At 61.2% G+C, this 55745-nt stretch carries 55 protein-coding genes, 1 tRNA gene and 2 pseudogenes (1 of these 58 running past the window's edge); 27 read left to right on the top strand and 31 right to left on the bottom strand.

What is annotated here, in order from left to right; genetic code table 11:
* Window positions 1-100: 100 nt before the first annotated feature.
* Window positions 101-162, bottom strand: a tRNA-Ser gene (locus MJ601_RS17120).
* Between the two features lie 131 nt (window positions 163-293).
* Window positions 294-779 (bottom strand): recombinase family protein, encoded by a 486-nt coding sequence (locus MJ601_RS17125; RefSeq protein WP_348635597.1) that lies wholly within the window; start codon window positions 777-779, stop codon window positions 294-296.
* 344 nt (window positions 780-1123) lie between these two features.
* On the opposite strand from MJ601_RS17125, the gene MJ601_RS17130 reads away from it, so the two are divergent.
* Window positions 1124-2131 carry a MarR family transcriptional regulator gene (locus tag MJ601_RS17130; protein ID WP_242128630.1) on the top strand — a complete coding sequence of 336 codons (1008 nt, stop codon included), beginning with the start codon at window positions 1124-1126 and terminating at the stop codon, window positions 2129-2131.
* Here MJ601_RS17130 and MJ601_RS17135 read toward each other — a convergent pair.
* Both MJ601_RS17135 and MJ601_RS17140 read right to left on the bottom strand, forming a co-directional pair.
* Window positions 2128-3138 (bottom strand): ParB/RepB/Spo0J family partition protein, encoded by a 1011-nt coding sequence (locus tag MJ601_RS17135; protein WP_242128632.1) that lies wholly within the window; start codon window positions 3136-3138, stop codon window positions 2128-2130. The genes MJ601_RS17130 and MJ601_RS17135 overlap by 4 nt on opposite strands.
* A gap of 72 nt (window positions 3139-3210) precedes the next feature.
* Window positions 3211-4413, bottom strand: coding sequence for an AAA family ATPase (locus MJ601_RS17140; RefSeq protein ID WP_242128635.1), 1203 nt, complete (start codon window positions 4411-4413; stop codon window positions 3211-3213).
* A 1323-nt stretch (window positions 4414-5736) separates the two neighbouring features.
* Between MJ601_RS17140 and MJ601_RS17145 the strand changes: the two genes are divergently transcribed.
* The 3 genes from MJ601_RS17145 (at window position 5737) to MJ601_RS17155 (ending at window position 8221) form a co-directional block, all read left to right on the top strand.
* A complete protein-coding gene (locus tag MJ601_RS17145; protein WP_242128637.1) occupies window positions 5737-6909 on the top strand; it encodes a replication initiation protein in 1173 nt (390 codons plus the stop codon).
* 635 nt (window positions 6910-7544) lie between these two features.
* Complete coding sequence (locus MJ601_RS17150) at window positions 7545-7799, top strand: FitA-like ribbon-helix-helix domain-containing protein (protein WP_242128639.1); 255 nt, start codon at window positions 7545-7547, stop codon at window positions 7797-7799.
* Complete coding sequence (locus tag MJ601_RS17155) at window positions 7799-8221, top strand: type II toxin-antitoxin system VapC family toxin (protein WP_242128641.1); 423 nt, start codon at window positions 7799-7801, stop codon at window positions 8219-8221. The genes MJ601_RS17150 and MJ601_RS17155 overlap by 1 nt, the downstream gene beginning before the upstream one ends.
* Window positions 8222-8461: 240 nt before the next feature.
* Here MJ601_RS17155 and MJ601_RS17160 read toward each other — a convergent pair whose 3' ends face one another.
* Entirely contained in the window at window positions 8462-9118 is a 657-nt protein-coding gene (locus MJ601_RS17160) for a B3/B4 domain-containing protein (protein WP_242128643.1), read from the bottom strand.
* Window positions 9115-9834 (bottom strand): LysR substrate-binding domain-containing protein, encoded by a 720-nt coding sequence (locus tag MJ601_RS17165; RefSeq protein ID WP_348635599.1) that lies wholly within the window; start codon window positions 9832-9834, stop codon window positions 9115-9117. Before MJ601_RS17165 ends, MJ601_RS17160 begins: the two co-directional genes overlap by 4 nt.
* A 193-nt stretch (window positions 9835-10027) precedes the next feature.
* Here MJ601_RS17165 and MJ601_RS17170 point away from each other — a divergent pair, with 193 nt between their 5' ends.
* Window positions 10028-10270, top strand: a complete 243-nt coding sequence (locus MJ601_RS17170; RefSeq protein ID WP_242128644.1) for a hypothetical protein — start codon at window positions 10028-10030, stop codon at window positions 10268-10270.
* 16 nt (window positions 10271-10286) lie between these two features.
* On the opposite strand, the gene MJ601_RS17175 is transcribed toward MJ601_RS17170, so the two are convergent.
* Genes MJ601_RS17175 through MJ601_RS17185 form a run of 3 tightly spaced genes read right to left on the bottom strand, consistent with a single transcriptional unit; the run spans window position 10287 to window position 12510 of the window.
* A complete protein-coding gene (locus tag MJ601_RS17175; RefSeq protein ID WP_242128646.1) occupies window positions 10287-10916 on the bottom strand; it encodes an Eco29kI family restriction endonuclease in 630 nt (209 codons plus the stop codon).
* The gene (locus tag MJ601_RS17180; protein WP_242128648.1) at window positions 10916-12178 is read right to left on the bottom strand and encodes a DNA cytosine methyltransferase; all 1263 of its coding nucleotides are present in this window, start codon (window positions 12176-12178) and stop codon (window positions 10916-10918) included. Before MJ601_RS17180 ends, MJ601_RS17175 begins: the two co-directional genes overlap by 1 nt.
* On the bottom strand, window positions 12088-12510 hold the full coding sequence (locus MJ601_RS17185; RefSeq protein ID WP_281061357.1) for a very short patch repair endonuclease: 423 nt from the start codon (window positions 12508-12510) through the stop codon (window positions 12088-12090). The genes MJ601_RS17180 and MJ601_RS17185 overlap by 91 nt, the downstream gene beginning before the upstream one ends.
* Before the next feature lie 320 nt (window positions 12511-12830).
* On the opposite strand from MJ601_RS17185, the pseudogene MJ601_RS17190 reads away from it, so the two are divergent.
* Together MJ601_RS17190 and MJ601_RS17195 are read left to right on the top strand one after the other, a co-directional pair.
* Window positions 12831-12992, top strand: a pseudogene (locus MJ601_RS17190) (ArdC-like ssDNA-binding domain-containing protein); the annotation flags it as partial.
* 647 nt (window positions 12993-13639) lie between these two features.
* The gene (locus tag MJ601_RS17195) at window positions 13640-14290 is read left to right on the top strand and encodes a reverse transcriptase domain-containing protein (RefSeq protein ID WP_242128652.1); all 651 of its coding nucleotides are present in this window, start codon (window positions 13640-13642) and stop codon (window positions 14288-14290) included.
* 78 nt (window positions 14291-14368) lie between these two features.
* On the opposite strand, the pseudogene MJ601_RS17200 reads toward MJ601_RS17195, so the two are convergent.
* Window positions 14369-14575, bottom strand: a pseudogene (locus MJ601_RS17200) (ATP-binding protein); the annotation flags it as partial.
* Window positions 14576-14653: 78 nt separating this feature from the next.
* On the opposite strand from MJ601_RS17200, the gene MJ601_RS17205 reads away from it, so the two are divergent.
* Window positions 14654-15841, top strand: coding sequence for a hypothetical protein (locus MJ601_RS17205; protein ID WP_242128654.1), 1188 nt, complete (start codon window positions 14654-14656; stop codon window positions 15839-15841).
* Window positions 15842-15946: 105 nt separating this feature from the next.
* The gene (locus tag MJ601_RS17210) at window positions 15947-16096 is read left to right on the top strand and encodes a type II toxin-antitoxin system Phd/YefM family antitoxin (RefSeq protein ID WP_242128656.1); all 150 of its coding nucleotides are present in this window, start codon (window positions 15947-15949) and stop codon (window positions 16094-16096) included.
* Between the two features lie 641 nt (window positions 16097-16737).
* On the opposite strand, the gene MJ601_RS17215 is transcribed toward MJ601_RS17210, so the two are convergent.
* The 3 genes from MJ601_RS17215 to MJ601_RS17225 form a co-directional block, all read right to left on the bottom strand.
* Complete coding sequence (locus MJ601_RS17215; RefSeq protein WP_242128658.1) at window positions 16738-17055, bottom strand: 2Fe-2S iron-sulfur cluster-binding protein; 318 nt, start codon at window positions 17053-17055, stop codon at window positions 16738-16740.
* Window positions 17056-17502: 447 nt separating this feature from the next.
* On the bottom strand, window positions 17503-18435 hold the full coding sequence (locus MJ601_RS17220; RefSeq protein WP_242128660.1) for an SDR family NAD(P)-dependent oxidoreductase: 933 nt from the start codon (window positions 18433-18435) through the stop codon (window positions 17503-17505).
* Window positions 18436-18503: 68 nt separating this feature from the next.
* A complete protein-coding gene (locus tag MJ601_RS17225) occupies window positions 18504-20804 on the bottom strand; it encodes a TonB-dependent receptor (protein ID WP_242128662.1) in 2301 nt (766 codons plus the stop codon).
* 339 nt (window positions 20805-21143) lie between these two features.
* Here MJ601_RS17225 and MJ601_RS17230 point away from each other — a divergent pair, with 339 nt between their 5' ends.
* Window positions 21144-22022 carry a helix-turn-helix domain-containing protein gene (locus tag MJ601_RS17230; RefSeq protein ID WP_242128664.1) on the top strand — a complete coding sequence of 293 codons (879 nt, stop codon included), beginning with the start codon at window positions 21144-21146 and terminating at the stop codon, window positions 22020-22022.
* A gap of 24 nt (window positions 22023-22046) precedes the next feature.
* Here MJ601_RS17230 and MJ601_RS17235 read toward each other — a convergent pair whose 3' ends face one another.
* Together MJ601_RS17235 and MJ601_RS17240 are read right to left on the bottom strand one after the other, a co-directional pair.
* Entirely contained in the window at window positions 22047-22820 is a 774-nt protein-coding gene (locus tag MJ601_RS17235; RefSeq protein ID WP_245405837.1) for an SDR family NAD(P)-dependent oxidoreductase, read from the bottom strand.
* A 109-nt stretch (window positions 22821-22929) separates the two neighbouring features.
* Complete coding sequence (locus MJ601_RS17240; RefSeq protein WP_242128668.1) at window positions 22930-23697, bottom strand: alpha/beta fold hydrolase; 768 nt, start codon at window positions 23695-23697, stop codon at window positions 22930-22932.
* 247 nt (window positions 23698-23944) lie between these two features.
* Here MJ601_RS17240 and MJ601_RS17245 point away from each other — a divergent pair, with 247 nt between their 5' ends.
* The 5 genes from MJ601_RS17245 to MJ601_RS17265 all read left to right on the top strand — a co-directional run bounded on the left by MJ601_RS17245 (window position 23945) and on the right by MJ601_RS17265 (window position 28080).
* The gene (locus MJ601_RS17245) at window positions 23945-24868 is read left to right on the top strand and encodes a TauD/TfdA dioxygenase family protein (RefSeq protein ID WP_242128670.1); all 924 of its coding nucleotides are present in this window, start codon (window positions 23945-23947) and stop codon (window positions 24866-24868) included.
* A gap of 15 nt (window positions 24869-24883) precedes the next feature.
* Complete coding sequence (locus MJ601_RS17250; RefSeq protein ID WP_242128672.1) at window positions 24884-26170, top strand: cytochrome P450; 1287 nt, start codon at window positions 24884-24886, stop codon at window positions 26168-26170.
* 28 nt (window positions 26171-26198) lie between these two features.
* Window positions 26199-26927, top strand: a complete 729-nt coding sequence (locus MJ601_RS17255) for a glutathione S-transferase family protein (protein ID WP_242128674.1) — start codon at window positions 26199-26201, stop codon at window positions 26925-26927.
* A 2-nt stretch (window positions 26928-26929) separates the two neighbouring features.
* The gene (locus tag MJ601_RS17260; RefSeq protein ID WP_242128676.1) at window positions 26930-27238 is read left to right on the top strand and encodes an antibiotic biosynthesis monooxygenase family protein; all 309 of its coding nucleotides are present in this window, start codon (window positions 26930-26932) and stop codon (window positions 27236-27238) included.
* Window positions 27239-27303: 65 nt separating this feature from the next.
* Window positions 27304-28080 (top strand): glutathione S-transferase family protein, encoded by a 777-nt coding sequence (locus MJ601_RS17265; protein WP_242128678.1) that lies wholly within the window; start codon window positions 27304-27306, stop codon window positions 28078-28080.
* Between the two features lie 39 nt (window positions 28081-28119).
* On the opposite strand, the gene MJ601_RS17270 is transcribed toward MJ601_RS17265, so the two are convergent.
* A complete protein-coding gene (locus MJ601_RS17270; protein WP_242128680.1) occupies window positions 28120-29217 on the bottom strand; it encodes an alcohol dehydrogenase catalytic domain-containing protein in 1098 nt (365 codons plus the stop codon).
* Window positions 29218-29576: 359 nt separating this feature from the next.
* Between MJ601_RS17270 and MJ601_RS17275 the strand changes: the two genes are divergently transcribed.
* Genes MJ601_RS17275 through MJ601_RS17290 form a run of 4 tightly spaced genes read left to right on the top strand, consistent with a single transcriptional unit; the run spans window position 29577 to window position 33001 of the window.
* Complete coding sequence (locus MJ601_RS17275) at window positions 29577-31061, top strand: aldehyde dehydrogenase (RefSeq protein WP_242128682.1); 1485 nt, start codon at window positions 29577-29579, stop codon at window positions 31059-31061.
* 29 nt (window positions 31062-31090) lie between these two features.
* Window positions 31091-32128, top strand: coding sequence for an MDR family NADP-dependent oxidoreductase (locus tag MJ601_RS17280; protein WP_242128684.1), 1038 nt, complete (start codon window positions 31091-31093; stop codon window positions 32126-32128).
* Window positions 32129-32171: 43 nt separating this feature from the next.
* On the top strand, window positions 32172-32597 hold the full coding sequence (locus tag MJ601_RS17285; RefSeq protein WP_242128685.1) for a VOC family protein: 426 nt from the start codon (window positions 32172-32174) through the stop codon (window positions 32595-32597).
* On the top strand, window positions 32594-33001 hold the full coding sequence (locus MJ601_RS17290) for an EthD domain-containing protein (RefSeq protein WP_242128688.1): 408 nt from the start codon (window positions 32594-32596) through the stop codon (window positions 32999-33001). The genes MJ601_RS17285 and MJ601_RS17290 overlap by 4 nt, the downstream gene beginning before the upstream one ends.
* Here the strand turns inward: MJ601_RS17290 and MJ601_RS17295 are convergent.
* Together MJ601_RS17295 and MJ601_RS17300 are read right to left on the bottom strand one after the other, a co-directional pair.
* Window positions 32995-33879 (bottom strand): helix-turn-helix transcriptional regulator, encoded by an 885-nt coding sequence (locus MJ601_RS17295; RefSeq protein WP_242128690.1) that lies wholly within the window; start codon window positions 33877-33879, stop codon window positions 32995-32997. The genes MJ601_RS17290 and MJ601_RS17295 overlap by 7 nt on opposite strands.
* Window positions 33880-34045: 166 nt before the next feature.
* Complete coding sequence (locus tag MJ601_RS17300; protein WP_242128692.1) at window positions 34046-34336, bottom strand: hypothetical protein; 291 nt, start codon at window positions 34334-34336, stop codon at window positions 34046-34048.
* 286 nt (window positions 34337-34622) lie between these two features.
* Here MJ601_RS17300 and MJ601_RS17305 point away from each other — a divergent pair, with 286 nt between their 5' ends.
* Genes MJ601_RS17305 through MJ601_RS17320 form a run of 4 tightly spaced genes read left to right on the top strand, consistent with a single transcriptional unit; the run spans window position 34623 to window position 37673 of the window.
* Window positions 34623-35906, top strand: a complete 1284-nt coding sequence (locus tag MJ601_RS17305; protein WP_242128694.1) for a 3-isopropylmalate dehydratase large subunit — start codon at window positions 34623-34625, stop codon at window positions 35904-35906.
* Window positions 35896-36411 carry a 3-isopropylmalate dehydratase small subunit gene (locus tag MJ601_RS17310; protein WP_242128696.1) on the top strand — a complete coding sequence of 172 codons (516 nt, stop codon included), beginning with the start codon at window positions 35896-35898 and terminating at the stop codon, window positions 36409-36411. The genes MJ601_RS17305 and MJ601_RS17310 overlap by 11 nt, the downstream gene beginning before the upstream one ends.
* 30 nt (window positions 36412-36441) lie before the next feature.
* On the top strand, window positions 36442-37353 hold the full coding sequence (locus MJ601_RS17315) for an isocitrate lyase/PEP mutase family protein (RefSeq protein WP_242128698.1): 912 nt from the start codon (window positions 36442-36444) through the stop codon (window positions 37351-37353).
* Complete coding sequence (locus tag MJ601_RS17320) at window positions 37350-37673, top strand: DUF1330 domain-containing protein (RefSeq protein WP_242128700.1); 324 nt, start codon at window positions 37350-37352, stop codon at window positions 37671-37673. The genes MJ601_RS17315 and MJ601_RS17320 overlap by 4 nt, the downstream gene beginning before the upstream one ends.
* On the opposite strand, the gene MJ601_RS17325 is transcribed toward MJ601_RS17320, so the two are convergent.
* From MJ601_RS17325 to MJ601_RS17345, 5 genes are all read right to left on the bottom strand, one after another.
* On the bottom strand, window positions 37674-38612 hold the full coding sequence (locus MJ601_RS17325; protein WP_242128702.1) for an NAD-dependent epimerase/dehydratase family protein: 939 nt from the start codon (window positions 38610-38612) through the stop codon (window positions 37674-37676).
* A gap of 23 nt (window positions 38613-38635) precedes the next feature.
* Window positions 38636-39586, bottom strand: coding sequence for a TauD/TfdA dioxygenase family protein (locus MJ601_RS17330; protein ID WP_242128704.1), 951 nt, complete (start codon window positions 39584-39586; stop codon window positions 38636-38638).
* A gap of 11 nt (window positions 39587-39597) precedes the next feature.
* On the bottom strand, window positions 39598-40380 hold the full coding sequence (locus MJ601_RS17335; protein ID WP_242128706.1) for an HpcH/HpaI aldolase family protein: 783 nt from the start codon (window positions 40378-40380) through the stop codon (window positions 39598-39600).
* An 11-nt stretch (window positions 40381-40391) separates the two neighbouring features.
* Entirely contained in the window at window positions 40392-41660 is a 1269-nt protein-coding gene (locus MJ601_RS17340; RefSeq protein ID WP_242128708.1) for a cytochrome P450, read from the bottom strand.
* Between the two features lie 133 nt (window positions 41661-41793).
* Window positions 41794-44280, bottom strand: a complete 2487-nt coding sequence (locus tag MJ601_RS17345; RefSeq protein ID WP_242128711.1) for a TonB-dependent receptor — start codon at window positions 44278-44280, stop codon at window positions 41794-41796.
* A gap of 131 nt (window positions 44281-44411) precedes the next feature.
* Between MJ601_RS17345 and MJ601_RS17350 the strand changes: the two genes are divergently transcribed.
* Together MJ601_RS17350 and MJ601_RS17355 are read left to right on the top strand one after the other, a co-directional pair.
* Window positions 44412-44939 (top strand): EthD domain-containing protein, encoded by a 528-nt coding sequence (locus tag MJ601_RS17350; RefSeq protein WP_242128713.1) that lies wholly within the window; start codon window positions 44412-44414, stop codon window positions 44937-44939.
* 265 nt (window positions 44940-45204) lie between these two features.
* The gene (locus MJ601_RS17355; RefSeq protein WP_242128715.1) at window positions 45205-46068 is read left to right on the top strand and encodes a helix-turn-helix transcriptional regulator; all 864 of its coding nucleotides are present in this window, start codon (window positions 45205-45207) and stop codon (window positions 46066-46068) included.
* Between the two features lie 80 nt (window positions 46069-46148).
* On the opposite strand, the gene MJ601_RS17360 is transcribed toward MJ601_RS17355, so the two are convergent.
* From MJ601_RS17360 to MJ601_RS17370, 3 genes are all read right to left on the bottom strand, one after another.
* The gene (locus MJ601_RS17360) at window positions 46149-47423 is read right to left on the bottom strand and encodes a cytochrome P450 (protein WP_242128717.1); all 1275 of its coding nucleotides are present in this window, start codon (window positions 47421-47423) and stop codon (window positions 46149-46151) included.
* A gap of 103 nt (window positions 47424-47526) precedes the next feature.
* Complete coding sequence (locus tag MJ601_RS17365; protein WP_242128718.1) at window positions 47527-48474, bottom strand: NAD-dependent epimerase/dehydratase family protein; 948 nt, start codon at window positions 48472-48474, stop codon at window positions 47527-47529.
* Window positions 48475-48569: 95 nt separating this feature from the next.
* Complete coding sequence (locus MJ601_RS17370; RefSeq protein WP_242128721.1) at window positions 48570-49325, bottom strand: SDR family NAD(P)-dependent oxidoreductase; 756 nt, start codon at window positions 49323-49325, stop codon at window positions 48570-48572.
* Between the two features lie 259 nt (window positions 49326-49584).
* Between MJ601_RS17370 and MJ601_RS17375 the strand changes: the two genes are divergently transcribed.
* Window positions 49585-50439, top strand: coding sequence for an acetoacetate decarboxylase family protein (locus MJ601_RS17375; protein WP_242128724.1), 855 nt, complete (start codon window positions 49585-49587; stop codon window positions 50437-50439).
* 45 nt (window positions 50440-50484) lie between these two features.
* Here the strand turns inward: MJ601_RS17375 and MJ601_RS17380 are convergent, their stop codons facing one another.
* Genes MJ601_RS17380 through MJ601_RS17390 form a run of 3 tightly spaced genes read right to left on the bottom strand, consistent with a single transcriptional unit; the run spans window position 50485 to window position 53769 of the window.
* The gene (locus tag MJ601_RS17380; protein ID WP_242128726.1) at window positions 50485-50916 is read right to left on the bottom strand and encodes a nuclear transport factor 2 family protein; all 432 of its coding nucleotides are present in this window, start codon (window positions 50914-50916) and stop codon (window positions 50485-50487) included.
* A 34-nt stretch (window positions 50917-50950) separates the two neighbouring features.
* A complete protein-coding gene (locus MJ601_RS17385) occupies window positions 50951-51406 on the bottom strand; it encodes a nuclear transport factor 2 family protein (RefSeq protein WP_242128727.1) in 456 nt (151 codons plus the stop codon).
* 20 nt (window positions 51407-51426) lie between these two features.
* Complete coding sequence (locus tag MJ601_RS17390; RefSeq protein WP_242128729.1) at window positions 51427-53769, bottom strand: membrane-bound PQQ-dependent dehydrogenase, glucose/quinate/shikimate family; 2343 nt, start codon at window positions 53767-53769, stop codon at window positions 51427-51429.
* A gap of 277 nt (window positions 53770-54046) precedes the next feature.
* Here MJ601_RS17390 and MJ601_RS17395 point away from each other — a divergent pair, with 277 nt between their 5' ends.
* On the top strand, window positions 54047-54526 hold the full coding sequence (locus MJ601_RS17395; RefSeq protein ID WP_242128731.1) for a VOC family protein: 480 nt from the start codon (window positions 54047-54049) through the stop codon (window positions 54524-54526).
* Between the two features lie 75 nt (window positions 54527-54601).
* Here the strand turns inward: MJ601_RS17395 and MJ601_RS17400 are convergent, their stop codons facing one another.
* Together MJ601_RS17400 and MJ601_RS17405 are read right to left on the bottom strand one after the other, a co-directional pair.
* Entirely contained in the window at window positions 54602-55447 is an 846-nt protein-coding gene (locus MJ601_RS17400; protein WP_242128733.1) for an alpha/beta fold hydrolase, read from the bottom strand.
* Window positions 55448-55451: 4 nt separating this feature from the next.
* Window positions 55452-55745, bottom strand: the final stretch of a protein-coding gene (locus tag MJ601_RS17405) for an FAD-dependent oxidoreductase (RefSeq protein ID WP_242128735.1). 1425 nt of this gene lie beyond the right edge of the window; the window shows 294 of its 1719 coding nt (coding positions 1426-1719); its start codon lies beyond the right edge, outside the window; its stop codon occupies window positions 55452-55454.

Here is a 55745-nt window from a genome sequence, read left to right on the forward strand (position 1 = left end):
AGGTGGTATCTGCCTGCTCCATCTGAGACGAGCATACCACAGAAAATCCGCAGAAAACAGCCATTTACGAGACTTAATGGCACCTCCCGGGAAAGGAAGATGGTGACCCCTACGGGAATCGAACCCGTGTTTCAGCCGTGAAAGGGCCGATCGCCAGCGGTCACCGCTTCACCGACCCATTTCGGCCGTTCAGCCTCGGATTTTTGCCTCCCAGGTCCGGAGTGGCCGGACCTAGAGTTATCGGTTGAGCTCCTCGGCCATCCGCCCGTTGGGAGCCGGGTGGCGGCCATCGATCAGTTCCTTGAGATAGCGCTCCCGGTGGCCATGGCGAATGTCAGCGATGGCGTGCGCATCCTTGGATTTCCGGGCTTGGCCCCCCGAACGACGGCGGTGGACGAATCGGCTCGGCCGCGCTCACGGATCGGCGTCCGTTCAAACTCTGAAAATGTCCCCAGCATCTGCGTCATCGGCGCGCCTTGCGCGTCGCCGGTATCAATCGGATCATTGATCGACCGGAAACGCGCCTTCTTCTTCCGCGGCGTCTCCATTATCTCCAGCAGATGCGACAGCGGACGCGCGAGGCGATCGATCCTCACCACCAACAGCCTGCCCCCCTCCCCCGCCCGCGCGATGGTCCGTGCAAGCTGGGGCCGCTCCCGACTCGCTCCGCTGGCCTTATCCCCAAAAACCGTCGCACAGCCCGCCGCGCGCGGAGCATCCAGCCGCGCGGCCGTATCCTGCTCGTCCGTCGAGACGCGCGCGTGGCCAAGGATCGCCATCCGCACCCTGAATTTTTCAATCGAGGTCGATTTGTCACAAATAGGGATGACGGGATCAATCGTTCGGTTGCTCTCGCTCTATCGGAAGTGAGACGATCAAGCATGCCTCCCCGCACGAGGAATGGGCGCTTCCCACACGTCCGAACCGTAGATCGATCTCCCGGGCGGCGGGCCGCCTGCACCATGTTGACCTAGATTTCACCGAACCGATACCGAAGGCGGGCCGGGTTGCCATCACGGGCCACATTGACAGACTCCGACAAGGCCGTGGATCCATGAAACAGGCAGGAGAAGCTGCCTATCTCATAGTAGACTGAAAGGGCCTGTTCGGGATAGATTATGGTATGTCCAATGCCATATGTGACCTTTCCCAGCCCCATTGGGATACCAACCTTGCCCAGCTTCTGGTGGAAGCTTGTATCGCGATTACGCGGCTAGACGAACGAATTTCCGCCAGTTCCGTGACGAACGCTTGGCTGTTGCGGGCGAGTTGGAGCGGATATGGGCGGGCTCTTCAGGCTCATGGTATTGAAATTGAGGAAATCGACATTTTTTCACGGGAATGTGGTGTCCCCCTCCCCTCGCGTGCCCCCATCTCAACGGTCGGAGATCCATTTGACGACCTTTCTACCTGGCGACGTCGCTTCCATGACAACGCGCGTCTTCACTGGACCGACAGGCTGACGTTCAGTTTCGATGTGCCGCCCGGCTGGGGCGAACGCCCTGCCCTCCTACGGGCTCTCGAACTGCTGGCGCGAAGCGCACGAGCAAATTCGCACATGGCCGTCTGGCTCGAACTACCCCTCCTCCTCCATAGGATGGGCTTTACCCGCAATCCGCTGCCGATCCTGGTGGCTGGGGACAAGGCCTATCGGCTAGCGCCAAACGATCCTGGAATTGCGAGACGCTTCCTCCGCAAGATGAACAATGCGGCGACTGATGGACTCACCTTGCTCGACGCCATGGAAGTGGACCGGTTGCGTTTCGGTCAGGCGATCGCCGAAGCCCGCCGCCCAGGGAGTCTACCCCTTCTTGCGGCGTTGCTCACGAGCCATCCCGTGGCGAGCCCTACCCGAGTAGCCGAAGAGCTAGGGCTGACGATCTCCGGCGCCGGCAAGCTCCTCAAGCGCGCGGCGAGCTTGGGACTGGTTGTGGAAGCAGAGGCCCGCCACAACTGGCAACTCTACATGCCCTGCGATCTGGCTGTGCGCTTCGGCTTCCGAGCCGCTCCGCGCGGGCGGCCCGCCTCCCCTCCCCCCAATTCCCAGAAGATCGACGAGGCACTTGCTTCTTTCGACGCCGAACTCGCGGCGTTTGAGGAGCGAGTGGCCACGTTCGAGAGCCGGCGCTAGCGCCAAAGCTCCCGTACAAGATTCAGAATAGCGACCTCTGCCTCTTCACGCGATCCGCCGCTCTTCGGCAGCAGAGTGACCGTCACCGCCTTTGGAGTTCGTTTTTCGATCCTTAGCAGCGGCTTGTCATCGGCTCCGTTGATGATTTCAGCCAATCCTGACCTCTTGGGGGAGGCTGACTTGGTGGGGGCTTCGGTAGCGAGGGTCAGCAGCCGTATGATATCAGCCGGCGCCGGAATCTCGCCCCCCCTCCCCCACTCGGCCGCTAGCTCATTCGCTTTCGCGAACACTCTCTCCTTCCGGTCTTCAGGTTTCAGCAACGGCTTGAGCAGCGTCACGTGCCTGATTCTCAGCGCGTGAAGATCAGGGAACGCACGGATCAGTTCGGCGGGCAGGCGGGCAAGATCGAGATACCGGCTCAGCCAACTTTGCGACACGTTGAGACGCTCGGCCATCTGCCCCTGGTGGCCCTCATAATAGTGACCGAGAGCCTTGAGATAATCGCGGGCTCGCTCGATGTCGGAGATATCTTCACGGGCGCGATTCTCGAGGTCGGCAAGGCGGAAGGCCTCCTCGTCCGTGAGCTCGCGCGGTTCGACGAGGAAGCGGAACTCGGGATAGTTGTGCGCGCGCAGCCACGACACACTCCAGTGCCGGCGCGCGCCGCATATCACCTCGAAGTCATAGTCGACCTCGCCTCGAAGGCGGCGCACGACGGCGGGCACCTCCTGCTTTCCCTGAGACTTGAGGCTTTCAATCAGATCGCCGCAACGCTGCTCATTCAGCAGAGCATAATCGCGGTTATGACCGGCCCACATCCTGCACCGAGCCGGATCAACCAGTTCATAGGTGCGCTGCACGATCGAGCCCGAGGCAAGTGCGGCAATCCGGTTCTCGCGCCCGGAAAGGATCGACCCCACTGGGCTCCGCGGCCTTGGTGTATCGGAGATCGCCGGGGTGATCCCCGCAGCCAAACCTTCCGCGAAACTCTTATTCTTGCCACTCATAGCAACCCGCCCTCACTCGCCAATTTCCGCGCTTTCTTCACTATCGAGCGCCGATTTTGCATGCATGCAAAATCAGGCGTGCCCCTCCTGCCGGAGCCTCGCCGCATGGCTCGGCCAGGTCAATCTTATGTCGATCTCGATCTCCGCGTTCACCCCGTCGAGATAGGTGAGGCAACGCTCCCGAACCGATCGGCTGGTGAGCGGCCCGTCGAGCTCGTAAACACTCATCAACCGAGCGGTCGCGTTGTCGATCTCGGCGGAGTCCTTAAGAGGGGTACGGACAATGCTGTGACCATAAAGCGAACGCATGAGGTTCAGCATCTCCTTCTGCATCGACTTACCCTCGTCCACCTTGGACGCGACAAAGCGAAGGAAGCTGAGTCCGGTGGGAAAGCCCATCTCGTGCAGTTGCGCCATAGTCTCTTCCAACATGGTGAGGAAGGCCGCGGTCGAGGAGAAATCCATAACCGTGGGAGGAATCGGCACGACCAGTGAATTCGCCGCCCTGAGAACGGAGAGAGAGATCGCGCCCAGAGCTGGCGGCGGATCAATGACGATCACGTCAAACCGATCCGCGATCGAATTGATCCCTTCGGCAAGACGGTTGAGCAACGTCGACTGGCCGCGCGCCATGCGCCCCGCCAACTCATATTCCGATTGGAACAGCCGTAGATTGGCGGGGATGAGTTCCAGCTGATCGAAGTGGGTCTTGCGGAGTGCGTAGTCCAGCGATCCGATATCGTCGTGCCGCAAAAACGGATAGAGCGTATCGTCCTCGGTCAGATCGAGGTCGGGAACATATCCGAAAAGCGTAGTCGCCGAACCCTGGCTGTCGCAGTCGATCAACGCGACGCGATAGCCCTGGATAGCGAGATATTGAGCAAGGTGGACCGAGACCGTGGACTTACCCACGCCGCCCTTAAAATTCTGTACCGCGATCACGGCGCAAGGATCCTCGTTTGATCGCCATGGCCTGGTGCCGAACAGTCCACGCATGTCATTCAACTGCGCGAGCGTGTAACCGACCCGCCGACCAGTCTCGGTCCGCGGTGGCTCTGGCAGGCGTCCGTCGCGCTCCGCCTCCCTGATCGCCTGCGTGGTCCGCCCAATGAGGTCGGCGGCACGTCCGATCGTAAAGATTGGTTCCCGTCGCTCATTGGCACGCGCGGCTCGCGCATTGTCACGTAGCCGCTCAAGGACGAGGTTTGATCTCGCCGCTAGATCTGAAACCGCGGCGAAACTCGAATCGATTTCGTCGGCCGGAAGGCTTGCCATGAGATGTGCCCTTTTCGAAGATGTCGTGACTATGCTCTGACTTTCGATTTTTTGTCAACGCAGAGCTTATTTTCAAAAGTCGGCGAGCTAAATGGCTGGCGATGTTATCTGGATATTTTCCCTGACCGTTCGGGGGCCATTTAGCCGCGAGACGGGATTTTGCATGCATGCAAAATCGCGATAGCGCCTCGAAAGTTGCTCATTTTCTCCTGTAAGGGCCCAAACGCGCGGGGGCTGACCGCAGAAGAATTCCTGATTGTGAGCTGCCGACCCTTAGAGCACCTGCTTGTGAAAACGGGCCCGATCGCGGAGGATATTTGAAGGCCTGTCCTAGGCCCCGAGCCAAACCTAAAACTTAACCGCCATCCTGACCAATTGGGGGCGTCATTTCGAGTCGCGGGACGGGCCATGGAAGTTCGCGTCCTGACTTCGTGGGGGCCCGGGCCGGACATGAACGATCTCGCGCGGAACGCCGATTTTTGACGGTCACCCGCCGCCCGACGTCGCTCTTGCATGAGAATGGTCACCAAAGGGCTGCTCGGGATCAGGATCAAATTGATGCGAAGCCTTAAGTTCATGGCCCCTGTCGCGATTGGTTTAAATGACAAAGAGAGAGTTGATGCCTTCGTGCAGGCCCATTTGACGTTGACCAGTATGGACTGGAAGAGAGACGACGCCCGCGGCCGAACCGGATTGTCCACGCTGATGATCGGCCGGCCGACGCTGTTGTCGTCACGCCGCGGTCGCGATGGTGCCCATCGCAAGTCCACGGGTCCTTTCGGTGTTCGCCCGTCAGTAGTTTTGGAGGCCTTGCATGCCGTCTGTTACATAGGCACCTAGAAATGCCGAGGCGCGTACCCAACAAAGGCGGTTCTTCGATGTCGATTTGGGACCCCTCCTCTCTCTTGACGTCACGGACCCTTTCCTCACCTTCCTTTCAATTAGAAAAACGCCGACCAGGATGGTCGGGGGGATTCCTGATTCTAGAGATTCTGATTCAAGGACAGCGAATCGCGGCGGAATAACGAGTCGGAGAGCCATATCCTGACCGGACGGGGGAAGTTGCCTGTCCGATTGGGGGCGGATGCCTGACTTTACGGGGGGCGATGCCTGACCTGTTGGAGGCGTTGCCCGCGAGTGCGGCCCAACGGCCCTCTTTGACGCGTATCCACGCACCTGCCCGCGGTTCGACGGGTATGTTTCGCGGACCAATGCCGAAACTCCCCTCCATTTCTCTTACCCTGTCCACTTGGGGGCAGCCTCACAGCCCAACCTGACCTGACTTGACGTCTTGGGTCAGGTCAGGATATTTTGAGATTCGCTATGGATGAGAAAGAACAGGGCGAAATTGAAGAGCGGCCCGCCGTAGCCGCGAATCGCGCGATGCGCGTTGCCGCCGCCCTCGCCAATCGCGATAATGACGAGTTCGCCAAGCCAGGCAAGCTCGTCGAGATTCGCTTTATCAAAGGCCAGTCTCTTAGCCTTACGGCTTCCCGGTTGCTGGCGCTTATGATCCTCGCCGCCGGCGGCGATGCGTGGCGCGATATTCCACACCGGATTCGAAAGGCCGACATAAGGCGAGGGCATAAGGGCAATGAGCGTATTGCCGATATGCTCGAGGAGTTACACCGCACACTCTTCGCGGAGGATGATACCTCATGGCGTGGTCGCCGTGCCACGCGTCGCTTTCCTCTTATCCAAATGTCTCGGGAAGAAGTTGACGAAGAAGGCCATGAGGCCGGTTGGATAGAATGGGAGTTTACTCCCGATGCTCGCCGGCTGATCCAGGAGTCTGAAACCTATGCGGTGCTCAACCGGCAGTCTATTCTGCGCTTTCGCTCCACCTATGCCTTGCGGCTTTACGAGATGGGAGCGCTGCGCATCCATCGCCGGCAGTCGACATGGAAGGGCGATGTCATAGCGCTGCGCGCCGCTCTCGGTATTGATCCAGACGTGTATAAAGATTTTGCGCAGCTCAGGCGCAAGGTTCTTCAGGCCGCGAAGGCGGAAATAGATCAGCTGGCGCATTTCACGATCGAGTGGAAAGAAGTGCGGCAAGGCCGAGCGGTGTCCGAAATCGAGATGCGCTTCATTGCAAAGGATGCGCCGGAACAGATCAGCACCGTGGATGAGTTGGAGAGGCATTCCACGGGTCGCAAGGCTCGCCGGGACGGGCTTGTGGAGAAGATCGTCTCCGGCGAGGACGCGACGGTAAAGAGCGTACCGACTGGTCGAAAAAAGCTTCGCGAAATGGGAAATGGGGGAGGGGAGGATGAGCCGCTGGCGGGCTTTCCCTCGGGCAGTCTACATTATGCATCCTCGATGCTGTTTCGTGACATAGCGCGAAGCCATGGTGGTGGTTGGGACATCGATCTTATCGCGGCGGCTTATCGAGAGCATATGGGCGACCGCCTCGGCAACCTTGGCGGGAACAAGCTGAAACAGTCTTTCACCGGTTTTTGCGAAAGCTACGCATCTCGGCGGGGACGGCCTTAAGCGAATTTTGCATGTATGCAAAATTCGCTCAACCGCCAAACTTTGCCTTGAAATGATGATGCGGCAGATGCCTCACCAGTGCTTCTTACGGTGTTTAGACCGCGCTCTGAACCTCGCGACACTCACGCCCCCAATCGGACAGGTTCATCTCGCAACTCCGATAGGTGCTTGCGCGCGGTACGCGGACTAAACGCCCGCTGCTTAGCAAGACGAGATAAACCACGGCGGAAAAGGGGAGGGGACCGAGCGTTCAGTGGAGCGTCCCTTCGTTCAACCTCCCCGCACATACCGCACTTCACGAGAGTCTCGTCGCGCGGACACATTAGCGACCGACCAAGAGACAATCGCGCGATCCCGACACGAGGAATGGCTTCCGGTCTGTTCACGGATTTGACCCACGCCTGGCCATACTTCAGCGAGCGCACGGCCCGCATATTCGTGCGATGGCAACTCGGAGCTTGTCGCCGATTGAGTGTGAGTTTCGCGAAGGACGGAATGCGTTGATCACCTCCCAGGATGAAAGGGGAGGGGGCATATCCCCGCCGCGCACCATGCTCATCATCAGCTGCCTTGCTGGGATGATAGCAAATTGCTAAAATGATTGCATCGCAATCATTATTGAAAGCTGGAAGCAAATGGCATCCATTACCGTTCGCAATATTCCCGACGAGGTTCACAGGGCGCTACGGGTTCGGGCGGCTCGGCACGGCCGGAGCACGGAAGCCGAAATTCGCTTCATCTTGGAACAAGCGGCGCGTCCGGAGGGCAGGCGCCTTATGGGTGCGGCGCTTTCCGAAACCTGGGGGGCTAATGGGCTGACGGCCGAAGAGACTAGGCTGCTCGAGGGAGCACGGGATCGCGGGCCCACGACGCCCATGAGCTTCGACTGATGATCATTGTCGATACCAATGTCATCTTCGAGATGGCGAGACGGCAACCCTCCATCGCCGTGCGGCGCTGGCTTGACGCGCAACCCTTCGAGATCCTTTATCTGACGACTATTACCATGGCTGAGACGCGGTTCGGGATCATGGCTCTGCCCGCGGGGAAGCGGCGGGACTTTCTTGAAGCAGCCCTTGAGCGGACGGAGCAGCTTTACGCGGGGCGCATCCTGTCATTCGATCAGGACGCGGCACGTCACTATGCCGAGCTTGCCACGCTCGCTCATTCGAAAGGCAAGGGCCTTCGAGCACCCGATGCCTATATCGCGGCGATCGCGGCCGCTAACGGGTTTGTCATCGCAACCCGGGACGTGAGCCCATTCGAGGCCGCGGGACTGAGCGTCATCAATCCCTGGACCAGCACCCATTAATATTTTCGCCCTTCAGAGTAATGGGAATGACAGAGGTTTCACGAGGTGACGCTCTCGCGGACTTATGCCATCCGCATGGGACTTCGCGGCGGGTGTCGATGTCGGTCAGTTCGCGCCAGGAACTGAGCTCCCATATCTAAGGCACCTGGCCGCGCATCAGGTCGAACCTTTCCCGATATTGATCTCGCCGTGACATGGCCATGGCCTACTTTCCGGGAATGGAGAGCAGCGCCCGCTCGGTCACGGATTCAGGGAACAGGCGCCGTAGGCGGTTTTCCAACACGTCCGCCGCCTCGAGCAAAGCCGTTTCGCGCATCGCAGGCAACTCTCCAGTACGAACCACACGCGGCGGGTGTCCGGCCCTATCCGCGTGCGCAGCCCTTGTCGCCAATTCCAGCGTCGGCAAGTGACACCCACGTCGTCACGCCAAATCACCTCGCCTGGCGCCGGATGCTCGGTCATGGGTTCGCCCGAAATGATCGTATCAAACCGTTCGGATCCGTCGGCGATGGTGAGGCGTGGATTGCCAATATAAGCATCGACGTCTTCACCCCCGATCGGGAGCGCGAACGACAGGCTAATCGCATTGTACAGGTCGACGACGGGGCTGATGCTCGCTATCACGCCATCCTTCAGCACCCGTTTGCGCAGTGCCGCGGCCGAGCTGGGTGTCTTGCCCGGCTTCGCCCCGAACCGGACGAACACGTCGTTCCACGCTTTGATGTGATCGTCAGCCCATGTGGGACCACCCGCTTTTACAAAGGCGCAGGCCTCGCCCAATATGTCCGTCGCCATAGGGGCGATTGAAGAGTGGCTCGCTTCGAGGAAGAGACTGACCGCGCGAAAGCCCGGCCCGAGGGCGGTGATGCTCGGATCAATGGAAGGCTGAATGGTCATTGGAATCGGATGCCATAGGTTCCGCCCGAGCTCCACCTCTGGCTATTCCGCCACCTCCAAAACAGGCGTGGAATGTGATTCCGGGGCTGCGCCCGGCCGACTTGGACCGGCGTCAGGCCCTCGCGGGCACGAATTATGTCGATGAGCTGTCGTAGCCCCGGCGGAGGCTGCCGCCTGCTCGGATAGTAGATCATGAAGGATGGTCCCTGGGACGCCCACTCCGGAAGGACGATATCGAGCATCCCCATGCTCACTTCGTCGGTGATCCTGCGCGGGAGGCAATAGGCGAAGCCGGCACCCTCCAGCGCGGCGCCGACCGCCAGTTCGGTTTCGTTGGCACAGACGGGCCCGCGAACCGGCAGTCGGATCATCTCGTCGCCATTGCCAAGCTCCCAATCGAAATGGCTGTTATCCCCGATCCGGGTCTCGACGCACGGAAGCGCGAGCAGATCTTCAGGTTTGGATGGCCTCCCAACCCGTTCGATCAAATCAGGCGAGCCCACGACGACCCAATCTTCGGGTGCCGTGAGTGCGACGCCGACCATGTCAAGCGGCACGCGATCCTCATAACGGACGCCGGCGTCGAAACCGGCCGCCGTAATATCGATCATCCGATCGTCGACGCAGACATCGAGATGAACGCCGGGATATTGTTCGGCGAAGTTGCGCAGCGCGGTGGAGTGGGCCCCTGGGGTCGGACAGAAGTCAGGCGGCAGTTTTGACCATCAGGCGGGCAGTCCGTAGACGGCATTGGGGCCGCTTATTCCATCGGACAGACCGATTGGGCATGGGCGGTTCCACCGCCGCTTCGATGGGCTTCGAGTTTCGTTTCTATGAAGCGGGTGGGCGAGGAAGCGCGCGATCCTTGATCAGTTGGAGAGGGGAGGGGAGGGGGAGCTAGCGGACCTAGTGTTCCGCGGCCCGGCCACGGGAGGTGCGATCAACCTGGGCTTTCTCTGGATCTCCGTGCGCGACGAAGCCGGGCTAGGCGCGACGCGCCTTCATGGATGTGTAAAAGCAGCGACAGATGACCGCGGTATCGAAAAAGATGACCGGCTTCACAAGGTTTGCTGTTTTGCGTCCGCATATGTGGCTAAAGAGATCATGTGCGAGCAATGGTCTTACGAAGGAGATTGCCGCGAAGGTTATTGATCGCGGTTGCCGCCATTTAGATGTCATGGCCGAGGGGATGAGCGGTTAGGAATTCGGAAATTCGCTTTTGAACCTCTTCGGCCGTTTCACTTCTTTCGGCGCATCGTGTAGCCCATGGTCTGCCCTGGTGGAAATGGTCCCAAAGCGGACGAAGGCCACCATAGCGGCCCTTGCCCGGATCATGATTGCCGAATCCATCTAGGGCGATGTTCCATACGGGACGGAAGCGGGCGATCAGTAGGCTTTCACCGAGCGGAATCCAGATATCATCGACAATGAGGTAGCGGATGTCGAAGTCAGCTACCGACAATGAGCGTGAACCCGTTTCAACCTCCTTGATGCTATCGCGGTGATCGGCCAGCCGCTTATAGAGGGCCGTGCCTCTCGCACTGGCAGATAGGCTCACACCCTTTCTTCCGCCTGACGGGATCGCCTTGCCAATATAAATAGGCCATGTCGCTTCGTCCGCGTTCGCTTGCGCTAAAGGCGCATAGCTAGGGTGCGATCCTCTATAATAGAGGACATAGATGCCCGCGCCTTCGAAGGATTGAATATCCGCGAGTGGTTGGACCGGGCTGGCCAACAGCGCGTCCGCCACTGATTTTCCGAGGTTGACCTTGTCGAGCGGGTTGTAAACTTCCGTCATCAAGCGCGACCGGTCTTGCTTGCCGCCGCTTTGAGGTGCGACGCGACCGATTGCGCGATGGCATGGGCCAGGTCGACGGGCACGGCGTTTCCCAACTGCCGCATTGTCTCGGACCATGATCCGTGGAAAATGATTTCATCGGGAAATGTCTGTAGTCTGGCGCTTTCGCGTATCGTGAAATAGCGCACCGAGCCATCGGGGCGACGCAGCATGTTTTCGCCGCCCGGCACGCCGTGTACGCCAGCCTTCAGCGTCTTGGCGGGTTCGTCCAACGGACTGCCCGTGTGGCCAGGATAGCTTCGCGCGCCGGGTTGATAGCGATGATCGGCGAACTCGGATTTCGCCCGAGGCGAAAGTTCGGGGTCGGGGAGGCCGAAAAGCGCGTCGCGCGTCGTTCGCCACGCTTTGGTTGTTGGCCGCGCGTCCAATCGATAGGCGACCGGGGGAAGGCTGGGGCGATCCCGCTTCGCGACCCTGTGCCGATCCCAATAGTCGCCCTTGGCTTGATCCCAAAGCAGTGCCTCGCGGGAATGCGTTTCCTCGGGGAACGACCATTTGACGCCCATGTCCGAGCGGAAGCCAACGAAGAAAACACGCTCGCGCTTTTGCGGCACGCCGAAGTTCGCGGCGTTCAGTACCTTGGGCGGCAATACCTGATAGGAGAGGGCGGAACTGCCGTTGGAGCTGTGATGCTGTTCCAGCCGGGCGCGGTGATCCATCCAGCTTTCGCCCTTCTCGAGGGCGATTTCCGGGTAGGAGAGCTGCAGGAAGATGTAGCTGAAATAGGTCGCGAAGGTTTCTCGCGTCAGCCCCTTCACATTCTCGAAGATGAAAGCGCTGGGCTTCGTTTCGCGAACGACGCGGACGGCCTCGGACCACATATCGCGGTCGTCCTGATGGGCGCGGTGGCGGCCGCCAAGGGAGAAAGGTTGGCAGGGCGGGCCGCCAGTGACCAGATCGAGCTTCCCTTCGAACTTGGTGAACGAGAAATCGCGAATGTCGCCTTCGCGGGGCAGGGGCCATTGGCCCATGCCCGCGTTGCCACGCTTGCGGTTCTCGCGGATCGTGTCGCAGCACCAGCGATCCCATTCGACAACGTCGAGGGTATTGAAGCCAGCGCGCGTGACGCCTAGCCCCAGTCCGCCCGCGCCCGCGAATAGTTCGATCGCCTTCATGTTCGCTCCCCGATGAATCGTATGAGCTTGTTGCCTAATTGTTCTCGTTCGCGCAACTCGCATTCCCACACGATTAGGACTTTCCACCCTATCTCTTCCAGGCGCTCGACCGTAGCCCGGTCGCGCGCCGCGTTCGCCTCAAGCTTGGGTTGCCAGAAATCCAAGCGGCTCTTTGGGAGACGGGCGAGCTTGCAATTCGGATCGGGATGGCGATGCCAAAAGCAGCCGTGTACGAAAATCGCCTTACGACGGGAGCGAAAGACGATGTCCGGCTTTCCGGGTAAATCCTTGGCTTGAAGGCGGTAGCGATAGCCCATCGTGTGCAGCATGCGGCGCACGATCATCTCGGGCTTGGTATCGCGCCCCTTGACGAGCGCCATTCGCGCTCCTCGTTCCGCTGGTGAAAGCGTGTCTGCCATGCCTTTGGGTAGCGTGTAGCGAGGTCATTTCACAAGGGCAGGGGGCGTCCCGCCTTTGGCGGCCGGGCTCTATTCCACTTCGCTTCATGCCATCCTAATCGATGTCTTCGCGCCCTCGGCGTAACGATCCCTGACGCTACACGCCGCCTCCCGGCCCGGACGGTCATGACGCCGTTCGCGCCATGAGATTCGGTTTGTTTGGGCCGCGCGGCGCGGCGGGGTGGGCGTCGGCTTTCTCTAGGCCCGTGCCCTCCGTGCGCCTCTCGCCGCCCACCCCGCCACTCCGGCGGCCGGTGCTGTGAAGGCAGGAGTAAGAGGAAATGAGCGAGGATCATGGATCGTTATATTCCGAGGTGACGGATCGGATCATCACGGAACTGGAGCAAGGGCGCCTGCCATGGGTCCAGCCTTGGGACAGCGCGAAGGCGGCCATTGGCCTACCGCGCAACGCGGGCACTGGTCACCGTTATTCCGGGATCAACGGTGCGCCGTATCGGCGCGAGAAGAAGGAGGAACTGAATGAACAGTCAGGGTCGCTGGTAATGACCTGTGCCCACCGGACTAACCTCGGCCAGAAATGGCTGCGACCTCGAAAGAGGCGGGGGACAACAGCATGTTCGGAAAAGGCCCAAAGCGTCGAAGCCATTTATGGCGCGGCGGGTCAGGGTAAGACGTGCATGGCGAAAGCTATACTGCCTGAACCCCAGTTTGCAGCGACTTACACCGCGAGTGGTGCCGCACAATGGCTGACGCGGCGCTTCGGACGGTCGGAAAGTGCGATATTTATACTTTCCGCGAGTCGGTCCTCCGACGTTGAGAGGCCCGGTCTACCAGCTCGTCCGACGCATCCTCTGTATGGAGGGGCAAGTGAACGAACGGGGCGCCTAAACACGTCGCAACCTCCCTCTCGCGTAAATGCGGGATCGCCTAAACAGGACGGCCTGCCCGGACCTGCATGGCGACGGAGCCGTCATAGTACTCAAATGCCCGGTGTAACGACCGGGACAGTCGCCGGTGGACCGGCGGACGATCGACGCGATAAGCGTGGGGCGACCCGCGTGAAACGCCAACCGGTCGGGGGAAGGACGGCAGCTTCCACGATCCGAACGACTTTGGCGGGGGCGTGCTAATGCTGCCGGGAACCGTCGAAAAGGCAATCGGATCACTCCCGACCGTGGTGCGGTCGGGCCGGCGGGCCAATGGCCTGTTCCGCCTGATGAAAAGTCCGTCCCTCTGGGATCAGGCCTATCTGAAGGTCGCCGCCAACAAGGGGGCGATGACACCGGGCATCGATGGAAGGACGTTCGACGGCTACTCGCCCGAAAAGGTCCGCTCCATCATCGACCGGCTATCGGACGGGTCATACAAACCCGCTGCTGTACGTCGTGTCTTGATACCCAAGTCCGACGGTCGCATGCGACCGCTCGGCATACCGACCACGGAGGACCGTCTCGTCCAGGAAGTGGTCAGGATCGTGCTCAACCAGATCTACGAGCCCATCTTCCATGATGCGAGCCACGGGTTCCGGGAAGGCCGTTCCTGTCACACCGCGCTGAAGACCATCGGCGCGGTCTGGACGGGCGTCAAATGGCTGGTGGACGTTGATGTTGTCAGCTTCTTCGACAACATCGATCATGCCATCCTTCTGCGCCTGCTCGAAAAGCGGATCGAGGATCGTCGCTTCATCGCGTTGATCCGAGGGATGCTCAAGGCGGGTTATATGGAGGACTGGCGCTTCCATCGGACCCTGAGTGGCACCCCGCAAGGCGGTGTCTGTTGATTACCGTTGAGAAGTGACCCGGGATTTCCACCGAGAAGTGACCCGCCTGATGATTATGTTTTAGATGTCATCGGTGGGTCAAGATGCGGGTTTCTCCTTTCTGGGTTTGGCTTGGTGCGCCGAGCTGTTCTTGAACCGGAAGCTGTCGTTCCCGGTTTCCAGGATGTGGCAGTGATGGGTGAGCCGATCGAGGAGCGCGGTAGTCATCTTGGCATCGCCGAAGACGGTGGCCCATTCACTGAAGCTCAGGTTGGTGGTGATGATGACGCTGGTGCGCTCGTACATGCCGCCATTCTCGCCGACGCCTGGCGCCGCTTCCCGGACTTGCCGAACGAGGCCGACCGGGAAGCGAGGGTTGCGCGAATGCGTGACCGGGCCCTCGCGCTGCGTCCCGTCATGGAATCAATGTCCAAAGCCGCCGAGGAGGAGCGACAGGCCCGCAATTTCACTTTCACCGAAACCCGCATCGCCAGCGGCAAAGGCGATGATCTCGATCATGCCATCCTTCGCGCGCGCAGCCTTCATGCCTGTGACTGGGACCGGGCGGTGCGGTACGCGTCAGGGTGGTACGCCGCTACCGCCGGTTGGGAGCCAGAGGTGCGGCGAACGGGATTCGAGACGCCCGCGACCTTGGCTTACGACCAGGGCTTCGCTGACGGCGGCGGCAACCGCGACGACCTGTTCGATACGGCGCGGCGCGCTTACGAAGCAGCTGCAGCACCCGAGGCGCCGCCGGCGCCCACGACCGGGCGGCCGCTGCCCAGCACCTGGCCCAAACCTACCGACGGTCCGCTTCCGGCACGATGGACGCGGCGGCTGCTCATCCTCGGTGCGCCCGAAGCGGGGTGGGTCCGCGAAGGCGTGGCCGACCAGTCCGGGTACGCTCTGCTCCTTCCCACTCTGCGCGCCTGCGGCGGAGCGAAGGAACTCGCCGTTATCGTGATTTCTAGCACCGGATTTCATACGCTCGCGAATACCGGGCGGGATGTGATCGCGATCGAGCCTTTATCCGCCGAAGCCGTTTCGTTCGATCCGCGACTGGAAGACGAGCTCCGCACCCTTCTCGCTGCGCGCGATTTCGACGATATCCTGGTCGCTGCCAATGGGCCCTACCTCGCACTCCTCGACCTGCACGCCGCGGCGCTGCCGCTCTGCCGGATCATGGAGCGGACTCGAAACACCCTGCTGCAGCAGCGCGCCCACTTCAACCTCTGGCTCGGCCGGGGGCTTATGACGGGACAAAGCCTTGGCGCCGGCCACATCCGCTGGGGCAAGGCGGTCAAGGGCCTCACCGGCAAGCTCGGTGAGTTCACGGCTCGCTATGCCGGAAAGCGGCCCAACGGCGGGCACCGCATCGTCATCGAGACGGCGGACGGGCTGCCTGCAACGGGTTATGTGTCGGCCCACGGCGAACCGCTGTCCCCCGAGGCCGTCATCGGCAACCGCGCTCATCTGCGCAAGACCATGGCCGCCCGCCTACGCGCCTTCGGCGGCGCCACGCGTCTCACCGCCAATCATACATCTTGCCTCCGCGACCTTGCCGCGGCCTGATGCCGCCATGCGGTCCTATCCTGTGATATATTCAGGCACGGTCATCGCACCAGCATTCGACATTTATCCTTAAAATCCGTACTTACGGACTCGAGGAACACTATTATGCAGACTGTCAGTTCCGTTGAGGCGTCCAAGGCCTTCGGCCGCATCAGCCGGCAGGCGCTCGTTGCGCCCCTAACCATCACGCACCATGGCCATGATAGCCTCCTGCTGATGTCGGTCGCCGAATATCAGTGGCTCAAAAAAGCGTAACCGTGAGGTCTTAACGCTGACTGAGGTCCCGGAGGAGATCGAAGAAGCTGTCCGGACTGCGCGGGCGCCGGCTGAGGCTGATGCGTCAATCACGAGGTCGAGTCCTGACGAGTGCAAGTCCCTGATCCAGTTCCCGGTCTCGTAATTCGCTATTCCTCTCTGGATGTTGAGAGCCTCGCGGCGTATCCCGGCATCACCCGAACCGATCTGATTCCGAACAGCTCGCGCCGATCAAGCCTGCCCGCGAAGCTGCGACGCTTCCTGGCCTTCCGGTTTCAGTCGGCGTGGCGGGGCGCTTTGCCCACGCTATTTGCAGCATGTGATTCGGCTGTGCGGGACGGAGCCTATTATGGGTCTAACCGGATGAACGGGATGCAAGGCTGTCCGACCGAGGATAAACCTTCCCAACAGGCACCGGATACCAGCGTTGCGGCGCGTCTCTGGGACGTGTCCCAAGATCTGACCAAGCTGAAATTTGGCTGACGCAGGGCCTGTCCGCTTCTTCTCAAACAGACCGGGGTGAGGCGCCGCCGAGCAGGTCAATCTCCCCATTCGAACGAGCGGCATGCTTTCCTCCTCGCCGCCTCCAATACATCAAGTGGGTCGAGTGCATCTATAATAAGTGAACTTGCTGAACGAGATTAATCCTGTGGCGCGATCGTAACCTTCATATGTTCGATCCTGTCATTTAGTGAGATCTGGCAGGAAAGGCGCGAGCGATCCGTTCTATGTTCCGAGCTGTCAAGTAAATCATTCTCGTCATCGGACAACGGAGATATTTTGCTGGCATCGTCAATTTGAATATACACATGACATGTGGCGCAGGAACAGCATCCGCCGCATAAGGCCAGCAACTCATCAAGGCCATTATCCCGGATGGCCTCCATCAGTGAGATGTTGTCGCTAACAATAATCTCGCTGACATTGCCAGATCGGTCCGTAATTTCCAACGTAGTCATGACATTCCTCAAATTATCGTGTTGCAAGACTGGACTATAGAAATTGGAAATCAAAATATATTAAATGAGTCTGTTCTGTCGACGACAAATGTCGATCGTATGGTCAAAGTGCAACAAAATACTGTTTGTGTCCTCTTGATCGGTGCGGCGAGGGGAATCGGTTCAGAACAGTAAGGATCCACCTGGTGGTGCTTCCCGGCCATTCGCACATCAGCGTCACCAAAGCGGAGCGGCGCCGTCCGCGTCGTCCTTGGAAGCGTTCATCGACTGCCTGATGCCGGTCAGCTCGAGGCGCGCACAGTGCATCGCGACATAGTGGCATCGCGTCGACCACGGCTGGCACAAGCGCACCGGAACGTGACGCTGAACATGACCCAGCAGATTGTGGCAATAGCAGCCGAGGATGTTCCTTTGTAACAGACGCGGTATGACACGCATATGAGTGCGTCATACGGCATCGTAACGCGTGATGAGCGCCATGCCACGACCTTCGCCGCTGGTACCGGTATCCAGCCCCGAGCCCGCCACCGTCTCGCGACCCAGGATTGTATCGAAATGATCCCTGATCGCCTCGGGGGTTGGTGTTCGGCTTGTATATCCCTTCGTCTCCGCGACGATAATACGGGTCGTTGTCCCAGCCATGACGCCGAAGATCTCGCCGCTGACGTCGCAGTCCTGATGAGCGAGCCACAGCACGGTCGGCGAGACCAGATCGACATGGAAAGATCCGTCCTCCGCAAAGCGTTCGGCGATGGCTGGGTCGGCCGCATTCGGCCGCGTCATGCCCGCAGGAGCCACGGCGTTCACTGCTATGCCGAATGCCGTCGCTTCTGCCGCGAGCGTCCGAGTCAGACCATGGATAGCAGCTTTTGCGGTCGCATATTCAATCAACCCGTCATTGCCGAGATATCCGACATGCGAACAGGTGTTGACGATACGTCCCGACCCCTGCCTGCACATATGCGGCCAGGCGGCCCGGATGACGTTGATCGACCCCATCACATGGACCTGCCAGATGGACGCGAATGCTTCCTCGCTGCTGTCGATGAAGCTGTGCTTGGGCAGGAAATTGCCAGCGTTGTTGACGACAATATCGATACCGCCAAATTCGTCCAGTGCCTGCGCGATCATGGCTTGCGCGCCCGCCGTCGTCGCGACGCTGTCGAAATTGGCGGTGGCTACGCCGCCCATTTCCTCTATTTCGCTGACGACATCGAGCGCCGGCTGCCGGTCTCCACCTTCACCGCTGAGCGACACGCCGGGATCGTTCACGACTATCTTAGCACCACGCGATGCCAGCAGGTGGGCATAGGCCCGCCCCAGACCCCGGCCGCTCCCGGTAATCAGAGCGACCTTACCGTCCAGTCGCAGCTCAGCCATATGCCGTTACCCAATCTTGTATCGCCGCCGTTACCGTGTTTCCGCAGAGCGGAAACACGGTACACCCTCTAGAATTTGAATCCGACGTCGATCCCATAGGTTCTCGGTGGGGCGGGGGAGGCGATGTTGCCGGCAAAGCCTGCGAGGGTGAGTTGCGTACCGTAATATTTCTCGCCTGCCAGATTCTTTGCCCATAGAGTGACTGTAAAGCGGTCATCGGCACTCGGCGAAAATGCGATGGAGCCGTTCACGATCGTATAGGCGCCCTGTTTCAGGATGTTGTCCGCATCCCAATAGAAACTGTCCGTATAAGCCGCGTTGGCGTTGAAAGTGACCTTGCCGAATGACGCGTCCCAAACATAGTCAAAGCCGCCGTGCAGCCTCCATTTCGGAACTTGGGACAGGCGATTGCCGGACGCATCGCCCAAGACCGGCGGCAGGTTGCCGTAAGGCGGGTTGGGATTGGGGAAGTAGAAGGGAGCGTTGGCGAAATCGACATATTTGGCGTCGAGATAGACGAAACCTGCCTGAATGGTGAGGCCGTCCGCCACCACGGCGCTGCTGTCGAGTTCGACACCTCGCGTCCGGGCTTTTTCGGCGTTGGTGAGGCCCACCGAATTCACGCAATTGTTCGATCCGGGCGGCGTGCAGCTCCTGAAGACGGTGACAACCTGCGGATTTTGAATGTCGTTCTGGAAGATCGCGGCGTTGATGCGCAGTTTCCGGTCGAACAACTCGCTCTTCAGGCCGATTTCGTAGGCCTGGACCGTTTCCGGGCGAGAAGGGTCGCTCGCGAGCGGCAGGGTGTTGAAGGTGCCCGATTTGTAGCCGCGGCTGAACGACACATAGCCCATGACATTCCGACCGAACTTATGGTCGAGCGCAACCTTGTAGGTCAGCTTGTTGAAGGTGAACTCCTTGTCATACTCGCCTCCCGGCAGGGGGAATGTCGTCCCGCCGGGGAAGATCAGGGTCTGATGGCCGACCCCGTGAACCTTGTCCGACGTGTAGCGCAGGCCGAGCGTGATGTTCGTGCCTTCGGGTACGACATGAAAGGTCGCCTGACCGTAGCCCGACAAGGAATTGACCGTCTGCAATCCGTAGAGATCCTGCGCCTCGATGCCACTGGCGGTCAGCGCATCGCCGGTGATGTGGCTCGGCACATATCCTTGTTTCGAATTCAGGTAGAAGCCGCCGACGATCCAGTCGAAACTGCTGCCGCTCCGGGATTTGAGCTGGAGCTCCTGTGAAATCTGGCGGTCATAGGAATGCAAGTCATATGCGAGGAAATTGAACGGCAGATTCTCGCCGTCGGTATAATAAAGTTCGGTCGCCTTGCGGATCGCGCTTATGCTCACGAGGTCGGCAAAGTCGAGGTCCTGCTGAATTTTGAGCGAAACGCCCCAGCCCCGGTGGTTGATGAAATTGTTCTTGGTCGCGATGGAATCGTAGAAGGGCGGCGCGGGAATTTGTTGTGTCGGTCCGTAGCTGGGGAGGGGCGGGGTACCGTTTAACCGTCCCTGGTACAAGCCGTTCGTGACGCCCTGTCCCGTGCGCTGCCGATTGTAGAACGCGGCGAGATGAATGGTCGTGGTATCCGTCAGATCGCCGACGAACTTGCCACGGACGTTGAAGAACTTGTTCTTGTACGTCTCCTGGCCGGACGTCAGATTCTTTCCCCAGCCGTCGCCTTGATGCAACCCGCTTGCGGACACATTGAAGCCGACCCTATCGGTGATCGGCGTGGAGAAATAGATTTGGCCGCTAACCGTATCATAGTTCGCGTAGCCGAGCTTGCCCTGGAACTCCATCTCCGAACCGGGATCTCGAGTGAATACCTGGATGGCGCCGCCGCTCGCGTTGCGGCCAAACAAGGTGCCCTGCGGTCCCTTGAGGACTTCGACTCGCTCGACATTGGCGAGTTCCAGATCGATCGGCGCGAGGCGCGTGTAATACACATCGTCGATGTAGACGGGGACGCTTGCTTCGTTGCCGTTCGTCGTGCCCGAGGGGTTGCCGACGCCGCGCAGGAACGGAACGATGGTTCCCGATCCCTGATTGAGGTTCAGCGAGGAATCCAGCTGTCCGAGCTCGCGTACGGATGCCACACCGCTTTGAGCCAGCGTGTTGCTGTTGAAAGCCGTGACCGCAACGGGGACGTCCTGGAGATTCTGGCCGCGCCGCTGCGCGGTCACGACGATTTCTTCCAGCCTCGTGGTGTCGCGAGCGTTTGATGCTGCCGGGTCCGATGCATCCGCGGCGGACTGGGCATGAGCCGGCACCGCCAGAGCCAGGACGAGGGCGAAGCCGCACACGCCTCGCAGGAGAAAATCGCGTCCGGCAGAAGCCGATTTTATATGAAACCCCATGGTCCTCCCCTTCGGTATGCTCTGAGCTTTTGCTCGACTTTCGACCCGTCATCGCTGGGCCGTTCCGCAACCATTTTAATGACCTAAAAGCGCTACGCGGAGTCGATCTTGTGATCAGAAACGGGCGTGGCTGGTCCATATCAGGTTTGGATATGGCGGGCCGCGCCCGGTCAAACATCCTAAATGGCCGGCGCAATGCGTAAGGGGATCGACTTTCCAAGTGCACCAGGGTGGCGTATCCTGCCGTTCAGGAGAAGATGCTGCGAGAAGTCCGATCGTCGGTCCTGTGGGGGTGGGCGTTCAGAGGCTTATGCGCCATGGGAGTGAGAGGATCGTTCAGTGGAGAGACTGACTGAGAGCCAGGATTTTCAGGAGACCGTGAAGGCCGGAAAGCAATTGAGCGACTTCGCCGTTTCCGTCAGTGATTTTCGATGGAATGCGAGATTTTCGACCCGCTACAGTCCGACCCGCCATTTGCTGGTCACTCGCCTGCATCCCTATCAGGTGGAGATGTTCGGCGCTCTGGGAGGAGAGTCGTCTTTCAGCAGGCTTGGCCCTCTGATCTATTTTCCGGCCGACGTCGAGATTGCAACCCTCGAAACTCCAACGCAGGGAAAATCGCATAACATCGTCTTCGCCTTTTCCAATAACTGGCTGGAAAGGCATGGGTTTTCTTCGATCAACAATTTGGGTGAAAGTCGGCAATGCCTCGACCTTACCAGCGCGTGCCTCACCATGTATCTTCATCGGACGGGCTCCGAATTGCTCAATCCCGGAATGGCCAGCGATTTTCTGCTCAATAGCCTGGCCGAAGCTTTGACGGTGGAACTGCTCAATCACGTAAACCGGTCGACCAGGGACAAGCGTGTGAGATCAACGGGCGGGCGGCTCGACACCGCTGGCCTTCACCGGGTACTGGAGATGGTCGCGCATGACCCGGGTTGCCGCCTGTCTGACCTCGCTGCCGAGTTGGGCTGGAGTGCGGGGCATCTCGGAAAAGCGTTTCGCAACACGACCGGCATTTCCTTGCACAAGCACATCGCACAGGTCCGTATCGGCTGGGCGCAGGAGCTGTTGAAGGCGGAAACGCCCATCAAGCAGGTCGCTTACCGGCTAGGTTTCTCGGGCGTCAGCGCTTTCTCTCGTGCTTATTTCAACGAAACAGGACATCGCCCCAGCGATTGGCGCGATGGCGCCGCGCCGTCTGCGATGCACTGAGGCAGCCTTGCTTCGACGATGGGATCAACGCCCTTTGGTAAAGCCCGAATGCAGCGCCATCTGCCCACCGTCCACCGGGAGCGTGACCCCGGTGATATAGGCTGCGTCATCCGACGCGAGAAACAGGATCGCCTTGGCCTGATCTTCCGGTTCAGCGATCCTGCCGATCGGTATTCGCCCGATACGCTCTGCCATGAAGGTCGGATAGTCCCTCATCGCTTCCTGCACCATGAGGGAGGATGTGGTGCCCGGGGCGACGCAGTTGACCCGAATGCCGTACTCCGCCCATTCGATCGCCAGCGCTTTCGTCATTCCCAACAAGCCATGTTTCGCAATGACATAGCCGATATCACCGGGCAGCGCGACGAGGCCGGCGAGAGACGATACCATCACGATCGCGCCCGACCGGTTGGGGATCATGCTTTCCACCGCCGCGGCCTGCGACCAATGGAACGCGCCGCAGACGTTGACGTCCAGCGAGCGTCCAAGTTCTTTGTAGGTCTCGGGCGACCCCGGCACCGGCAGCCCCGCATTGTTCACCAATAGATCGATCTTGCCGAAACGCGCGACGATATCCCGCGCGCCCTCCTGGACCAGATCGCGATCTGCGATATCGCCGACGCATGCATGGGCCCGACCTCCCGAGGCGGCAATGTCGGCGACGGCCATTTCCGCCGCCTCCCTCCGGATATCGGCGACGATGACGGTGGCCCCTTCCGTAGCGAGCAGGCGGGCCGTGGCCAGGCCGATACCTGACCCGCCGCCGGTGACGACCGCCACCTGATTGGCAAACTTCATTCATCTGTCTCCTGATCGGTGAATCGGACGTTCGACTTAAACGGGATAATGTGCGGCTCTCACTCTGGTTGGCGGGCGGGGGGAGGCGCCATCTGACGATCTTGCGCAATCAGGCGCGACTGCGTTTGTCCTGCCGGTTCGGTCGTTCTGCCAGACCGTCCGCCACGGCGACGAGTGCGCGTGCCAGTTCCTCCGGCGCGCTCAGGAACGGGGAGTGATCGGCGTCTATGGCGATGACGTCCTGTAGCTCGACCTCCGACTGGATCAGCCTCTGTCGTTCCAGGGTCAATGTCCGGTCGTCCGTCAACTCCACATAGATTTTGGGAACTTTGCCCCATCGGGCGAGGGTTATGCCCGCGGGCGTGATCAGCGGCGCGAAAGGTTCGGGGGTGAGGCGGGCGACTGTAAGGCTTGCCTCCTGTGGGTCGGAACGGTTGTACATCAGCGCCAAGACGACGTCCGGCGCCATGGTGAAGGACTTTCCGCTTGGCGCCGCGATGACATGATCGTGCGGCCGCATCGCCATGACCTCAGCTGCCGTACGGCCCCGCGGAACCACGAGGGCGGAAACATAGACGATCGCGGCGACCCTCTCGGGCACCTGCTCCGCCGCTTCGCCGACGATCAAGCCGCCGCGGCTGTGTCCGACCAAGATGACGGGCGAGCCCACCGATTGAATCTCGCGCACCACATCATCCGTCCAGTCCGCCAGGGTGACATTATCGACATGCATTTCTCGGTTGTCGCCCATGCCCGGCAGATCGCGCGCGATCACCCGAAATCCGCTATCTTCGAGCAGTGCGACCACATGGCGCCACACCCAGGCCGGGTGCAGGGCGCCCGCGATCAGCATGAAGACGGGTTTTTCGGTCGGCATGCAGCGTCCTTCTGCGCAGTTGAGCACCGCATGCTAGGAGGGGGTAGCCGAGCAAACCATGCCAATCGCTTTTTCGGATCGACAGACTGTTTGGAAAACGGAAGCCCGTATTAGTTGGCGGTCCGATCGGCCTTCGACCGGCAAGGCCCATGCCCATAGATGATCAGTTAGCCCAGTTTTGGGTAACATGTCTTTCTATCGTCCGGGTCGTCTCTCCTCATAATGGGCGGCCGAAAGGAAAGGCCGCATGCCCATCACATTTACTCCCATCAGGAACGAGACGTTCGTCGCGTCCGTCGACGGTGTGGACCTTCGCAAGCCGCTCGACGCGGAGACGCTTGCCACCGTCATCGAGGGAAGCGACCGCTATGCGGTCCTGGTCTTTCACGATCAGCCGTTGAACAACGAGGAACTGGTGGCCCTTGGCGCTCAACTGGGGCCGCTCGATGTCGGGCTTCAGGAAAAGCTGATGAAGAAGGTGCAGGATCGCTATACCAGCGCGGCGATCAGCGACATTTCCAATGTCGATGCCGCTTCGGGCGATGTTGCCGACCAGGCGCACAAGCAGGCGATCATGAATGTCGGCAACCGCTTCTGGCACAGCGATTCCTCCTATGATCGTCATCCCTATCGCTATTCCATCCTTACCGCGACGACGGCGGCCAGCAAGGGCGGCGCCACCGAATATGCCGACTTACGCAGCGCCTACGATACGCTGGACGACGATACCAAGGCGCTGATCGCCGACCGGACCGCCACCTTCTATTCGCATTTCACCCGCCAATGGCTGGGTATCGAGGATCGGCCGGAAGATCTTCGTGTCTTCCCGCCAGTGCGCTGGCCGTTGGTCCGTACCCATCCCGGCTCGGGGCGCAAGCTGCTGTGGTGCGATAGCAAGGTGTGCGAGATATCGGGCATGTCCATCCCGGAAGGGCGCGCCTTGGCCCATGAGCTGATCGAGCATATCGGCCAGCGCGAGCATGTCTACTCGCACTATTGGAAACCGAACGACGTGGTCCTGTATGACAACAGGTCCGTCCTGCACCGGGGGCGCCGCTTCGACATGCGCGAACGCCGCGAGATGCGTCGGGTCGCCACGGTCGACGATAGCACCGCTCTGTCCCAGGCGCGGTTGGATGTCGTCGCGCCGTTCGCGCGCGACGCGGCCTGACGGGAGGAGTTCGACATGTCTCCCGAGATCAACGCCGACAATATCGACACCTTCTCGAGCAGGATGGCCGACCCGACATTCTGCCACACGCCCGAATATGGCCATATGCTGCGATGGCTCCGGGAAAATGACCCGGTCCGCTGGGCGCAGCCCTGGCCGGATCGCGGCGCGTGGCTGATCGCAAGGCACGCCGACCTCAAGATGATCTACGATCAGCCCAACCTCTTTTCGAGCGAGGCGGCGGGCAACATCATCCCGGCCGATCCGGATTTCCACAAGCATGACCGCGAATCACAGGGCTTCGGTGTCATGGTGTCCAACACCGATCCGCCGCGCCACGGCGATTTGCGCCGGGTGTTCGCCCGCTATTTCTCGGGTCCTCAGGTCGCCAAGCTCGACGGGCAATGCCAGAAGGTGGTCGAAGGCATCCTTGACGAGATGCAGGGCCGCGACACCTTCGATTACGCGATGGAGACCGCCACCCAGGTTCCCGCGCGAATGATCTTCCAGTTGCTCGGCATACCGCGGGAGGACTGGGCGCGTCTGGAAGGCGTGGTCAGCAGCTTCGCCTTCTATTCCGATCCCGAATTCCAACTCGGCGATTCCCCCGGCGCGACGTTTCGGAAAGCGATGGACATCACGTTCGACTATATCGCCAAGCTGGTCGAGCAGCGGAGGCACGACCCGCAGGAAGATCTGTGCACCATCGCCGCGCAGGGCCAGATCGATGGCGAACCGTGGACGGAGCAGGAGGCGGCCTGGGGGGCGTGGCAACTGCTCGCCGCGGGCTTCGAGACATCGCGTAACGTCATTGCAGGCGGATTGCTCGCACTGTTGCAGCACCCCGACCAGATGGCTCTGCTGCGGGCCGATCCCGGCCTGATGAACACAGCGATCGGTGAGATGTTGCGTTGGACGTCGCCCGCCACGACCAATTTGCGGGTCGCGACAGCGGATACGGAAATCGCCGGCCGGAAAATCGCGAAAGGCGACTGGCTGTTTCTGATGATCGATTCCGCGAATCGGGACGAAAGCGTCTTCGCCGATCCCTATCGCTTCGATATCACGCGCAAGATCAACCCTTATCTGACCTTCGGCCACGGAACGCACAACTGCATCGGGCGGATGCTTGCCATGCTGGAGGCCAAGGTGATGCTGCGCAACCTGTTGGCGCGTACCGACCATATCGAGATTGCCGGGCCGCTGGTGTTCGGTGGATCGGTCGCCAAGGGTGTCAAGCACCTGCCGGTGCGGATCGCCTGGAGCCAGGACCACAGGCACAGGATCGGCAACGCCGCCTGATCACACCCAGTTCCGAATTGGAGACAGCATGATCGATCTACATTATTGGCCCACGCCCAATGGCAAGAAGGTTACAATCTTGTTGGAGGAAGCCGGCATCCCCTACCGCATCATACCGGTGAACATTATCGAGGGGGATCAGTTCAAACCTGAATTCCTGGCGATCAATCCCAACCATCGCATGCCGGCGATGGTGGATACGGAGCCAAAGGGGGGTGGCACGCCGGTGCCGGTATTCGAATCCTGTGCCATCCTCCTGTATCTGGCGGAAAAGCACGATGCATTCCTTCCCCCCGATCCGCATGGCAAATATGCGGCGGTACAGTGGGTGGTCTGGCAGGCCGCCAATTTCGGAGCGAAGATCGGCGAATTCAATCATTTCAACCGGCTCGACCCGCAATTTGGCGATCAAAGCTATGCGAAGCAGCGCTATGCTGATGAAACCAACCGGCTCTATGGGGTGCTCAACTGGGGGTTGCATAAGAATCGCTATCTGGGAGGCGACGCTTACACCATCGCCGACATGGCGGTTTTCCCATGGGCCAATAACTGGCACATGCACGGGCAGGACCTCGACGAATTCAAGCATGTCAAGCGCTGGCTTGAGGAGGTTTCCGCCCGGCCCGGGGTCCAGCGGGGCATGGACGTCGGCAAGGAACTGACGGTCGATCCCAACAAATTCTCGGAAGAAGAAAAGGCGCGCTTCCGCAAGATGCTGTTCAATCAGCGCGCCATCCCGACGCCAGAAGGAGCCTGACGATGCCCAATCCCCCGGAAACAGGTCCCGTGATCGAACGGGCCTATCTCGACATGAAACCTGGCGGGGGCGCCAACTATATCGCGCTCTGGCCGGAGTTCCGCGAGATTTTGATGTCGCTGCCAGGCGCTGTTTCCTGCGAACTGCTGCGCAGCCATGCCAAGGCGGAGAGTTTCGTCTGCTGCATGCAATGGGAGTCGAAGGCGGCAAAGGACATCTTCATCGCCGACCCCCGCCTCAAGCCCTGGGCGCAGAGATTCTGGCCCAATGTCGATCATGAAGTGGTGGAATATTACGAGTCGGTCGGGTGATGCGCGCAATGCCGCGACACCTCGATCATCCGACAATCGGTTGAGGCAGGACGACGGAGAGGGGCGTGGAGTATATTTCGTGTGCGCAAGCGCGGCCGATGGCGGGCCTGCGGCTGGTTCTGTCGGCGGGAAGTCCCGGACCCTGGGGCGAGGCGGCCAAGAGCATATTCTACGCGCGGGGCGTCGGTTTCGTGGCCGTCGCGCAGAACAGCCTTGCCGATAATGACGAGCTGTTTGCCTGGACCGGGACGCGTAACGCACCGGTCGCCGTCTATGATGACGAAAAGCCCCGGCATAGCTGGCTCGACATCCTCTTCCTCGCCGAACGGCTCGGCAGCGGCCCGTCGCTGTTGCCCGCCACACGCGAAGGGCAGGCCGAATGCGTCGGCGTCTCCCACCAGATCTGCGGCGAGGATGGATTGGGGTGGAATCGCCGTCTCGACATTTTCAACATGCTGGTGGCGCAAGCTGGCGGCGATCCCACCAAGACGATGCTCCCGCTCCGCGCCTTCAAGGATTATGGCGGCACAACCGACGCGATGGCCGCTTCCACCGGCAGGCTGATAGCCATTCTCTCGATGCTCGATACCCGATTACAGCGCCAGAAGGCGGCGGGCTCGCGCTATCTCGTGGGTGATGCGCTGACTGCCACGGATATCCATTTCGCGGCCTTTTTCGGCATGATCGATCCCCTGCCGCACGATCTCAATCCGATGCCGGACCATCTGCGTATGTTGTACAGCTCGGGGAGTCCGGGACTGCGCGCGATGGTCACACCGGAACTGAGGGCGCATCGCGATTTCGTCTATCGCGACTACCTGCGCCTGCCGATGGACTTTTGAGCCCGCTTCCCCATTTGCGGGCGTGGCCGAGCATGGCGCTCAGAATGTGACATAGGTCCGTATTCCTTCTCCGCGGCCCTGCATCTCATAGCCTTCGTTGATCCGCTCGATCGGCATATGGCCGGTGATGAGCGGGTCCATTATGATCTTGCCGTCCATCATCCAGTCGATCAAGCGGGGGATATGCTGCAATCCGCTGGCGCCACCCATGGGGGCGCCCTGAAGGCGCCGGCCCATAACAAGGCCGATCGGCGCGATGGACAGCAAATCATCCGCCGGGGAGAGGCCGATGATAGTGCATGTACCATAGGCGAAATGCGCGGCCTCGAATGCCTGCCGCATCAGCTTGACATTGCCGACCGCTTCGAACGTGAAATCCGCGCCGCCGCCGGTCATGTCGATGAGGAGGGGCACGACATCGCCGTCGATCGCCGCGGGATCGACGAAATCGGTGGCGCCCAGGCGGCGCGCGACGTCCGCCTTCGCGGGATTGGTGTCTACGGCGATGATCCTTGCCGCGCCGGCGAGACGCGCGCCCTGGACCACATTGAGGCCGATTCCGCCCAGGCCGAAGACGATCACGCTCGATCCTGGTTCGACCTCCGCGCGAAACAGCGCCGACCCGAGGCCAGTGGTCGCGCCACAACCGAAGTAGAACAGCCGTTCGAACGGCGCGTCCTTACGCACCGGCACCAGGCTATGCTCGCGCAGAACCGCATATTGGCTGAATAGTCCCAGCCCCATGAAGGGATGCAGCCTGCGGCCCCGGTAACTATATCGGCTGTCCTGCCCGGCGTCGACGAAGCTCGCGATGCATTGATTCGTTTTCGCCGATCGGCACATCGCGCATTCGCCGCATTCGGGCACGAACGGCACGACATGATCGCCGGGCCTGACGCGGGTGACGCCTGGGCCGGTTTCCAGGACGACGCCCGCGCCCTCATGCCCCAGCAGGCCGGGAAAGCCGGCGTTGAATTGGATATGTCCGGTCGCCGCGTGCAAGTCGGAATGGCATAGGCCCGCAGCCTTGACCTCGATGAGCACCTCGCCCGCCTTTGGGGGATCGACGTCGATCAGATCGACTTCGATCCGCGTGCCTTTTTCCAGGGCCATCGCGGCTTTGCTCTTGATCGACATGCGCCCTCTCTGTCTTGATTTCGCCGTCGGCTGCGCCCCCCGCTCCATTCGATCGAACCGCGCGGCGCACGCTTTCAGCCGGGACATCCTAGCGCTGGAGTCGCCTCACGGCAGTCCGATCCATTTGGCCTTTCGAAGCATTGATGTGGCATTCCGCTCTCACGCGGGACTTAGCCAAAGCGCTCAATTTTTTCGTCTTCCGCACATCCTGCGTCGAACGCCTTGTCCATCCAGCGCTGTTGATGGAAGAACCACAACGACGTCCGACCGCTGAGCGCAAGCGCGCCATCTGGAGACATGTCGGTGCATCGGGCCGACCCGGTGAGCGAGGATGATCCTGATTGACGGAGAACACAAGAATGACGCGTTTTTTCGGCTCGCTGTCGGTCAAACATCCCGATCGCTTCTTCATCGGCGGGCAATGGGTCGAGCCGTCCTCCTCCCGCCGCTTCGAATTGATCTCGCCGGTGACGGAGGACGTGGTCGGCCATGTCGCGGCAGCCGATGAGCGGGACGTTGAACGCGCCGTGGATGCAGCGCGCAAAGCCTTCGACGAAGGACCCTGGCGACGGATGAGTCCGGCCGAACGGGCTGGCCATCTTGAACGTCTCGTCCATGTGCTCCACCAGCGCGCAGACGAACTCGCCCATGCCTGGACCGGGCAGATCGGCGTCGTCTATCCCTTTTCCCAGGCTGGCACCGGGCTGGGCATAGAAATGTTCGGATTTCAGGCGCGCAACGCATCGCTCCATATTTGGGAGGAGGAACGGCCGACCATGTACCCCGGCAGCGTCGGGATGGTCGTCAGGGAGCCCGTAGGCGTCGTAGCGGCGATCGCGCCCTGGAACGCGCCGCTCTTCGCCATGGCGATCAAGGTCGCGCCGGCCTTGTTGGCGGGCTGCACGGTGGTCATGAAGCCGTCCCCGGAATCGCCGCTGGAGGCCTATATTCTGGCGGAATGTTGCGAGGCGGTCGACTTTCCGCCCGGCGTCGTCAACCTTGTCGTAGCCGACCGGGACGTGTCCTATTTTCTTGTGCGTCAGCCCGGCGTGGACAAGGTCAGTTTTACCGGCAGCACAATCGCTGGCAAGCAGATTGCGGGTGCCTGTGCCGAACGCATCGCGCGCTGCACGCTGGAACTGGGGGGAAAGTCGGCCGCCATCCTGCTCGAGGACATCGACATGGGCGAGGCGGCCGCAATATTGGCGCCAACACTCACCCAGTTGACCGGCCAGGTCTGCTCCAACCTTACCCGCTTCCTGGTGCCACGGTCGCGCGAACAGGATTTCGTCGACGCCATGGTGGCGCGTCTGGAGGAAATCCGGCTTGGCGATCCCTATGATGCGCAGACCGCGATGGGACCCGTCGCCATGCGCCGCCAGCTCGAACGGGTCGAGGGATATATCCGCAAGGGTCTGGACGAGGGCGCCAGCATAGCGACGGGCGGACGGCGCCCGGCGAGCCTCAATAGAGGTTTTTTCTTCGAGCCGACGCTTTTTACCCGGGTCGACAATCGATCCACCATCGCACGAGAGGAGATTTTCGGGCCAGTCGCCTGTGTGACCACCTATGACGGAATCGAGGACGCGGTCCGTCTCGCCAATCAGACCGATTTCGGTCTGGCCGGGTCGGTCATGACCCATGACGTTGACGCCGCCTATCGCATCGCGCGCGAGGTGAGGGCGGGGACCGTGTCGCAAAACGGCCTCAAGCCCGACTTCAACATCGCCTTCGGCGGCTTCAGGCAATCGGGTATCGGACGCGAGGGCGGGCTGGAGGCTATCCAGCCCTATCTGGAAACCAAGACGCTGGTACTGGACGCGCGTCCCGCGACGCGGCGCTGAATCTTCATGTCCGCGACAGGATCAAGGCCATGTTGAACAGCCAAGTTCGCCTCAACAGCTATCCCAGGGATGTCGTGCGTGCCGACAACTTCATGCTCGCGACGGACGTTCCAATCAGGCCGCTGGAGGCCGGGGAGGTTCTTCTTCAGGTTCGCTATATCTCGGTCGATCCGGCCATGCGGATCTACATGGACCCGAACAGCTTCATCGCATCGAACCCGGATCTGGCCCACACGTTCGTTCGGAAGGGCGATATCGTGCGCGCCTGGGTGGTGGGTGAAGTGGTCGAGAGCCGGAGCGCGGCTTTTCCCGTCGGCAGTTTCGCGCGGGACATAGGCGGCGGTGGCGGCGTGCAGGCCTATTCCATTCAGAACGAGGCGGCGCTTGCGCCGGCCGACAGCGAACTCGCACCGCTCGAGGCATATCTTGGCATATTGGGCATGGTGGGGCTGACTGCCTATGCGGGGCTGGTCGAAGTCGGCGAACCCCGGCCCGGCGATACGCTGCTGGTCTCCGGCGCGGCCGGAGGTGTCGGCGGAATCGTGGGCCAGATCGGCAAGGCGATGGGGTGCCGGGTCATTGGCATAGCCGGCGGTCCGGAGAAATGCGGTCATGTGACCGGCTTTCTCGGCTTCGACGCCTGCATCGATCATCGGGCCGGTTCGCTCGACGATGCCCTGGCGCAGGTTTGTCCGGACGGCATCGACATCTATTTCGACAATGTCGGCGGAAAGATGCTCGATGCATGCCTCGCGCATATCCGCACCAGGGCGCGGATCGTCGCCTGCGGCGCGATCTCCGCCTATCAGGGGGACGTCGCGCCGTTGCGTAATCACATGCATGTCCTCATGCGCCAGGCGCGGTGGGAGGCGTTCAGTTCCTACGAGGTCTATGCCGACCCGCTACGTTTCGCGCGCGCCGAAGCGCAGCTTGCCGCCTGGTATGGAGACGGCACCTTGCGGGCCGAGCACCGCGTATTCGACGGGCTGGAAAATTTCGTCCCTGCGCTCCAGGCGATCTACGCGGGCACCACAAGGGGCAAGGTCATGCTGCGACTTCCGCATTGAGACTGTCGCCAACGATTGCCTAGCATTTTCTGGGAGGGCCAAGATGAACCACCCCATCAGTGCGATCGACCATATCGCGATCACCGTCGCAGATCTCGACCGCTCGACCGGCTTTTATCGTGAGATACTCAGCGGCGAACAGGTCCGCGAATATGAATTGGGCGGCCGGGTGATGATCCGCCAGCTTCGCCTGGGCGGCGCCATGCTGAACATCCATCAAGCGGGGCACGCCAATCCTATCGTCGCGGGTATCCCGACCCCGGGGGCCGCCGATATCTGCTTCCGCTGGGAGCGGCCCATCGCTGACGCTATAGATCTGCTGGGGGAAAAAGGCGTGCCGATCATCGCCGGTCCGGACGAGCGTTACGGCTCCAACGGGGTGTTGGGGCTGTCGGTCTATTTCCGTGACCCCGACGAGAATTTGATCGAATTACTGACCATCGTTCAGAACAAGGGAGAGGGCGGGTGAAACTTCTGTGCCTTATCAATCGCAAGCCGGGCATGAGCGTCGAGGACTTCCGCACTTATTATGAGACCAACCATGTGCCGCTGGTGACAAGGCTCTTGCCCTTCTTCACCGCCTATGAACGCAATTACCGCGATCGGGCATATAGTTTCGTTCCCGCCCATCTGGCGACACGGTTCATCGGCCCCGAGTTCGATGTGGTGACCGAGGTGAGCTTTGCCGGGCCGCCGGACTATCAGCGTATGCTCGACGCGCTCGCTAATCCCGAGATCGGTGATGTGATCCGCGCGGATGAAGAGAACTTCCTCGATCGCCGGACCATGGCGCTCTACATGGTGGAGACACTAAATACGCCGGGCGTCGTCACCCCAAGCCAAGGTGAGGCCGGCACGACCCAGGATCAATGACGATGGGCGTCGCGATAGTCGCTGGGTGACATACCGACGAGACGGCGGAAGCTGGAGGTGAAAGTCGCCTGGTGGGTGAAGCCCAGATCATAGGCGATCTCTTTCATCAGCATGCCGCTGTTCAGCAGCAGATCCTTGGCGCGTTCGAGTTGCACTTCCTCGACATAGGAATGAACGCTCCTGCCCGTTGTGGATTTGAACCGGCTCCGGAAGGTCGAGAGATTTATCCCGCAGACGTTGGCGAGTTGGCTCACCGTTGGACAACCGCCGCGAGCATCGTGAATGAAGTCGACGATCTTTTGCAGGTCCGTCTTCGATAGCATCCCGCACCGTCGCGACGTTTCGAGGGCCTCTGGCATATCGCGCCGGAAATAGCGGCAGATATCGACCACCAACGCGGCGAGAAGGCCGTCAAGCAACAACTCGCTGGCGAAACCGGGCTGCATCATCTCCTGGAGCATGCGCCGCAGCGTGAGCTCGATCCGTCCGCACCGGATGTCCTGAAATTCGGAGAATGCGGGTCGCCCGCCCTGTCTGCAGTCATCGAGGATGCGCGATTCCAGCTCGGGTTCGAAATGGCAGAGCAGGTTGCGGCTGAAGCGAAGAGGGTTGGAGGGGCGTGTCCGGTAGGGAACGCGCCCTGTCAGGAACATGAGGTTGCCGAGCTTGACATACTCCCTACGGCGAGGAAGTTGCCAGTACGAGCTGAAATAGTCTGGTGCGAGGCGCCAGCGCAGCAAAGAGCGATCTTCGCAACCCACCAGTTCCGTGCCATCAAATTCGAAATCGGCTATTTCGATCGATGCGCCGCTGACCGCCCGCTTCACAAAGACCTGCTTTTGGAAACCCGCATGCTGCTGGGCCTGCATCATGGCCATCGCCTGTCCTCTACCCAGACCGCCGCCGGTTCTCCGGCGGTCGGCCCTTATTTCCCATCACGCGAGGTGCCTGGGTGTCAGGACAATATGCTCGCGCCGCCGGAACGGCGTCAACTTGGAATAATGACCTTTTATTCGTCAAAATGCGCGCGGTACCGGCGACGCCCTAAGGCAAGTCGAGAACCTCGACCTTACGGATTTCGTAGTCCGAAACATAATTTCCCACGATCTCGAGCTCGATCCGTTCAGGATCATCATAATAACCTTTTGCGGCGGCGTCGAAATCACCATCATGTGAGATCGCCCATGTGAACATATTCTGTTCACGATCTGCAAGGGCGAACAGAATGCCGAAGCCGTGGCGTCGTCGCACCGCCACGATACGGCGCCAAATCCCGAGAAAGCCGTCCCAACCGTCTGGCTTGATCTGATAGCGTTTCAATTCGGTGGCAGCCATGGTGTTTCCTTCTCCTTCTCCATCTCCAGCCTTCTGACTAGCCGCTTCGATCCCTGAACGGTGACCTGCTTGTTAGGTATGGCAACCAAGATTTAAGCAGACCGTCAGCTTTGGGCGCTATGCGCAAGATCAAACGGGCGGAAGCAAATGGCCAAAACGGTTGGCGGGTTTCGCAAATCTCTCCGCTTTCCCGGCGCTTTGAAAAGGGGATAGCCAAGAGCGACGGCTGACTGGCTCTCACGCCGGGGCGGCGTCAGGAAGGATCGAATATACCATGGGATCGACGATGGCCGCCAAGATTCTGTCGCGCGCGGCTGGCCAGTCGCATGCGTCGACAGGCGAAGCCGTGCTTGCGAGAATAAATCTGATGACGTGCCTGGACGGCACGACCTTCATCGACACGTTCCGGCAGAGAGGATTGAAGGTCTGGGACCCCGACCGCCTGATATTCTGCTTCGATCATTTCTTCCAGCCCGACTGGTTTCCGCAGCAGGCGGCCAAGGAGCACCCCAAGATCAAGAGCTTCGCTGAAGAACAGGGTGTTCCGGCAGCGAACATCTATGATGTCGGTCGCAACGGGATATCGCATCATATTCCAGTCGAGCAGGGGCGCGCGCTGCCGGGCACGGTGTGCATCGGGGCGGACACGCAGAGTTCGACGATGGGCGCGGCAAACTGCTTCGCGCTGCCCGCCTTGTTCGGGGTGGATCCGATCATCTTGACAGGCGACATCTGGATGATCGTCCCACAATGCGTGCGCATCAACCTTACCGGCGCCCTACCGCGCGGACTCAATGGCAAGGACGTGGTCTATCGCCTGATCCATGATCTTGGCGAGGCGGTGGGCGGGAAGGTTCTGGAATTTTCCGGCCCCGGCGTCGCCAGCCTGCCGATGGACTTCCGCATGGCCATCGCCAACGGGGCCGTGCAGATCGGCGCGCTCACCATCATATTCCCGTATGACGCCGTGCTGGCCGACTATCTGGACGGCAGGGCCTGCGAAGCATTCGAGCCGGTGGTGGCGGATGGCGACGCCGACTATGTCGCGACATATGAATATGACCTGTCTGCGTTCGAAACGCTGATCGCGGGTCCGCATGAAATCGAACTGGTGCGCCCACTGGGCGCGCTGATGGGCCAGCCGGTCACTGCCGCCAATATCGGCTCTTGTTCGAGCGGTCGGCTGTCCGATCTGAGGCTCGCCGCCGACGTGCTGCGCGGACGAAAGCTGCATCCCGGCGTTCGGCTGGTCGTCACGCCGATCTCGGCCGAGACCCATCGCGACGCCGCGCGAGCGGGTCTGCTCGAAATCTTCCTCGATGCCGGGGCGACCGTCACCCAGCCGGGCTGCGGCGCCTGTTACAGCGGAAACCTCTCGCCGCTCAAGCTGGCGGATGGCGAACGCTGCGTCTCGACTTCGGTCGAAACGTTGCGGGGGCGGATGGGTAGCCAGGACGCTGAGGTGATCCTCGCCAATGCGGCGGTGGTCGCGGCCTCAGCGATCGAAGGTCGCATCGCCGATCCCACTCCCTATCTGACGCGCGAGCTGGAGGCGAGCCATGAAGATTGAGGGGAAGGCATGGGTGTTCGGCGATGGGCTGGGCGCGACCGATATCCTGTCCTCCCGCTATGACAAGGCAGGCATGAGCCGGGACTGGGCGGAGTGCCGCAAACATCTGATGGAAGAGATAGATCCCGCCTTCAGCGTTGCGGTGAAACCGGGCGATATCGTGATAGCCGGCGACAATCTGGGTCGGGGCCACGCCCATTATTACACGGCGGCGATCATGGCATGCAAGGAAGCCGGGATCGCGGCACTGCTGTGCGACGGCGTGAACGCGCTGTTCCAGCGTGGCGCGATCGACCAGGGTTTTCTTACCTGGGCGATGCCCGGCATCTCGGCCTTGGCCACGACGGGAGACAGGCTTGCGATCGATCTGGCAACCGGAGAGGCCGCCAACTGCGACAGCGGAAGGACGGAGCAATTTGCACCCGTATCGCCCCTGATCCTCGACATCGTGGCGGCGGGCGGTAGCCTCGACTGGGCGCTTGGCCGCGTGAAAACGGCTGCCTGACACACTGAACCGCCGGAAAGTCCCCGATCGATGCATATGACCACAAAGCTCCGCGACGAACTGGCCAAAGGCTTGGTGGTTGCGCCCAGTTGTTACGACGCGCTGTCAGCCCGTCTTGCCGAGCAAGCGGGCTTTCAGGCGATTCACATGACCGGACTGGGAGTCGAGGCCGCCCAGCTCGGCGCGCCTGATCTTGGTCTGCTGACGATGAGTGAGATCGCCCAACACGCGTCCCGCATGGCGCAGGCCGTGTCGATCCCGATCCTTGCCGATATCGACACAGGGTTCGGCGGCGTGCTCAATGTCGGCCGGACGATCCGCGAGATGGAGCGCGCGGGGGTCGCGGGCGTCCATATCGAGGACCAGGCGCTGCCGAAACATTGTCCGTTACTGGCGGGGCGCACGGTGGTGAGCCGCGAGGAAGCGGTCGATCGGTTGAAGGCCGCGCTCGACGCCCGAACGGATCCGGACTTCGTGATCGTGGCCCGGACGGACGGCGACACGATCTCGATCGAGGAAGTGATCGAACGGTCGAACCTGTTCCTGGAGGCCGGAGCGGACATGGTGATGCCGATTTTCATGCAGGTGGAAGGCCGGTCCTTCTTCAGCCTGCCGCCGGACGAGCAGATGGCGCTGTCGCGTAAGGTCGTCGGCAGCATCGACGGACGCGTAATGAACATGGGGGGAAGCCCCCCGGCTGGCTATACGACGGCAGACCTAGCCGACATCGGCTATGCCTTCACGATGTTCGCCAGCACAGCGCTGGGGGTTGCCGCCAACGCGATGGCAGACGTGTTCCGCGAAATGCGGGAAAAGGGGACGGATGCGGGCTATATTGCCGCCCATCCCGGCCCCTATCACGATCCGCTGGAGCTGATGCGTGCCGCCAGGCTGGACGAGTTTGTGGATCTGGAGAAACGCTACACGGCCACACTTGCGTGACGGCCTATCTTTTGGGAGCGATCGATGTCCATGATCGAGCGGCATATGCACAGTACCGCGCATGTGCCTTGCCGTTGATCGCTGCGCTGAGTGATGTCGAATTGCTTTCGCGTGACGACCACCCCATGCTGTTCGAGGGCGCGATCCCGGCAGACCATCTGTTCATTCTGAAATTTCCATCGTTGGATCGTGTCAAAGCCTTCATCGAATCCGAGGAATACGGACGCTGTATTCCTTTGCGCCATGTGGCGGCCACGACCCGCTACGTCATGGCGATGCGTGGTACGGACGAAGGCGGAGCCGCCATCGTCGGGACATAGTCATCTCGCCGACGCTTCGAAGCGGAACGTCTCGCCCATTTCGCGGATGCCGTCCTCCAGCGTATAGCGGGGTGTGTAGGCGATCTCGCGTCGCGCGCGGCTGCCATCGACCAGCGGCACCTGCGGAATGAAGTCGGGCAGGGGATCGGTATGCACCTGCACCGACGGGAACACTCTGGAGACGATGTCCACGATCTCCGTGTCGCTATAGCTCCGCTCGGCGGGCGCGTTGTAGATGCCGTGCGGCGGCGTCGGACCCAGCATCGCCTCGACCAACAGCCCGGCCATGTCGCGATTGTACATGGGTTGGTGCAGGCCGCTGGGCGACGCCATCATCCCGGCGGCCTCGCCCAGCGCGGCGCTGCGGATCGCGGCGTTGAAGATGCCGGTGCCGCCGGTCAGCCGGCCAAGCCCGTAAGTGAGCGCGGGCCGAATCCCGACCACGTCGAGCCCTAGCGCACGATATCCGTCCGCGATCACCTCACAGCCCCATTTCGATGCCCCATAGGGCGATCGCGAAACCACGTTATAGCTTTCATCGACGGGCGTTCCGTCATAGCCGGGGCCTATACCCAGCGCGATGACGCTGCTCGTCCATACGACCCTGCGGATTTTCGTTGCCAGCGCGGCGTCGAAGATATTGGCGCTGCCGACCGCGTTGACCTTGAACGCACCAGCTGGATCGAGCTTGGCCTGATCGGTGATGAAGGCTGCGAGATGCAATATATGGTCCACATCGTGGTTGCGCATCACATGCAGCAATTTGGGCAGGTCGGTCACGTCGCCCGCCACCACCGTCACGCGATCGCCCAGATGCGCGATATTCTCGAGGATGGGTTTAAGGTCGTAGAGGACGACCCTGTGTCCTTGTTCCACGAGAAGCTCAGCGGTGCACCAGCCGATCAGGCCGGTCCCACCGGTCACGAGAATGTTCGCCATGCGCTCAGCCCCTGCTTGACGGTTCAGACGGTGATATAGCCGGCGCGGTCGATTGCGGCGTCGTCCTCTGTGCGGCCGAGGCCATAATCGCCCTCGATCGTCGTGCGCAGCATCCAGCGCTCTTCGTCAGGGGGGCATCCCGTGGCGCTGTGCAACGTGCGCCAATTGTCCCACAACACCATGTCGCCCATTTCCCAGTCGTGGAGATAGACGTCGCTGCTGCCTACGATGTGATCGGCGACCTCGGCCAGCAAAGCGTCCCCTTCGGCATTTTCCATGCCCTGGATCCCCACCGCGAACCAGGGCGAGACGTTCAGCACCTTTCGCCCTGTTTCACGCTGTTCATAGACCATCGGATGCAGCACGCGCGGGAAGTCGTCCAGCCTGGCCTGTATGCTGGCGACATCAGGACTGATGCGCACCATTTTCGGATTGGCGGTCCGGCCGAATTTCTGGTGTGAGGCGTCCAGGTCATATTTGTAAATGACGTTCAATCCCTCGATCCGCCATTTCAGATGGTCGGGAAGGCTCTGGTAGGCGCCGATCTTGTCGATGAACCCGGTCTGGCCCAGGTGGCTCGGCAACTGGACGGGTCGCAGGATGCCGCCCCGGTTGATCCGGTCGACATAGATGAGGTCGGAATGCCAGGGCAGCCACGTGCCCCGCAGTTCCCCGTCGACATCGATCAGCCAGCCGCTTTCGGGCTTGTATCGCACCGTCATGAGCTCGGGATGCGCGGCGCGCGCCTCACGCGCGGGATGCTGCACCAATGTGCCGAATATGCGGCTGAGTTCGAGATGAACATCCTCGCCCTCCAGCCCGCGAAAGACAAGGACACCCTTGTCGATCCATATGTTTCGCAGCGCGTCCCGCACGTCCGGGTCTGAAAGGCGGGCAGGGTCCAGGCCGGTGATCCGCGCAGCAAAGGGCAGGTCCGCGCGCACCGGCGTGACATCGAAGGCTTGGGGCATCATCGTTCCGATCTTCATTTCAGCGCGCCGCGGGCGGCTTGGGTGGCGCGATGGTCGGCGACCATGCCGCCCACCGTCTTGCGGAGAAGCATCAGCTCCATCTCGACGAGCAGTATGTCGGCCTCGTCATAGGTGAACCCGGCCGGCGCCATGACAAGCTTGCCGGCGGTGCGCGCGGCGTCGAGCGTACACCGCCACGCCGCTTCCATCCGATGGCCATCGCGCGAAAAATCGATCGCCATGTCGGCGGAGAGGTCACCAGGCCCGAACATCACCAGATCGATGCCATCTACGGCCAATATGTCCGCGACATTCTCTATCGCACGGCGGGATTCCAGAATAGGAATGACCATGGCGTTCTCGTCCGAAGCATGGACATGCTCGGTCCAGCCTTCGAGCGTATAGCGCCCCGCCAGGCAGGCCGGGCACATGCCGCGTCGCCCGCGCGGCGCATAGCGGCTGGCCTCCACGGCGGCGCGTGCCTGGTCGGCCGTGTCGATATGCGGAACCATCACGCCATCCGCGCCGACATCGAGCATGGACTGGATCAATGTCGGCACGTTGTCCAGAATACGCACGAACGACAGGATGCCGCCGGCACGGGCCGCCCGTACATGTTGCTCCACCGCGATCCGGTCCAGCCGGCCATGCTCGCCGTCCAGCATCACGAAATCGAAGCCGGCGTCGGCCATGATGTCGGTGGATGCCGCGTCGAGCGACGAAATGAAGATGCCGAAAGGTTGCTCGCCACGGCCGATCATGGCGTTCAGGCGGTTACGGGCTTGCATGAGGGGCATGTTTCCTCCTGTCACGCGGCCACGGCCGGGCGGGGCGTGAAGCGGACGGGGAGCGTCTTGAGCACGCTATGTTTGTTCGAAACGAGCCATTCGCACTCGCCCGCCTGCCTCATGTCGGGAATGTGTTCGATCAGCGCCTGGAACATGAGCTGCATTTCCATGCGGGCGAGATGCCTGCCTATACAGCTATGCTCTCCCACACCGAAGCCGAGATGCGGGTTGGGCTTGCGGCCCACGTCGAACCGATAGGGATCGTCGAACACGCTCTCGTCACGGTTAGCAGACACCAGCCACGCTACCACCCAGTCGCCCGCCCTGATCCTTTTGCCGCCAATGTCCACATCGCGGGTCGCGATGCGGAACTTGTGCATGGCAGGGTTCACCCAGCGCACGACTTCGTCGATGGCCAGGTTCATCAGACCGGGGTCGGCGCGGAGACGTTCCATCTCCCCGGGGTTGCCGAGCAGTTCGAGCATGCCGATCGACACGCAATCCCGGGTCGTTTCCAGACCGGCCGCCACGATCGAGAAGCACCACCAGCCGACATCGGCTTCGCTCAGTTTCTCGCCGTCGACCTCCAGATTGCCGATGACGCTCGTGAAATCGTCGCTCGGCGCCCCGCGGCGCTGCATGGCGAGTTCGAACATATAGTCGAACAGGGCCCGCATGTTGACCTGCTGGGTCTTCAGTGCGTCGCCGTCGATCTGGTAGGCCGGGTCCTGCGCGCCCAGAAAGGCGGCGCAGTGATGCCGGATGCGCGCCAGATCCTGTGGTGGCACGCCCATCATGTCGCAGACGATCCGCGTGGGGAGCTGGGCGGCGACGTCGTCCACCAGGTCGCATTCGCCACGCGGAAGGATGTCCGCCATGATCCGGTCGACGCTGTTTTGAACCTTCGCGATCATCGGAGCGATGGCGGGCGCTGAAAAGAATTTGTTGAAAGGCCGGCGCAGAGTCATGTGACGGGGCGGATCGGTATGGGTCGGGATGAACCCATAGCCGCCCGCGCGCATCTCCTGCTCGTTGGGTTCCCTGGCTGACAGGGGCATCAGGCCGCCGAGCCGCGAACTGAAAGTCACCGGGTCCTTGAGGATCGCGACGCAGTCGGCGTGGCGGCTGACCGACCAGAAGGGGCGTGGCGCGTCCCCATCGGTCCAGCGCACGGGCTCTTCCTTTCGCAGCCGGCGGAACAGGTCGTGATGGCCGCCAGACGCGAAGAAGCGGGGATCGGTCAACTGACGATCCGTCTGATCCTTCGGTAAGGTCGTTCCGCTGCTCATGCTGCCTCTCACAAATCGTCGGAAGGAAGGAGGATATCAGATGGAAACCGGCCTTTGCCGCCAGCCTGTTAGGCAGAACGGCAAAAGTTTTGGCGGTTCGGCAGGCAAGGCAGGGGAGCGCCCGCCACCCGGATCAGAATTTGAACGAGACCGTGGCCCCGTAGGTCGCGGGCATCCCCGGAAAGCGGACGATGACGTCGGATACGCGGATGACGTTGGTGACATAATATTTGTCGAAGATATTCTTGCCCCAGACAAAGGCTTTCCACCGGCCGTCTGCCGCCTCCAGGCCCAGTTGTCCGTCGACCAGCGTGTAGGCGTCGATCTTGAACGGCTCCAGATTGGGCTGCGGCGTGCCCGGTGGGGAAAATACGGCCGACGTCCGGCTGCGGTAGGCGACGTTTGCCCCCATGAAGCCGTTGACGCTTGCCGACAATGGCCGGACATAGCTGATGTCGCCGTTAACGCTGTACTTCGGGGTGAAGTTGAACGGTGAACCGGCCTGGTCCTGAAGAATCCCGTCGACGGTCTGGCCGATATAACGCAGGATTTCGCTCTTGATATACGTGCCACTGCCGGTCAGCGTCAGGCCCTCGAGTGGCCGCAACGTCACGGACGCCTCAAACCCCTTCAACCGGGACTTGGGTATGCTGTCCTGCGAATTGATGTTGCCGAAGGGCGGGCCGACGAAGATGCGGGCGCGCAACTGCTTGTCGATATAGTCGTAGCGAAAAGCCGCGACCTCCAAACTAAAGGTCCGGCCCATGCGGAGCCGGCCGCCAAGTTCGTAAGCGGTCAGTTGTTCCTGCACGACGGGATTGTAGGCGACATGATCGAGCGTGTTAAGCGTCGAGAAATTGCCCGCCTTGAACCCGCGGCTGACCCTGGCGTAGAGCAACGAAGACGGCGTGGGCTTGTAGTTGAGGTTAAGGTTCCAAGGCACATTGTCCTGTTCCAGCTTCCGGTTCGCGAAGCCCGGCGTCAGCAGCGGAAGCCCTGCCGTGTCCTTCGCCTGCAAAGCCGGGGTGGTGTAAACCGAATAGCATTGACCGGGCTGGATGACGGGAATGGGCGCGAGGCCCGCTCCTGCCCGGAACACATTGATGAGAGCGGTGTAGGCCTGCGCGGAACCGGCGTCGAGTGGCGCTCCGCAGCCCCGGAACTTGCGTGTGTCCTGGCTCAGTCGCAGGCCCGCCGACAGCGAGAGCCGATCGGTCAGCTCAGCGTCGATATTGGTGAACACGGCCCAATTCTCGATGCGCTGCCGGGCGAACACCTCCCCTCCCGTGGAACGGAGACCCACGATATTCTGGGTAGCCGAGCCATTGCGCAGATATTGTGTCACGTCGTCGTTGGTACGGTCGTGGCCATAATTCGCGCCCAGCAGCCAGTGGACCCCGGAAAAGTCGGCTGACAGACGCACTTCCTGCGCGAAAGATTTGATCGAACCCCTTTGCAGATGGCGCAGATTTTCGGAGACGGCGGTGCCGTCGAATTCGGAATTCTGCCGGCGCTTGAGGTAGGAATAGGATGTGATCGATGTAAGAGTCAGCGTGTCATCGATCATCCATTGGGCCCGCACCGATCCTTGCAGGAACTTGTCGTTGCGGTCGAAGTCCTGGCCGGTGTCCCAGTCTGCAAGCCGCGCCTGGCGTCCGGGCAGCAGGGCGGGACGCGCAATGACCGGATCGGTAGCCGTGGTGATGCGGGCACCCGTCCGTGCATTGATGGGGCAACCCGGCAACCGGCCCGCAGGCGAACTGCAACTGGATGTGTTTACGGTATCCAGGACGACGAGGTTGCGATCGATATTGAACGAGTTGCCGGGGAAAACCGCGACAAGCTGGGGGGCGACGGTATCCGACCGGTCGATCCAGCCGTTGACGTTGAACGTCATGCGGAATCTGTCCGACGGTTCCCAATCGGTGATGACGCGGCCGGAGAAATTGCGCACCTGGCCCAGGCTGTCGTCACGGCTCATGCTTCGTTGCCAGTTGTCGCCGAAGCTGCCGCGGACCGCGACCCGCGCCTTCAAGGTCGAACTGACGGGGCCGCTGACGAAAGCTTCGACATTGCCCCGCATGAAGCGCCCGAGGGTCGCGGATATGCCCGCCTCGAACCTCTCGCCCGGCTTGTTGGCGATATAATTGATCGCGCCGCCGGTGGAATTTTGTCCGTACAGCGTCCCTTGCGGCCCCTTGAGGACTTCGACGCGCTGGAGATCGAGCGCAGCGCCCTGCGTCATGACGGGATAGGCGAGCGGAACCTCATCCACATAGATGGCAACCGAGGAGCTGGAGCCGATGGACGGTTCGTTGATGCCGACGCCGCGCAATGTGTAGATCGGCGTGGAAAATCCGCTGTCGCTGACCGACAGGCCCGGAACCAGCTTCGCGAGGTCGGAAGGCTCGCTGAAGTTGCGCGTCTTGAGCTGTTCACCGCCGATCGCGCTGATCGACATGCCGACATTGGACAGCGCCTGTTCGCGACGCTGTGCCGTCACGACGATCTCGCCTGCGTCGGCAGGTTGCTCTTGCGGCGTTGCGTTTTGTGCGAGCGCCGCCCCCGGGATCGCCGACAGTGCCGTCGAAAGGATCAACAACGACTTTCTGGAAAACATGATTCCTCTCCCCCTGTTCACGACGGCCGTTTTTGCCTCGTCGATCGTCCGCGCCTGCGGCGGCCATGTTCCCCTATCGGCAAACCGCGCTCTGCGGATCGCGCTTCGATTGTCCGGAGTGACTTTCGCTTATGTTTCCCGTTTGCGCGTGGTCACGGCGCTTTCCAAACATCGTTCTTCGGGCGATCTCGCGCTCCGGGGCCACCGGCTCAACGGCGATATCATTGAGGAACGAGGATAAGGCGGCGATGAAGACGAAGTTCATGGTGTTGTTGAAGCGCCGACCGGACCTGACGCCGGCGCAGTTTCGCGATCATTACGAAAACCGGCATGTTCCGCTCGGTACGAAGTTCATTGGCCATCTGCTGGTCGACTTCAAACGGCACTATCCAGGCGCGATGGCCGATTTCTCGTCGGACGAGTGGAGCAACGGCCGCATGGGAGACGGCGACGCCGGTTGCGCTTATGACGCCATTAGCGTCTATGAATTTCGCGATGAAGCGGCGATCGCCGAAATGACCGAAATATTGAAACGCCCCGAAGTCTACACGGCGTTGAGCGAAGACGAAAATCGCTTCCTGAACCGGCCCGCATGTCGCATGGGCCTGTGCGACGTCATCGAAGGGGCGGGTATGACAAGCCTGGTCGGCGGTTCCTGATCGCGGGCGCGTGCAGAGAGGATGATCGGCCTTATTTCCGGCTGGCGGAAGTTGGCGGATATAAAATGACCCCGCTGGCAGCGGGCCGGCTTGGCCGATCCTGATGGATATTCTAGATATGGCTCTAAAATGAGCGCGTTTGCTCCGCATGGTGGCGGCTGGTGTCCCGACCTCGAACCGCGCCATATTCCTGGTCTCGGTTCCCCCGTGCGAACGGGTGACCGGCACCGGAATGTCGGAACCGCGCCGGCTGTGAGAGGTGCATATGACGGCAAGGGCCTGCCATGTTTCGGCTGCGATGGAACTGGACGATGTCAATATCCAGGTCGTCGATTACAGATGGAGCGCGAACGAGCAGATCACCGAATGCGAGGACATGTTCATCCTTCGCTACCGGCCGCGTCCGGGCCCCGTCAGCGTCGCGGCCCACATGCGTCATGGAGAGGTTCGCGATTTCGGCCAGTTGATGTTCTTCCCGGCAAGAACGGCCGTTGAAACCACTCCTGCCAAGGTGAATGAGCGCGCGCGCACAGTGGAATGTGCCTTCAAATATGACTGGTTCCGGCGCATTTGGCCCGAACGCGACGATTGGGACGATGAGGCTCTGGCGCGATGCTACGACATGCGAAACTTCCGTGTTGAACAGGCGATGCAGAGACTGGGAATGGAAGCGGAAAGTCCCGGCTTCGCAAGCCATCTGATGGCCGAGTCGCTTGCCCAATCAATCGCCATCGATCTCGCGAGGCATTTCACTTCACGCAACAGTGCAAGGCGCGTGCGTACCTCCGACGGACGCTTTTCCGCCAACGAACTCAATCGCATTCGGGACTATATCGACAGCATCACTCAGAGGGCGCCCACCGTCGACGAAATTTCCCGGCAATGCGGAATAAGTTCGGCCCATCTTCGTCGGTCTTTCAAGCAGACGACGGGGCAAACATTGCACGAATATGTTGCAAGCGTCCGGCTCGCTAAGGCGCGATCGCTGCTCGCGGAGACCGACATGCCCTTGAAGGAGGTGGCTTTCCGGCTTGGGTTCGCCAGTTCCAGCACCTTCTCCTCGACATTCAGCAAGATGGCTGGCGAAACGCCGAGCGGATATCGGCAGCGCCTTCTCGACAGACGGTAACGCTCCCCGATACGAACATGGGATGCCGCTTGCGATGTGCGGGCGGCTTGGTCGGAATTCCGCCCTCGTCTCGGGCGTCCTCACCGCCGGTCGAAGCTCAACCAGAGCTTGGTGAGGCCGTAGGCGACATAGGTGCTTGTATAGGCAAAGCTCGCTTCGCCCCGAGCAGCGCGGAAATTATGCATGCGCTCGACCAGTTGCCTGAACGACGCCTTCAGCTCGCCGCGCGCCAACTGGTTGCCGATGCACATATGGATACCCGCGCCGAACGTCAGATGTGCCCGTGAATTTTCTCGCTCCAGATCGAGCACTTCGGGATCGGGAAACACGTCCGGATCCAGGTTGGCCGCGCCGAAGCGGGTTTCGATGATCGACCCTTCGGGGATGGCAACGCCCCCGATTTCCATGTCCGCAGTGACTCGCCTGAACATCGTGGTGGCCGGCGCCTTGATGCGCAGCACCTCCTCCACGAAAGCGTCCAGCTTGGCGCTGTCGGCGCGGATTTCATCGGCCAGTTCGGGCCGCTCGATCAGGATCGCCATTCCGCCTGCGATCGCGTTCGCCGTTGTTTCGCCGCCCGCCAGGAACAGCAGCCACAAAATACTGATCAGTTCGCGCATGTCCAGGCTGCGGCCATCGACATTGGCATGAACCAGGGTGCTGAGCAGGCTGTGGTCGGGCGCGGCGCGCACCCGTTCGACATTCTTTGCCAGATATTGCTGTAATTCGATCACGGCGGGAACGAGTTCCAACTCGCGCTCGGGGGCGAGCGCCGGATTCGAAGTTTCAAGCGACATGTCGTTCCAGCGCTTGAACTTGTCGATGTCGCGATCCGTGACGCCCAGGATTTCGGTAAAGACCGTCAGGGGCAGGCGCATTGCGAAAGCGTCGAAGAAATCGACTTCTTCCACGTCGATGAATCCGTCGATGATCTCCGCGACGGCGCGTTCGATCTGGGGTTCGAGGCTGTCCACCTTTTCGCGGGTGAAGGCCTTGTCGACCAGCGCGCGATATAGGCGATGATCGGGCGGATCGTTGGTGACCAGCGTATCCATGGGCAGATAGCCCTGTTCCTGAAACATGCGGTCGATCTGCTCGCTGATCTCGGATTTGCGGGTCTGGATGATCCCGGTCTTGCAGGACAGGGTCTTGGTATTCATCGCCGCCTTGCGGACATCCTTGTAGCGGGTGAGGATGTAGTTGCCGCTCACCGGGTCCTTGTAGACGGGCTGTTCCTCGCGCAGTTTATGATAGGCGGAAAAAGGGCAGCGCCGCATTTCCGGGTCGGTGAAGGTGATCGGGACACCACCCAGTTCCACGGTGGATGGTGTTATTTCGGCGTCGCGCATATCCATTCTTGTCTCCATGCCATCCGCTGGCTTCCGTCCCATTCTAGACGATCGATCCGCCCCGCCCCAAAGGCTGCGATTTTACCATTTCATGCATTTTATGTCCGGATCAGCCATGGCTCTTCCAGCTGTAGGCGCTCAGGCCGGTATGGAATTTTTCGGCATAGGATCCGCTACGGATATCCTCGATGACGTCGATATGCCGGGGCTCCCAGCCCAGTTCGTCCACAGTCCGTCGGGCGACCGACCGGCTGTTGACCGCGAGGGCGATATCGACCCAGAAGGCCCCCCACAGGTCGCACGCAGCCTGGTAGTCGAGGCTCTTCGTGTCACAACCCGCGACGACGGCGACCGCTTCGGCGATCGTGCGGAAATTCGCTTCGCCGCTGACCGCATGATAAAGGGCGCCGGGACTGCCCCTTTCGATCGCGAGGCAATAGACGTCCGCCAGATCTTCCACATGCACCGCCGAATAGAGATTGAGGCCATGGCCGAGGTAGCAGGCGCTGCCGGTCGATCGCACGGATTCGAATATCTGCGGGATCTGGATGCTGCCGCCATTGCCGTAGATGAGCGGAGGGCGGACCACATAGGTGCGCAGGCTATCGCCCGAAGCGCCGCGAACGAGATCCTCGGTCTGTATTCGCACGGCCCGGTTGGGACGGGCGGGGAAGGGAAACGGATCATCCTCCGCAAAGCTGTGCTGCGACCAGCGGCCGTCCAGCGCCTCGATCGAAAGGACGCCGGTGCCCGATGTGAACAGCAGGTCGCGGGTCACGCCCTGTTTGCAGCCCTCGACCAGAGCGATCATCGCCTCGCGTTCCTGCTCGAAGGGCACCATCGCCGCCATGACGACCACGTCATAGGCACCAGCGGTCCGCCCGATGTCTGCCAGCCGGTCGAAGCTGCCCGACACGGCGCCGAAGCCCCTCTCAGTCAGCCTTTGCTCGTTCGCCTCTGTACGGGCGAGACCGCTCACTTCGTACCCGCGGTCACGCAATGCCAAGGCTATGTGCGATCCCACATAGCCGGTGGCGCCGATCACCAATGCCCTCATTCCAACCTCTTACTGCCAGCCTCATATTTCCCGCGACGTTTGTTCGCGCCGACCGGTGGACAGCGATCCGCTGCGCCGCCTCGCGCCGATATCGGCTATTGGACGATGCCGCCGTCGACCGTGATGCTCTGCCCGGTAATCATGCTGCTCTCGTCACTGGCGAGGAACAGGGCGAGTGTCGCGACGTCGACCGGTTTGACCAGCCGGTTGAGGCGGGCCATGCCCGACATGGCGGTGAAAAACGCTTCGATGTTGCCGCCTCCGGTCGCCTCCTCGGCGGAACGGGTCAGCATCTTGCTTCGTACCGGCCCCGGCTGAATGGTATTGCAGCGGATGCCTCGCGGTGCGACATCGACCGACGCCGATCGCATGAGGCCGATGAGGCCGGCCTTGCTGGCAGAATAGGCAGCATAGGCCGGCATCGGCATCAGGCCGGCGATCGAGGAGGTGAAGATGACGCTGCCATTGTCCGCCACCAGCGGCAGAAAATGCTTGGCCGTCAGAAAAGCGCCGGTCAGGTTGATCGCCACCACCCTTTCGAACGCCTCCTTCGTCATGTCGGTCAGCGGCGTGTGGGACTGTTCGATGCCGGCATTGACGAACAGGATATCGACCGTGCGATAAGCGGATTGGACTGATCGCGCCGCGGCGGCGATGCTGTCCTCATCGGTCACGTCCGCGCGCACGGCTTGAGCTGGAGCGCCAAGCGCATCGCCGAGGGCCGTGAGGCCGCCTTCATCGCGGTCGAGCAGCGCCAGCCGGGCGCCTTCCTCGACGAAGCGATGCGTCGTTGCTCCGCCGATATCGCCCGCCGCTCCCGTAATGACGGCCGTCTTTCCTTCCAGTCTCATATGCCAATCCTCTTTTCTACCCCGATTTATTAGATCGCGAAGGATGGCGATTGAAGCGGCGGATGGCGCAAGGATCGAATTGAAGACATGAAAGCCGGAAATCGCATCATCCGGCAGGCGCACAAGTTGATCTCGCCGATTGTCAGCATGAGGGAGTTTTGCGCAGATTGACAATCCTTTTCGATTTCGCCGGACCTTGCCTGGGCATTATTCTTGATGAGAGAGCGCCGAGGGAGCGCGGTCAAACGGAGAGAATGAAATGAGCGATGCGCAGCGTCCCTTTCCTGGCGGCATATTGAACCTGACCGGGTGCCGACCGGGCGAAGCTTTTCAGTATGACGGGCTGTCCTTTCCCGACATGACCATCTTCATGGTCTTTTTCGAAAGCAGCTATGAGGCGATCGAAAAGCTCATTCTGCCCCCGCCACTGAAGGCCGACCGTTCCTTTCCGCCGGAAGTGCAGATGTGGTATTTCAGTAGCCGGAACACGCTGCCGATGGACGGGCGTATACTGCCCTATCAGGGCTTTCAGTTCCGCGCTCGCACCGAGCATGCAGGTGTCAAGGGGTCGGCCGGCTGGGAATATATCGACGGACTATATGGCGACAAGACGGCCGTCGATATCATGGGGCCGTGGGGCGTCTATTTCGGGATGCTCAAGAAGTTCGGCGATATCCGCTTCATCCCGCTTGGCGTGGACGAATATGAGATGAGCGTCACCCGGCGGGGCGTCCGCCTCGTGACGATGCGCATGAAGATCGGTCAGGAACTGGGTGGTGACGCGCTGGCGCAGATGAACGACGGCAGCGCTGGCGAGACCCTGACGGTGCGCGAGGTGCCCAACATCCATTATGACGGTTTCGTCGACCGCGCCATCTGTTCCACCAATACCGGTGTCACGAACCAGGTTCTGCGTGCCTGGACGTGCTGCGATGCCTCGGTCACGTTCGGGCATCTCGAGCTCGATCCGCTCGACGAGCTCCTGAGCGGCAAGGTCACGAATGCCCTCGCCTTCAACGCGACGGCAAGTGTCGAGACGTTTACGGAGATGCGGATATTGGAGGAGCTGCCGCGTGAAGTCGCGCGGACGCGCCACGCGGTGATGGCGGATTGATCGGAGCGTGCCGCGTGGGCCTGCGTTGTCCCCGCGGTTCCCTCGCTATGATGCCGCCGGGATCTCCAATTGTTCGAGAAAGGCGGCCACGTTGCTGTGGTCGAGATATTCCTTGAGCGACAGTATGCGTCCGTCCCGCAGCTTATACTTCATCAGATAGCAATTGTCGTAGATCGCGCCGTTCAGTCTGCCCTGGGAACGTGCTTCCACGACCACCATGTCGCCTTCCGCGACCGTGTCGATGACGGAAAAGGAGAAGTCCTCTAAGCCGCCTAAAAAGCCTTCCAGATTCGGCAGGATCTGATCGAAGGTGAAGAGGCCGGCATAGTTGATTCGATCCGGGCGCCCAGGCACGAACCAGGTCATGTCATCCGTCACGAGCGCTCTCATTCCCGCGAAGTCCCTGCTCGAGAGTCTGTCGCAGAAGGCAAGCACGACATGCCTGCCGGGGTGATCGGCCTTTTCAAGGGCTGACATGGCATTTGTCCTTTCCGGTCAACTATGTTCGCCGTCACGCTATCATTCGCGGGTTCAGCGTCCGTTCCAGCCGCAGGCGGGTCAGGCGCAGGGAGCTGATCCGCCATTCGTTGCCCTGCCGGACATAGGTTTCGTGATAATGGCCATAGCCCTTCACCATGGCAATGCCGTCCGGCCCGTCCGTCCTTTTGGAGAAGAACAGCTTGTCGTCCATCGCCCAGATCGCGCTTGCCTCCGTCGACGAGCGGATCGTGATTTCGGGCATGTGACCATGATGGACGCTGCACACGCCGGCCAGATAGTTCCGGACGCCGTCCATGAAAGCATCGATGGAGCAAGGCTCGTCCATGGTCTCGCGAAATTCCAGCACCGCGTCATCGGTGAAAAGACGCCGGAACCCCGTCCAGTCCTGCGTGTCGACGAAGCGGAAATAGCGGGCCTTGAGACGCTTGATATGCTCGATGGCGAGCAGTTCTTCGAGGGCATCCATCGGCCTGTCTCCTTCCCAGCTCATTTTCCCAGCGTATAGGCGACGACATAGTCGCCCAGCACGGAACCCAATATGGGATTGCCCCCTGCCGCGATCGCGACGAACTGCCTTCCGCTCTTGGGGGAGATGTAAGTCACAGGCGTCGCCTGGCCACCCGCGCCCAGATTGGCTTGCCACAGCAGCTTGCCGGTGCCGGCTTCGATCGCCCTGAACGCGCTGTCCTGGGTCGCCCCGATGAAGAGCAGGCCGCTTCCCGTCACCAGCGAGCCGCCATTGTTGGGCGTGCCGATCGTGAAAGGCAGCTTGGAACGCAGGCCGAGCGGTCCCGCTTCGCGTGCGGTGCCGAACGGTTGCGACCAGACCAGCTTGCCGCTCCTGATATCGACGGCAGCCAGCATGCCATAAGGCGGCTGATTGCACGGGATGGCGAGCGGCGACATGAACACCTTGATGATCGCCACATAGGGGGTGTTGAATTGCGGCGCGTTAAGCGCGCCATGCTTCTTTCCGAAGATGAGCCTTTCGCGCGCGGCATCGTCGCGGGTGACGATGCGGTCATAATTGGGCACGCGATTGGAATTGACGAACAGGAGGTGCCGGATCGGGTCCACGGACACGCTGCCCCAGTCCATCCCGCCGTTGAAGCCGGGATAGGCAATCGTCGGGCGGAAGCCGGGCGGCGTCGCCGTGCCTTCATACCGGGCCTCCCGGAAACGGATGCGGCACCACAGCTGATCGATGGGCGTGACGCCCCACATCGACTTTTCGGTGAGGTCGGGACCGCGGAAGGAGGGCATGCCGACCGAGAAGGGCTGGGTGGGAGAGAGGCGCTCGCCCGGCACGATGCCGCCCTGCGGCACTGGCCTTTCCTGAACCGGCTTCAGCGGCTTGCCCGTCAGTCGGTCGAGCACGAAGAGCTCGCCGCGCTTGGTCGGCTGGATCAGCGCGGGACGCACGCCGCGCGCGGTCGGTAATTCGATCAGTGTCGGCTGGGAGGCATTGTCCCAGTCCCACAGGTCGTGATGGACCGTCTGGAACGTCCAGCGGGTCTTGCCGCTCTGCGCATCGATGGCAGTCACGGACGAACCGAATTTCTCATCGAACGGACGGCGGTACCCGCCGAAATAATCGACCGCAGGGTTGCCCGTGGGGACATAGACCAGCCCCAGCGTCTCGTCTGCGCTGAAGGGCGCCCAGGCGTTGGGCGTCGAATGGGTATAGTTTTCGCCGGGAGGCGGCAGGGTCTGCCGATCGGGTCTGCCGATGTCCCATGCCCAGGCGAGCTCTCCCGTCACCGCGTCGAAAGCGCGCACGACTCCGGCCGGCTCGCCCCATTGCATGCCGTCGCTGACCCAGCCGCCCAGCACCACCTTGCCCCGGACCAGAGTCGGCGCCGAGGTGACGGCATAGAAGTCGGTATGTTCCGGGCTCAGCCCGGCAACCAGCGCCACCTGGCCGTTGTGTCCGAAGGTCGAGCAAGGACGGCCCGTCCGGGCATCCAGCGCGATCAGGCGCGCGTCAATGGTGTTGGTCAGGATACGCTCGGCGCACTCGCCAGTCACTTGGGGCGCCTTGTAGTAAGCGACGCCCCGGCAGACCGTATAGGGCACCGCGTCCAGCTTGACCCCAGCGTTGAAGCGCCAGCGCTGCCGGCCGGTTTCCGCGTCCAGCGCAATGACGTCGTTATAAGCATTGCAGACATAGAGGGTCTGGCCAACCTTGATCGGCGTCGCTTCAAGGCCGCTGGTCGGGCCGATCCGAACGCGCCAGGCTTCCCTGAGCATGCCGACATTGGCGGGGGTGATCTGATCGAGGCGGCTGAACCGGGTGCCGCCAGCGTCTCCACCATAATGCAGCCAGTCGGCATCCTGCGCGTCATGACCTGTCCGTGGAAGCGGCGGGATCGGCCCCTCGAACATGCCGGTCTGATACATCGGATCGAAGGGATCGGCCGGGCGCACGGCCAGAGCGATCCCGCCAAGCACGAGCGTAAGAGCGCATATGCCGATCATGACCGGCCTTCCCGTCCACCGGCGGCCCCAGTGCGAAAGGGGCTGGAGCGGACGGCGCACGGCTGGAATGAGCAAGGGGAGGCCCAGAACGATGGGCGCCAGCAGGCGCGCCATGAGCGCCCATCCATCAAGGCCCGCCTCCCACAAGGCCCAGGGCAGCGTCAGCAGCAACAGTGCGAGATAGAGGAGGGCGCCTTCGGTTTTCCTGAGCCAGATACCCAGCGCGCCCAGCGCGGTCATACCGCCGGCAACAAGGTAATAGGGCGATCCGCCGAGCCGGACCAGATAAGCGCCGCCGACGCAGAGCGGGACAGATATCACGAAAAGGATGAGGGCGTATGTGCGTGACATAATATTGTCGATCCGCTCCGGCTCGCTTGTTCTCTTCCAGTTGGGATCGCAAGCAGTGCTGTTTTTCGCAAGGACGGCGGCCCTGGAATCACTTTACTTTTCCGAGCAGGGTGTTGCCCATTTGACCATCGCGCTGTCGTTAGCGAATTCAGCCGAAATTCGTGCGGCAAAATACGCGAAATGGCGAAAGGGTGATTGGATTTCGGAGGCGCATCCGAGTGCATCCCGGCCGCCGACTGGCATAATCGAGTGGGATATAAGAGTGAGGATGTCTTGGATGGCCGTCAATCTCAATCGACTGTACCACGTCAACATCAACGTATCGGATCTTGAACGGTCCATCGCCTTCTACGAAAAACTGGGTTTCAAGGTCACTGCCCGGTTCCGGATGGACGGCGACCTGGGCGAACGCACCGCCAAAGCTTTTGGCGCGACTTTCAATCCCATCGAAGCCGCCTTCCTGAGGCTGGGCGATCAGCCGGGGTCGATGTTGATCGATCTCTGCCAATATATCGACCCGCCGACGCACGGAACGCCCGTCCGACAGCTCGATCATGCCGGAATGGTGCGGCTGGCTTTCCATGTGGACAATATCGAAGATGCCTATCAGGGCATCGCCGACATGGGCATCGAGACGCTGGGTCCGCTGCAATTCATGACCCCGCCTGGCGGCACGCGGTCGGGCGTGTTCGCCTTCTACGATCCGGATGGCACGATATTGGAGGTGCTGACGGGCGTGGAGCATATGGCGGGCTGACGAGGCATGACCGGCTTGGGTTGCCAAATCCTGACGACAAGCCCAAGCCGCCTCTTTCATGCTGATCCGCTGAACTCAATCCGCTCGCAGGAAGTCGACCAATGCCCGGTTGACGATGTCGGGCTGTTCGATCTGCGGACAATGGCCGGCCTCCGGCACGATGATCGCATGCGCGCTTCCCATCTGCTCGGTCAATTCCTCCCACCATCCGCTGGGCTTGATCTTGTCCTGCTCGCCCGCGATCACGAGCGTGTCCGTCGCGATCCGGGCATAGGCGATGCCCGACTGGGGCCTTGGGTCCTGTAACGCCTTGGGACGGCGAAAGCGGGCGGCGGCGACCGCTTCCCAGGCTCCGGGCAGAAGGCTGCCGGCATGGCGCCGCGCGATATAGGCCTCGTCCCGATGCCAACGTTCGCCATGGAACAGAGCTTGCACGATCTTGCCCATGGCGGCCATCGATCCGTCATAGTCGAAAAGCGCCTCGGTATGCGGGGACTCCATCAGCAACGCACCGCCGCCGGCGATACTGACGATCTTTCCGGGCCGCAGCAGGGGAACCGGAGACGCGGCGTCGAACAGGGCCAGCATCCCGCCCATCGAGTTGCCGACACAGGGCGCGCCCGCGGCGTCCATCGCCTCTATGAACCGGGCGAGGTGACGGAGCCGGCGCTGGCGGCCGTCGATGAAGTCCACGACCTTGGCGGTGCGACCGAAGCCGAGCAGATCGGGCGCGAGCACGCGGAAATGCCGGGCCAGGGCGGGAATTGTCGCTTCCCAGCAGATTTCCGCTTCGCCGCCGAATTCGCCGCCATGCAACAGGATGACGGGATCGCCCGACCCGGCCTCCAGATAGCTTGTCTCCAGCCCGTCGATGAGGATGTCCTTGCGGACGAATGGCATGTCGGAAGGCGTGCCTGCCATGGTCTTAGCCTTTGGAAAGGGAGGAAAAAGTGGTTTGCGCCGCATGCTCCACCGCGAGATAGGCAAAGACCAGCGCGGGTCCGATGGTGATGCCGCCGCTGGGATAGAAGCCGCCCATGATGGAATTGCGGTCGTTGCCGCAGGCGTAGAGGCCATCGATCGGCTGGCCCTGCTCATCGAGCACGCGCGAATGGATATCCGCTGCCAGGCCCGTGGTCGTCCCAATGTCCCCGGCGTGGATGCGGATGGCGTAGAAGGGAGCCTTGGCGATCGGCCCCAGGCAGGGGTTGGGCTTGTG

This window comes from Sphingobium trunci, from assembly GCF_022664535.1.
Lineage (GTDB): Bacteria > Pseudomonadota > Alphaproteobacteria > Sphingomonadales > Sphingomonadaceae > Sphingobium.

Excerpts from the sequence above, each read along its gene's own strand:
- MJ601_RS17145 (WP_242128637.1), top strand. The coding sequence starts at position 5,737 with ATGGATGAGAAAGAACAGGGCGAAATTGAAGAGCGGCCCGCCGTAGCC.
- MJ601_RS17310 (WP_242128696.1), top strand. The coding sequence starts at position 35,896 with ATGAAGATTGAGGGGAAGGCATGGGTGTTCGGCGATGGGCTGGGCGCG.
- MJ601_RS17275 (WP_242128682.1), top strand. The coding sequence starts at position 29,577 with ATGACGCGTTTTTTCGGCTCGCTGTCGGTCAAACATCCCGATCGCTTC.
- MJ601_RS17375 (WP_242128724.1), top strand. The coding sequence starts at position 49,585 with ATGAGCGATGCGCAGCGTCCCTTTCCTGGCGGCATATTGAACCTGACC.
- MJ601_RS17125 (WP_348635597.1), bottom strand. The coding sequence starts at position 779 with ATGGCGATCCTTGGCCACGCGCGCGTCTCGACGGACGAGCAGGATACG.
- MJ601_RS17150 (WP_242128639.1), top strand. The coding sequence starts at position 7,545 with ATGGCATCCATTACCGTTCGCAATATTCCCGACGAGGTTCACAGGGCG.
- MJ601_RS17130 (WP_242128630.1), top strand. The coding sequence starts at position 1,124 with ATGTCCAATGCCATATGTGACCTTTCCCAGCCCCATTGGGATACCAAC.
- MJ601_RS17285 (WP_242128685.1), top strand. The coding sequence starts at position 32,172 with ATGAACCACCCCATCAGTGCGATCGACCATATCGCGATCACCGTCGCA.
- MJ601_RS17175 (WP_242128646.1), bottom strand. The coding sequence starts at position 10,916 with ATGACGGAAGTTTACAACCCGCTCGACAAGGTCAACCTCGGAAAATCA.
- MJ601_RS17160 (WP_242128643.1), bottom strand. The coding sequence starts at position 9,118 with ATGACCATTCAGCCTTCCATTGATCCGAGCATCACCGCCCTCGGGCCG.
- MJ601_RS17250 (WP_242128672.1), top strand. The coding sequence starts at position 24,884 with ATGTCTCCCGAGATCAACGCCGACAATATCGACACCTTCTCGAGCAGG.
- MJ601_RS17245 (WP_242128670.1), top strand. The coding sequence starts at position 23,945 with ATGCCCATCACATTTACTCCCATCAGGAACGAGACGTTCGTCGCGTCC.
- MJ601_RS17365 (WP_242128718.1), bottom strand. The coding sequence starts at position 48,474 with ATGAGGGCATTGGTGATCGGCGCCACCGGCTATGTGGGATCGCACATA.
- MJ601_RS17195 (WP_242128652.1), top strand. The coding sequence starts at position 13,640 with ATGCTGCCGGGAACCGTCGAAAAGGCAATCGGATCACTCCCGACCGTG.
- MJ601_RS17255 (WP_242128674.1), top strand. The coding sequence starts at position 26,199 with ATGATCGATCTACATTATTGGCCCACGCCCAATGGCAAGAAGGTTACA.
- MJ601_RS17395 (WP_242128731.1), top strand. The coding sequence starts at position 54,047 with ATGGCCGTCAATCTCAATCGACTGTACCACGTCAACATCAACGTATCG.
- MJ601_RS17270 (WP_242128680.1), bottom strand. The coding sequence starts at position 29,217 with ATGTCGATCAAGAGCAAAGCCGCGATGGCCCTGGAAAAAGGCACGCGG.
- MJ601_RS17340 (WP_242128708.1), bottom strand. The coding sequence starts at position 41,660 with ATGAGCAGCGGAACGACCTTACCGAAGGATCAGACGGATCGTCAGTTG.
- MJ601_RS17315 (WP_242128698.1), top strand. The coding sequence starts at position 36,442 with ATGCATATGACCACAAAGCTCCGCGACGAACTGGCCAAAGGCTTGGTG.
- MJ601_RS17210 (WP_242128656.1), top strand. The coding sequence starts at position 15,947 with ATGCAGACTGTCAGTTCCGTTGAGGCGTCCAAGGCCTTCGGCCGCATC.
- MJ601_RS17360 (WP_242128717.1), bottom strand. The coding sequence starts at position 47,423 with ATGGATATGCGCGACGCCGAAATAACACCATCCACCGTGGAACTGGGT.
- MJ601_RS17220 (WP_242128660.1), bottom strand. The coding sequence starts at position 18,435 with ATGGCTGAGCTGCGACTGGACGGTAAGGTCGCTCTGATTACCGGGAGC.
- MJ601_RS17370 (WP_242128721.1), bottom strand. The coding sequence starts at position 49,325 with ATGAGACTGGAAGGAAAGACGGCCGTCATTACGGGAGCGGCGGGCGAT.
- MJ601_RS17205 (WP_242128654.1), top strand. The coding sequence starts at position 14,654 with ATGCGTGACCGGGCCCTCGCGCTGCGTCCCGTCATGGAATCAATGTCC.
- MJ601_RS17295 (WP_242128690.1), bottom strand. The coding sequence starts at position 33,879 with ATGGCCATGATGCAGGCCCAGCAGCATGCGGGTTTCCAAAAGCAGGTC.
- MJ601_RS17335 (WP_242128706.1), bottom strand. The coding sequence starts at position 40,380 with ATGCCCCTCATGCAAGCCCGTAACCGCCTGAACGCCATGATCGGCCGT.
- MJ601_RS17300 (WP_242128692.1), bottom strand. The coding sequence starts at position 34,336 with ATGGCTGCCACCGAATTGAAACGCTATCAGATCAAGCCAGACGGTTGG.
- MJ601_RS17355 (WP_242128715.1), top strand. The coding sequence starts at position 45,205 with ATGACGGCAAGGGCCTGCCATGTTTCGGCTGCGATGGAACTGGACGAT.
- MJ601_RS17140 (WP_242128635.1), bottom strand. The coding sequence starts at position 4,413 with ATGGCAAGCCTTCCGGCCGACGAAATCGATTCGAGTTTCGCCGCGGTT.
- MJ601_RS17325 (WP_242128702.1), bottom strand. The coding sequence starts at position 38,612 with ATGGCGAACATTCTCGTGACCGGTGGGACCGGCCTGATCGGCTGGTGC.
- MJ601_RS17215 (WP_242128658.1), bottom strand. The coding sequence starts at position 17,055 with ATGACTACGTTGGAAATTACGGACCGATCTGGCAATGTCAGCGAGATT.
- MJ601_RS17400 (WP_242128733.1), bottom strand. The coding sequence starts at position 55,447 with ATGGCAGGCACGCCTTCCGACATGCCATTCGTCCGCAAGGACATCCTC.
- MJ601_RS17350 (WP_242128713.1), top strand. The coding sequence starts at position 44,412 with ATGTTTCCCGTTTGCGCGTGGTCACGGCGCTTTCCAAACATCGTTCTT.
- MJ601_RS17185 (WP_281061357.1), bottom strand. The coding sequence starts at position 12,510 with ATGGCAGACACGCTTTCACCAGCGGAACGAGGAGCGCGAATGGCGCTC.
- MJ601_RS17240 (WP_242128668.1), bottom strand. The coding sequence starts at position 23,697 with ATGCCGACCGAAAAACCCGTCTTCATGCTGATCGCGGGCGCCCTGCAC.
- MJ601_RS17280 (WP_242128684.1), top strand. The coding sequence starts at position 31,091 with ATGTTGAACAGCCAAGTTCGCCTCAACAGCTATCCCAGGGATGTCGTG.
- MJ601_RS17225 (WP_242128662.1), bottom strand. The coding sequence starts at position 20,804 with ATGGGGTTTCATATAAAATCGGCTTCTGCCGGACGCGATTTTCTCCTG.
- MJ601_RS17155 (WP_242128641.1), top strand. The coding sequence starts at position 7,799 with ATGATCATTGTCGATACCAATGTCATCTTCGAGATGGCGAGACGGCAA.
- MJ601_RS17390 (WP_242128729.1), bottom strand. The coding sequence starts at position 53,769 with ATGTCACGCACATACGCCCTCATCCTTTTCGTGATATCTGTCCCGCTC.
- MJ601_RS17330 (WP_242128704.1), bottom strand. The coding sequence starts at position 39,586 with ATGATGCCCCAAGCCTTCGATGTCACGCCGGTGCGCGCGGACCTGCCC.
- MJ601_RS17385 (WP_242128727.1), bottom strand. The coding sequence starts at position 51,406 with ATGGATGCCCTCGAAGAACTGCTCGCCATCGAGCATATCAAGCGTCTC.
- MJ601_RS17235 (WP_245405837.1), bottom strand. The coding sequence starts at position 22,820 with ATGAAGTTTGCCAATCAGGTGGCGGTCGTCACCGGCGGCGGGTCAGGT.
- MJ601_RS17260 (WP_242128676.1), top strand. The coding sequence starts at position 26,930 with ATGCCCAATCCCCCGGAAACAGGTCCCGTGATCGAACGGGCCTATCTC.
- MJ601_RS17305 (WP_242128694.1), top strand. The coding sequence starts at position 34,623 with ATGGCCGCCAAGATTCTGTCGCGCGCGGCTGGCCAGTCGCATGCGTCG.
- MJ601_RS17380 (WP_242128726.1), bottom strand. The coding sequence starts at position 50,916 with ATGTCAGCCCTTGAAAAGGCCGATCACCCCGGCAGGCATGTCGTGCTT.
- MJ601_RS17135 (WP_242128632.1), bottom strand. The coding sequence starts at position 3,138 with ATGAGTGGCAAGAATAAGAGTTTCGCGGAAGGTTTGGCTGCGGGGATC.
- MJ601_RS17345 (WP_242128711.1), bottom strand. The coding sequence starts at position 44,280 with ATGTTTTCCAGAAAGTCGTTGTTGATCCTTTCGACGGCACTGTCGGCG.